The organism is Bradyrhizobium sp. CCBAU 45394 (assembly GCF_028128655.1).
GTDB classification, from domain to species: Bacteria; Pseudomonadota; Alphaproteobacteria; order Rhizobiales; family Xanthobacteraceae; genus Bradyrhizobium; species Bradyrhizobium diazoefficiens.
Window position 1 is genome coordinate 241 of record NZ_LBIX01000012.1, and the last position, 55,726, is coordinate 55,966.

At 60.9% G+C, this 55,726-nt stretch carries 53 protein-coding genes, 1 tRNA gene and 7 pseudogenes; 39 read left to right on the top strand and 22 right to left on the bottom strand.

Going from position 1 to position 55,726, the window contains the following annotated elements:
• Window positions 1-568: 568 nt before the first annotated feature.
• Entirely contained in the window at window positions 569-1,330 is a 762-nt protein-coding gene (locus WN73_RS07135; RefSeq protein ID WP_271552167.1) for a Ulp1 family isopeptidase, read from the bottom strand.
• A 733-nt stretch (window positions 1,331-2,063) separates the two neighbouring features.
• Window positions 2,064-3,574, bottom strand: a pseudogene (locus WN73_RS07140) (ISNCY-like element ISBj12 family transposase).
• Between the two features lie 409 nt (window positions 3,575-3,983).
• Here WN73_RS07140 and WN73_RS07145 point away from each other — a divergent pair.
• Window positions 3,984-4,304, top strand: a pseudogene (locus tag WN73_RS07145) (IS30 family transposase); the annotation flags it as partial.
• Window positions 4,305-4,536: 232 nt separating this feature from the next.
• Here WN73_RS07145 and WN73_RS07150 read toward each other — a convergent pair.
• Window positions 4,537-4,872: pseudogene (locus WN73_RS07150) on the bottom strand (IS5 family transposase); the annotation flags it as partial.
• An 85-nt stretch (window positions 4,873-4,957) separates the two neighbouring features.
• Between WN73_RS07150 and ku the strand changes: the two are divergent.
• From ku to WN73_RS07170, 4 genes are all read left to right on the top strand, one after another.
• Window positions 4,958-5,887 (top strand): non-homologous end joining protein Ku, encoded by a 930-nt coding sequence (ku, locus tag WN73_RS07155; RefSeq protein ID WP_271552467.1) that lies wholly within the window; start codon window positions 4,958-4,960, stop codon window positions 5,885-5,887.
• A 334-nt stretch (window positions 5,888-6,221) separates the two neighbouring features.
• The gene (locus WN73_RS07160; protein ID WP_271552168.1) at window positions 6,222-6,884 is read left to right on the top strand and encodes an HAD family hydrolase; all 663 of its coding nucleotides are present in this window, start codon (window positions 6,222-6,224) and stop codon (window positions 6,882-6,884) included.
• A gap of 68 nt (window positions 6,885-6,952) precedes the next feature.
• A complete protein-coding gene (locus tag WN73_RS07165; RefSeq protein ID WP_271552169.1) occupies window positions 6,953-7,456 on the top strand; it encodes an NUDIX domain-containing protein in 504 nt (167 codons plus the stop codon).
• Complete coding sequence (locus tag WN73_RS07170) at window positions 7,453-7,917, top strand: metallophosphoesterase family protein (protein ID WP_271552170.1); 465 nt, start codon at window positions 7,453-7,455, stop codon at window positions 7,915-7,917. The genes WN73_RS07165 and WN73_RS07170 overlap by 4 nt, the downstream gene beginning before the upstream one ends.
• A 61-nt stretch (window positions 7,918-7,978) precedes the next feature.
• Here WN73_RS07170 and ligD (WN73_RS07175) read toward each other — a convergent pair whose 3' ends face one another.
• A complete protein-coding gene (ligD, locus tag WN73_RS07175) occupies window positions 7,979-8,926 on the bottom strand; it encodes a non-homologous end-joining DNA ligase (RefSeq protein WP_271552171.1) in 948 nt (315 codons plus the stop codon).
• 138 nt (window positions 8,927-9,064) lie between these two features.
• On the opposite strand from ligD (WN73_RS07175), the pseudogene WN73_RS44520 reads away from it, so the two are divergent.
• A pseudogene (locus WN73_RS44520) lies at window positions 9,065-9,675 on the top strand (cell envelope biogenesis protein TolA).
• A 47-nt stretch (window positions 9,676-9,722) separates the two neighbouring features.
• On the opposite strand, the gene WN73_RS07185 reads toward WN73_RS44520, so the two are convergent.
• Both WN73_RS07185 and ligD (WN73_RS07190) read right to left on the bottom strand, forming a co-directional pair.
• Window positions 9,723-9,890 (bottom strand): hypothetical protein, encoded by a 168-nt coding sequence (locus tag WN73_RS07185; RefSeq protein WP_271552172.1) that lies wholly within the window; start codon window positions 9,888-9,890, stop codon window positions 9,723-9,725.
• Window positions 9,890-10,810 carry a non-homologous end-joining DNA ligase gene (gene ligD, locus WN73_RS07190; protein ID WP_271552469.1) on the bottom strand — a complete coding sequence of 307 codons (921 nt, stop codon included), beginning with the start codon at window positions 10,808-10,810 and terminating at the stop codon, window positions 9,890-9,892. Before ligD (WN73_RS07190) ends, WN73_RS07185 begins: the two co-directional genes overlap by 1 nt.
• Before the next feature lie 105 nt (window positions 10,811-10,915).
• Between ligD (WN73_RS07190) and WN73_RS07195 the strand changes: the two genes are divergently transcribed.
• Window positions 10,916-11,104 carry a DUF3606 domain-containing protein gene (locus tag WN73_RS07195; protein ID WP_271552173.1) on the top strand — a complete coding sequence of 63 codons (189 nt, stop codon included), beginning with the start codon at window positions 10,916-10,918 and terminating at the stop codon, window positions 11,102-11,104.
• 25 nt (window positions 11,105-11,129) lie between these two features.
• Here WN73_RS07195 and WN73_RS07200 read toward each other — a convergent pair whose 3' ends face one another.
• Window positions 11,130-11,408, bottom strand: coding sequence for a hypothetical protein (locus WN73_RS07200; RefSeq protein WP_271552174.1), 279 nt, complete (start codon window positions 11,406-11,408; stop codon window positions 11,130-11,132).
• Window positions 11,409-11,437: 29 nt separating this feature from the next.
• On the opposite strand from WN73_RS07200, the gene WN73_RS07205 reads away from it, so the two are divergent.
• From WN73_RS07205 to rplM, 9 genes and pseudogenes are all read left to right on the top strand, one after another.
• Window positions 11,438-11,875, top strand: coding sequence for an ABC transporter permease subunit (locus tag WN73_RS07205; protein ID WP_271552175.1), 438 nt, complete (start codon window positions 11,438-11,440; stop codon window positions 11,873-11,875).
• A 49-nt stretch (window positions 11,876-11,924) separates the two neighbouring features.
• Entirely contained in the window at window positions 11,925-12,752 is an 828-nt protein-coding gene (locus tag WN73_RS07210; protein WP_271552176.1) for an ABC transporter permease, read from the top strand.
• A 63-nt stretch (window positions 12,753-12,815) separates the two neighbouring features.
• A complete protein-coding gene (locus WN73_RS07215; RefSeq protein WP_333937951.1) occupies window positions 12,816-14,483 on the top strand; it encodes an ABC transporter ATP-binding protein in 1,668 nt (555 codons plus the stop codon).
• Window positions 14,484-14,778: 295 nt separating this feature from the next.
• A complete protein-coding gene (locus tag WN73_RS07220; RefSeq protein WP_271552178.1) occupies window positions 14,779-14,961 on the top strand; it encodes a hypothetical protein in 183 nt (60 codons plus the stop codon).
• Between the two features lie 810 nt (window positions 14,962-15,771).
• The gene (locus WN73_RS07225) at window positions 15,772-16,521 is read left to right on the top strand and encodes a hypothetical protein (protein ID WP_271552179.1); all 750 of its coding nucleotides are present in this window, start codon (window positions 15,772-15,774) and stop codon (window positions 16,519-16,521) included.
• A 13-nt stretch (window positions 16,522-16,534) separates the two neighbouring features.
• Window positions 16,535-16,933: a hypothetical protein gene (locus WN73_RS07230; protein WP_271552180.1), complete on the top strand. Its 399-nt coding sequence runs from the start codon at window positions 16,535-16,537 to the stop codon at window positions 16,931-16,933.
• A gap of 652 nt (window positions 16,934-17,585) precedes the next feature.
• The gene (locus tag WN73_RS07235; protein ID WP_271552181.1) at window positions 17,586-18,836 is read left to right on the top strand and encodes a hypothetical protein; all 1,251 of its coding nucleotides are present in this window, start codon (window positions 17,586-17,588) and stop codon (window positions 18,834-18,836) included.
• A 28-nt stretch (window positions 18,837-18,864) separates the two neighbouring features.
• Window positions 18,865-19,965 carry a CHAT domain-containing protein gene (locus tag WN73_RS07240; protein ID WP_271552182.1) on the top strand — a complete coding sequence of 367 codons (1,101 nt, stop codon included), beginning with the start codon at window positions 18,865-18,867 and terminating at the stop codon, window positions 19,963-19,965.
• Window positions 19,965-20,423, top strand: a pseudogene (rplM, locus tag WN73_RS07245) (50S ribosomal protein L13); the annotation flags it as partial. The gene WN73_RS07240 and the pseudogene rplM, both read left to right, overlap by 1 nt.
• Before the next feature lie 883 nt (window positions 20,424-21,306).
• On the opposite strand, the gene WN73_RS07250 reads toward rplM, so the two are convergent.
• The gene (locus WN73_RS07250; protein WP_271552183.1) at window positions 21,307-22,053 is read right to left on the bottom strand and encodes a gasdermin; all 747 of its coding nucleotides are present in this window, start codon (window positions 22,051-22,053) and stop codon (window positions 21,307-21,309) included.
• 54 nt (window positions 22,054-22,107) lie between these two features.
• Here WN73_RS07250 and WN73_RS07255 point away from each other — a divergent pair, with 54 nt between their 5' ends.
• From WN73_RS07255 to WN73_RS07265, 3 genes are all read left to right on the top strand, one after another.
• Window positions 22,108-22,332, top strand: a complete 225-nt coding sequence (locus tag WN73_RS07255) for a hypothetical protein (RefSeq protein ID WP_271552184.1) — start codon at window positions 22,108-22,110, stop codon at window positions 22,330-22,332.
• Between the two features lie 436 nt (window positions 22,333-22,768).
• The gene (locus WN73_RS07260; RefSeq protein WP_271552185.1) at window positions 22,769-24,241 is read left to right on the top strand and encodes a hypothetical protein; all 1,473 of its coding nucleotides are present in this window, start codon (window positions 22,769-22,771) and stop codon (window positions 24,239-24,241) included.
• A gap of 9 nt (window positions 24,242-24,250) precedes the next feature.
• Complete coding sequence (locus tag WN73_RS07265) at window positions 24,251-25,480, top strand: phospholipase effector Tle1 domain-containing protein (RefSeq protein ID WP_271552186.1); 1,230 nt, start codon at window positions 24,251-24,253, stop codon at window positions 25,478-25,480.
• A gap of 194 nt (window positions 25,481-25,674) precedes the next feature.
• Here WN73_RS07265 and WN73_RS07270 read toward each other — a convergent pair whose 3' ends face one another.
• The 3 genes from WN73_RS07270 to WN73_RS07280 are packed head-to-tail and all read right to left on the bottom strand — an operon-like array spanning window position 25,675 to window position 27,674.
• Window positions 25,675-26,811 (bottom strand): hypothetical protein, encoded by a 1,137-nt coding sequence (locus tag WN73_RS07270; protein WP_271552187.1) that lies wholly within the window; start codon window positions 26,809-26,811, stop codon window positions 25,675-25,677.
• Complete coding sequence (locus tag WN73_RS07275) at window positions 26,811-27,437, bottom strand: Cap15 family CBASS effector (protein ID WP_271552188.1); 627 nt, start codon at window positions 27,435-27,437, stop codon at window positions 26,811-26,813. The genes WN73_RS07270 and WN73_RS07275 overlap by 1 nt, the downstream gene beginning before the upstream one ends.
• Before the next feature lie 27 nt (window positions 27,438-27,464).
• Window positions 27,465-27,674 (bottom strand): hypothetical protein, encoded by a 210-nt coding sequence (locus WN73_RS07280; RefSeq protein WP_271552189.1) that lies wholly within the window; start codon window positions 27,672-27,674, stop codon window positions 27,465-27,467.
• A gap of 152 nt (window positions 27,675-27,826) precedes the next feature.
• Here WN73_RS07280 and WN73_RS07285 point away from each other — a divergent pair, with 152 nt between their 5' ends.
• The 4 genes from WN73_RS07285 (at window position 27,827) to WN73_RS07300 (ending at window position 30,945) form a co-directional block, all read left to right on the top strand.
• The gene (locus WN73_RS07285; RefSeq protein WP_271552190.1) at window positions 27,827-28,159 is read left to right on the top strand and encodes a helix-turn-helix domain-containing protein; all 333 of its coding nucleotides are present in this window, start codon (window positions 27,827-27,829) and stop codon (window positions 28,157-28,159) included.
• Window positions 28,156-29,043 carry an ImmA/IrrE family metallo-endopeptidase gene (locus tag WN73_RS07290; RefSeq protein WP_271552191.1) on the top strand — a complete coding sequence of 296 codons (888 nt, stop codon included), beginning with the start codon at window positions 28,156-28,158 and terminating at the stop codon, window positions 29,041-29,043. The genes WN73_RS07285 and WN73_RS07290 overlap by 4 nt, the downstream gene beginning before the upstream one ends.
• Window positions 29,044-29,186: 143 nt before the next feature.
• A complete protein-coding gene (locus WN73_RS07295) occupies window positions 29,187-29,369 on the top strand; it encodes a hypothetical protein (protein ID WP_271552192.1) in 183 nt (60 codons plus the stop codon).
• Between the two features lie 556 nt (window positions 29,370-29,925).
• Entirely contained in the window at window positions 29,926-30,945 is a 1,020-nt protein-coding gene (locus WN73_RS07300) for an alpha/beta hydrolase (protein ID WP_271552193.1), read from the top strand.
• A 214-nt stretch (window positions 30,946-31,159) separates the two neighbouring features.
• Here the strand turns inward: WN73_RS07300 and WN73_RS07305 are convergent, their stop codons facing one another.
• Window positions 31,160-31,642 carry a MarR family winged helix-turn-helix transcriptional regulator gene (locus WN73_RS07305; RefSeq protein ID WP_271552194.1) on the bottom strand — a complete coding sequence of 161 codons (483 nt, stop codon included), beginning with the start codon at window positions 31,640-31,642 and terminating at the stop codon, window positions 31,160-31,162.
• A gap of 1,990 nt (window positions 31,643-33,632) precedes the next feature.
• Between WN73_RS07305 and WN73_RS07310 the strand changes: the two genes are divergently transcribed.
• From WN73_RS07310 to WN73_RS07325, 4 genes and pseudogenes are all read left to right on the top strand, one after another.
• Window positions 33,633-34,589 carry an ArdC family protein gene (locus WN73_RS07310; RefSeq protein ID WP_271552195.1) on the top strand — a complete coding sequence of 319 codons (957 nt, stop codon included), beginning with the start codon at window positions 33,633-33,635 and terminating at the stop codon, window positions 34,587-34,589.
• Between the two features lie 106 nt (window positions 34,590-34,695).
• A pseudogene (locus WN73_RS07315) lies at window positions 34,696-35,550 on the top strand (ParB/RepB/Spo0J family partition protein); the annotation flags it as partial.
• 1 nt (window position 35,551) lies between these two features.
• Window positions 35,552-35,986: pseudogene (locus tag WN73_RS07320) on the top strand (TrbI/VirB10 family protein); the annotation flags it as partial.
• Window positions 35,987-35,991: 5 nt separating this feature from the next.
• A complete protein-coding gene (locus tag WN73_RS07325) occupies window positions 35,992-36,234 on the top strand; it encodes a DUF2274 domain-containing protein (RefSeq protein ID WP_271552196.1) in 243 nt (80 codons plus the stop codon).
• A 253-nt stretch (window positions 36,235-36,487) separates the two neighbouring features.
• On the opposite strand, the gene WN73_RS44350 is transcribed toward WN73_RS07325, so the two are convergent.
• Window positions 36,488-36,811 (bottom strand): LysR family transcriptional regulator substrate-binding protein, encoded by a 324-nt coding sequence (locus tag WN73_RS44350; protein ID WP_333937952.1) that lies wholly within the window; start codon window positions 36,809-36,811, stop codon window positions 36,488-36,490.
• Window positions 36,812-36,970: 159 nt separating this feature from the next.
• A complete protein-coding gene (locus WN73_RS07335) occupies window positions 36,971-37,417 on the bottom strand; it encodes a hypothetical protein (protein ID WP_271552197.1) in 447 nt (148 codons plus the stop codon).
• A 632-nt stretch (window positions 37,418-38,049) separates the two neighbouring features.
• Here WN73_RS07335 and WN73_RS07340 point away from each other — a divergent pair.
• From WN73_RS07340 to WN73_RS07360, 5 genes are all read left to right on the top strand, one after another.
• Complete coding sequence (locus WN73_RS07340) at window positions 38,050-39,372, top strand: NtaA/DmoA family FMN-dependent monooxygenase (protein ID WP_271552198.1); 1,323 nt, start codon at window positions 38,050-38,052, stop codon at window positions 39,370-39,372.
• Window positions 39,373-39,488: 116 nt separating this feature from the next.
• The gene (locus WN73_RS07345) at window positions 39,489-41,114 is read left to right on the top strand and encodes an ABC transporter substrate-binding protein (protein ID WP_271552199.1); all 1,626 of its coding nucleotides are present in this window, start codon (window positions 39,489-39,491) and stop codon (window positions 41,112-41,114) included.
• Entirely contained in the window at window positions 41,111-42,076 is a 966-nt protein-coding gene (locus WN73_RS07350; protein WP_271552200.1) for an ABC transporter permease, read from the top strand. Before WN73_RS07345 ends, WN73_RS07350 begins: the two co-directional genes overlap by 4 nt.
• Window positions 42,073-42,936, top strand: coding sequence for an ABC transporter permease (locus tag WN73_RS07355; RefSeq protein ID WP_271552201.1), 864 nt, complete (start codon window positions 42,073-42,075; stop codon window positions 42,934-42,936). Before WN73_RS07350 ends, WN73_RS07355 begins: the two co-directional genes overlap by 4 nt.
• Before the next feature lies 1 nt (window position 42,937).
• A complete protein-coding gene (locus tag WN73_RS07360) occupies window positions 42,938-44,650 on the top strand; it encodes a dipeptide ABC transporter ATP-binding protein (protein ID WP_271552202.1) in 1,713 nt (570 codons plus the stop codon).
• 625 nt (window positions 44,651-45,275) lie between these two features.
• Here WN73_RS07360 and WN73_RS07365 read toward each other — a convergent pair.
• From WN73_RS07365 to WN73_RS07375, 3 genes are all read right to left on the bottom strand, one after another.
• A complete protein-coding gene (locus tag WN73_RS07365) occupies window positions 45,276-45,485 on the bottom strand; it encodes a hypothetical protein (protein ID WP_161536661.1) in 210 nt (69 codons plus the stop codon).
• Between the two features lie 519 nt (window positions 45,486-46,004).
• Window positions 46,005-47,507, bottom strand: a complete 1,503-nt coding sequence (locus tag WN73_RS07370; RefSeq protein WP_271552203.1) for a tyrosine-type recombinase/integrase — start codon at window positions 47,505-47,507, stop codon at window positions 46,005-46,007.
• A gap of 90 nt (window positions 47,508-47,597) precedes the next feature.
• A tRNA-Leu gene (locus WN73_RS07375) sits at window positions 47,598-47,682 on the bottom strand.
• 156 nt (window positions 47,683-47,838) lie between these two features.
• Between WN73_RS07375 and WN73_RS07380 the strand changes: the two genes are divergently transcribed.
• Window positions 47,839-48,381, top strand: coding sequence for a disulfide bond formation protein B (locus WN73_RS07380; protein ID WP_011084158.1), 543 nt, complete (start codon window positions 47,839-47,841; stop codon window positions 48,379-48,381).
• Between the two features lie 118 nt (window positions 48,382-48,499).
• Here WN73_RS07380 and WN73_RS07385 read toward each other — a convergent pair whose 3' ends face one another.
• Together WN73_RS07385 and WN73_RS07390 are read right to left on the bottom strand one after the other, a co-directional pair.
• Window positions 48,500-49,585: an AbrB family transcriptional regulator gene (locus tag WN73_RS07385; protein ID WP_271552204.1), complete on the bottom strand. Its 1,086-nt coding sequence runs from the start codon at window positions 49,583-49,585 to the stop codon at window positions 48,500-48,502.
• Between the two features lie 93 nt (window positions 49,586-49,678).
• The gene (locus WN73_RS07390) at window positions 49,679-49,966 is read right to left on the bottom strand and encodes a PsiF family protein (protein WP_028173573.1); all 288 of its coding nucleotides are present in this window, start codon (window positions 49,964-49,966) and stop codon (window positions 49,679-49,681) included.
• Window positions 49,967-50,167: 201 nt separating this feature from the next.
• Between WN73_RS07390 and WN73_RS07395 the strand changes: the two genes are divergently transcribed.
• Window positions 50,168-50,665: a hypothetical protein gene (locus WN73_RS07395; RefSeq protein ID WP_028173572.1), complete on the top strand. Its 498-nt coding sequence runs from the start codon at window positions 50,168-50,170 to the stop codon at window positions 50,663-50,665.
• A 147-nt stretch (window positions 50,666-50,812) separates the two neighbouring features.
• On the opposite strand, the gene WN73_RS07400 is transcribed toward WN73_RS07395, so the two are convergent.
• Complete coding sequence (locus tag WN73_RS07400; protein WP_011084162.1) at window positions 50,813-51,361, bottom strand: TetR/AcrR family transcriptional regulator; 549 nt, start codon at window positions 51,359-51,361, stop codon at window positions 50,813-50,815.
• A 111-nt stretch (window positions 51,362-51,472) separates the two neighbouring features.
• Between WN73_RS07400 and WN73_RS07405 the strand changes: the two genes are divergently transcribed.
• The 5 genes from WN73_RS07405 to WN73_RS07425 all read left to right on the top strand — a co-directional run bounded on the left by WN73_RS07405 (window position 51,473) and on the right by WN73_RS07425 (window position 54,275).
• Window positions 51,473-51,901 (top strand): acyl-CoA thioesterase, encoded by a 429-nt coding sequence (locus tag WN73_RS07405; protein ID WP_271552205.1) that lies wholly within the window; start codon window positions 51,473-51,475, stop codon window positions 51,899-51,901.
• Window positions 51,902-51,904: 3 nt separating this feature from the next.
• Window positions 51,905-52,381 carry a PaaI family thioesterase gene (locus WN73_RS07410; RefSeq protein ID WP_028173569.1) on the top strand — a complete coding sequence of 159 codons (477 nt, stop codon included), beginning with the start codon at window positions 51,905-51,907 and terminating at the stop codon, window positions 52,379-52,381.
• A gap of 44 nt (window positions 52,382-52,425) precedes the next feature.
• A complete protein-coding gene (locus WN73_RS07415) occupies window positions 52,426-52,809 on the top strand; it encodes a CidA/LrgA family protein (protein WP_271552206.1) in 384 nt (127 codons plus the stop codon).
• Window positions 52,806-53,528, top strand: coding sequence for an LrgB family protein (locus WN73_RS07420; protein WP_011084166.1), 723 nt, complete (start codon window positions 52,806-52,808; stop codon window positions 53,526-53,528). The genes WN73_RS07415 and WN73_RS07420 overlap by 4 nt, the downstream gene beginning before the upstream one ends.
• 87 nt (window positions 53,529-53,615) lie before the next feature.
• Window positions 53,616-54,275 carry a DsbA family protein gene (locus tag WN73_RS07425; RefSeq protein WP_060910142.1) on the top strand — a complete coding sequence of 220 codons (660 nt, stop codon included), beginning with the start codon at window positions 53,616-53,618 and terminating at the stop codon, window positions 54,273-54,275.
• Window positions 54,276-54,356: 81 nt separating this feature from the next.
• On the opposite strand, the gene WN73_RS07430 is transcribed toward WN73_RS07425, so the two are convergent.
• The gene (locus tag WN73_RS07430) at window positions 54,357-54,563 is read right to left on the bottom strand and encodes a hypothetical protein (RefSeq protein ID WP_027544339.1); all 207 of its coding nucleotides are present in this window, start codon (window positions 54,561-54,563) and stop codon (window positions 54,357-54,359) included.
• Window positions 54,564-54,648: 85 nt separating this feature from the next.
• On the bottom strand, window positions 54,649-55,716 hold the full coding sequence (locus tag WN73_RS07435; RefSeq protein ID WP_161536657.1) for a phospholipase: 1,068 nt from the start codon (window positions 55,714-55,716) through the stop codon (window positions 54,649-54,651).
• Between the last annotated feature and the right edge of the window lie 10 nt (window positions 55,717-55,726).

Consider the following 55,726-nt stretch of genomic DNA (forward strand, 5'->3'; position numbering starts at 1 on the left):
TGGCGAGCTCGATAAATGGATCGCACAAGCAGCCACCAGCGAGCTCAAGAGCTTCGCCAACGGCGGGGGGGGGGGGGGGGGGGGGGGGGGGGGGGGGGGGGGGGGGGGGGGGGGGGGGGGGGGGGGGGGGGGGGGGGGGGGGGGGGGGGGGGGGGGGGGGGGGGGGGGGGGGGGGGGGGGGGGGGGGGGGGGGGGGGGGGGGGGGGGGGGGGGGGGGGGGGGGGGCCTGGCTGCTTGAGTATGACCGGGCAACCTATCCAACCCAAGCTACCAAGCTGCACCAAATGTGCGGAAGAACCCGATCAGGATGAGAGCGCGAGTCTCACCGCCGCCGCGCAAACGTGTCGATCCACCGCTCAGACAGACCGGCCGTGCGGAGAGATTCGCTTTTAAGTAGGTCGCTCGGTGTCGACGCGTCCGACGGGCTGGTCGATCACAGACCGACTACCACGACCCAGTCCAGGACGGGGTCTGTGCGAGCCGCCCCAGTCGTTCACACGTCCTGGCACCCGCCTAGAGTTCTGGTGCGACAAGAGGCGCGCCAGCCAGCTCCATCAGCCCAAACGCATCAGCGAGTTGGGGGCCGCGAATGCGTACGACCGCTCAGTCGATCTTGGAGTGCCCGCCGATCGGCGACGAGGTTGTCCAGGTGAAGCGGCTCTTCATCAGGCCGCTCTCCTTCCGCTAAGCGTCTTGCCAGCGCGCGTGTGCCGTCCACCACAAAGACGCCGCAATCATGATTGTTCCGCTGTTGCGCCATGCGGGCGGGCTGAAGGTTGGCGCCAAGGCGTTCGGCGAGCTGCCGCGCGCTAGCGACGTTAGAATTTTTCCCAGAGGAGTCGTAGTGATATGCAACTAAGTTCTCTCGATTGCGGCGATCGACGAGCAGTAGCGACCAGTGCTTGCCGTCGTCGGCCTTAACACCTTTGCCATCGTTCACCGGCAGGAGCAGGAAGTCGGCGGTATCGTTCTCATCCTCATCATAAAAGATTCCTTGCACGGCAAGCAGCAATTCGGCCGTGTTGTCGGTCAAGCGCAGCATTTGAGCTTGCACCGGCCGCAGCAGCCGGATCCGAGCAGCCAAATCCGGATGGTCCCTTTGCAGCTCCCGCTCCAGGAGCTTGTAATCCTCCTTGATATGCTCGTCAGTTAGCCAGTCGCGGCGGAGCAGCGGCGGAGCCCGCATCCGGACGCTTGATCCGGAGGCTTGGCCATCCGGCTGGTCCAGAGGGGCCAACGACTTTTCGTATCGGCTCGCTCGGAACGCATTGCACAGCCCGGATTTGAAACACCCCCACAGTCCACAGCCTTTGACATCCTTCGTCGGCATCGCGGACGTCGTAGCTCTCGTCGATGATGATTCTTCGCCATGCCCGGTGAAGCTATAGATGCCCGCCACGATTGGGTGGTGAGATTCAAGCCCATGCTCCGGGACGAGCGTTACACTAAGCCCGCTCGGATTTTTTGGGGTCGGCTCTCTTGTTTCTTGCCGCAACTTGGGTGTGTAAGGCCGACCATGGATGTAAAAATGTGCTCTCGAATGGAGCGGTGTCGTTGGTAAAAGTCCTTGCCTGCTCAGTGATCCGATCAAGGCATCGGGAGCTGACTGGCAACCATGCTCCCATCCCAAGCCGACGATGTGTGTGAAGTCCCTCGTGCATGGAAAGCTCTCCGCGGGCACGCTGGCTGGTATATCAACGGCGGGGGCAGACAACTTGGGTTGCGGATCCAAACGGCTCCCAGCGGCGCTAGCTTCAGCAGGCGCCGGTCGCTCAAGATGGCGGCACGTCGGTGAAGGCTCGGCCCTAGCGATCCGCGACGGCAACATTGGCGGCGTCCTCTNATCTGGATGGCGAGTCAGTGTCGCGGCGAGATCATGATTGCCGCGCAGATTGTCGCGCGCAAGAGTTTTGTTGAACTCCGTATTGCTTCACATATCGATGCTCCCGGGCGCGATCAGTTGCCTCATTTATTTTGCTCCTGGCCTGAGCTGAGGAGGAGGCCGGGCGCGGAGATGGCCGGGGTTTCGGAGCGCCCGGCCTCCTCCGCTGGCACCGCGCACGTCATTGGGGTGTTGTGACCTCATGCCCTGGCGGCATTTTTTCTGAAGCAAACAGCAGCGCATTCGCTTGCTCGCTGCGCCAGGATTTCAACCGACGTTGAAGGGTTCGAAGAAGCTTGTTCGGATAGTCCCCAGGATATTCCACCTGCAGGCGCGAGAGCAGTTCGCTGCCGGTCCGCCAAGGCTCGGCTTCAAACCATTTTCTCAAATCTGACGTTGCCCGGATAAGCGGATCGGGACGACGCCGGCCCCTTTTAGCCTTCACGATTGGCCGATCCGTCGGGCGCGTGGCGCCGTCCTTCCAGGCCGTTCGCAGGCTTGCCAGGAAGCGATCAATCGATTGTGATGCCGCAGCAGGATGGGCGGATGGTTGGATATCCGCGAGCGCCGCGAGGCGCTCCGCACGTCGCGGATGTCGCGCAACAACGTGACCGGATCGAGAGCGGTATAGATTTCCTGGAGATGGTGGCGGACCGCATCAGGCGTGCGGGCGTCCGCTGACAGGCGCTGGTGGGGTGTTGCCGGCGCGCTGTATGTCTTACGTACACGAGCACCGTCGCGCTGCTTGGCTAACAGTTTGAACGAAGGTTGGAAGAAGTTTACGAACAGCCGCGCTGACCGATAGAGTTCCGCCAGTAGCTTGGCCGCCTCCAGGCCTTCGAACCTACGATAGCCGACCATCCTGCGCACGACGGCGCCGTTCTTTTGCTCGACGAACGCCTGGTCATTCTTCCGGTAGGGACGGCAACGCGTGAAGACAATGTTGGCCGCCTCGCAGTAGGCCTTCAACGTCTCATTCATGAACACGGTGTCATTGTCCGTGTCGAAGCCGAGCAGCGCAAAAGGCAATTCCTTGCGCAATTCCGTCAGCACCGTGCTCACCAGCGTCTGTTCGCGCACGATCAGAGGTGCGCACTCTGTCCAGCCGGTAGCAATGTCGGTGAGCACGAGGGTCTGGATGAAGCTGCCGCGCGCAGATGGACCGCTATGCGCGACCAGGTCAGCCTCCACGAATCCTGGCGCCGGATCGTTCCAATCTGCCGAAGTCCGTATTGGAATACTGCGACGCAGGGAATGCCCCGCGTGCCGCCGGCGCTTGCGACCCAATTTTTCTCGAACCCGCACCAATGCGCGATCGATCGTCGCAGCGCTCATCGCCAAAAGTTTGGTGCGAATCTCAGGGGCAAGGTCTAGGTGCCCATACCGTTCCATCGCCTCAATCAGCGCGGGCATTAACGCTTTCAGTCGCTTCCCGCAGATGCGGTCTGACGCCTCCCAAAGCAGCACGAGTGCGGTGTGTTCTGCTTCATTATATATCCGACGTCGCGCCCGTCGGCCCGGGTGTACGCCTTCCTGGTTTCGAAGTAGACGCATCGCATGCTTCCGATGGAATCCGGTGATGTCGACGAACTCGTCCAATATCCGCGCCTTCTTCGCGCGATCCGACCGCCGATAGCGCACGCCTGCCGCCGCCGTCAGTTCCTTCCGCGTTGCCATGCTCAGCCACCCCATCTCCGCCCCTCGCTCGTTCCCGGTCCAGGGGAGCAATTTACGTGAGGCAATGGCTTAGGATCCGGTAACAATTAAGGCGAGGCAATGCGTCTTCCATCCTGATCGCCGCGCGACACGGGCTGCCTCAGCAGCGCGCCAATCTCGGTCTTCTCCAGGTAAACCGATCAGAGCTTTGGTCGTGTTCTTGCATGGGATTGATCGTCGCTCCGTACACCATCCGAGATGGACCGGCGAGCGCATGCCAATAAACCGCGCTAGCGAACTGATTGCGCTCAGGCGCTGATTACGAGTGGTGCCGCTGCAATGTCGATCTTGTTCAAGAGACCTCCGCACGACCTCCGGGAAGAGATCTTCGACGGTCATCCGATCGATGCGGCGTCGGCAACAAGCACTGGCGAAGTGCAACAACGAGGGCGATCTCCTGTCCGGGCCGAACAACACCTACATCGCAACCTTGGTCGAGCGTCATACCCGTTACGTGATGTTGGCCAAGGTGACAGGCAAGGACACCGAGACGGCCGCGCTCATCAAGCAGGCGAAGAAGCTACCAAAGGAGCTATAATCTCTGACCTGGGACCGGGGCAGGGAACTTACGGATCATCGTCGCTTTACGTTGGCGACCAAAATCGACGTCTATTTTTGCGATCCGCAAAGCCCGTGGCAACGCGGGTCGAATGAGAATACCAATGGCCTGCTGAGACAATACTTTCCTAAGGGCACGACAAGGTCAGGGTGTCGCGATAGCTGCCCTGAGTGTTCCATGAGAGGTTACGTTCCGCTACGACGTGCTCGAGCAGGAAGCGGCGGACCCAGGTGCCCAGAGGACTTCTGTCAGGCATGGCCATCCTTAGACTGTGAGTAGCGCGCGAAGCGCTGGCTGGCCTCCTGAAGCAGCTCAGGGGGCATACGCAGGCGGGCGCTGGGTGGATTTGATATGGACATGCCCTAGGTGGTGTGGACACTTATCGCATCCATAAGACGATGGCTGCGAGGGTGATGACGGCGAGGTAATTTCGAGCGGTTTTTTCGAAGCGAGTTGCGACGCGGCGGAATTGCTTGAACTTTGAGAAGCAGCATTCGACGAGATAGCGCTGGGCATAGAGATGTTTGTCGAACGGGTGTTTGAGCGCCCGTGACGGGTTGTTGGGGATGACGGCGAGCGCTCCTTTGGCGGCGATGGCTTGGCGCAAGTGATCGGCGTCATAGGCCGTATCGGCCATGACGACCTCGGCAGGCAATCCCTCGATCAATTCGGCGGCTTGCGGTGCATCGCCCCTCTGGCCTGCGGTGAGCCTAAANATCCTCCTTTTGGAGGGGGCGCGATGTCGGAACCAAGCCGGGCCGTTCGTCTTGAATCCGGCATCAGTAATGGAGTTTCCCGCGATGGCCCCCCGCGCTAACTGGAAAGGCTTCCTACGTCTTTCCCTCGTCACCTGTCCGGTAGCGCTCTATCCGGCCACGTCCGAATCCGAAAAGGTCTCGTTCAACCAGCTCAACCGGAAGACCGGCCACCGTATCAAATACGCGAAGGTCGACGCCGATACCGGAGAGGAGGTCGACAACGAGGACATCGTCAAGGGCTACAAAGTCGACACCGATACCTTCATCGAGGTGACGAAGGAGGAGCTTGAGAACGTGGCGCTGGAATCGACGCGAACTATCGAGATCGACGAGTTCGTCGACCGGAGCGAGATCGATCCTCGATATCTCATCCGCCCCTACTACCTGCGTCCCGATGGCAAGGTCGGGCACGACGCCTTCGCTGTCATCCGCGAGACCATCCGCGAGATGAACAAGGTTGCAATCGGTCGTGTGGTGTTGACCAATCGCGAGCACATCATCGCGCTGGAGCCGCTGGACAAGGGGCTGATGGGGACGCTGCTGCGTTATCCCTACGAAGTCCGCTCCGCGGATGAGTATTTCGACGATATCCAGGATGTCAAAGTCACCAAGGACATGCTCGACCTCGCCAAGCACATCGTCAATCAAAAGGCGGGTCACTTCGAGCCGGATAAGTTTGAAGATCAGTATGAAACCGCCCTCATTGATCTCATCAACCAGAAGCGCGCCGGCAAACCCATCACCGCAAAAGCGCGTCCGCGCGGTGAGAACGTGGTCGACCTGATGGACGCACTGCGCAAGAGCATCGGCGGAAGCGCGGCGGCAGCGACAGAGGCGAAGAAGCCGGCCAAGAAGGCGCGCAAGGCGGCGCCCGGCCAGAAGGAAATGCTAATGCCGATCGCCGGCAAGAAACCGGCCAAGGAGGCCGCGGCAAAGAAGTCGGCGGCCAGACCGCAGCGGAAGTCAGCCTAGCTATCGTGAAACATCCAGTGACGCCAGACGGGCGTTGCTTCGTCGTCCGCGGCAGGCTCGGATAGAAGCCCGGTCTCGACGAGGTCAAACGAGATGATCTCGTCGGTCAGCTGATGGGGGCCCCGGTGGGCGCTGCGCGACGCAGAGAAAGCGGCCGACCTGGAGGCGGAGGCAATGGCGCATAGGGTGGACAAGATCAAGCAGGCGCTCGGCGAGCGTAGTCCAGTATGGTGAGACGACGGCTCGGCGGATCTCAACCGGCACATGGCGAAGAACAAGCTTTATGCCGACTAACATGCAAAACTAGCTCGCTCCAACCGTGGAGGACTGTGGGTTGCCGAAAGCCGCTATTTTCGATCTGGACGGCACGCTTCTGGACTCGGTGGATCTACACGCGCTGGCATGGCAGGAAGCTCTGCTCAAGTTCGGCCACGAGGTAAGCTTCGAACGGGTGAGGGGCCAGATCGGCAAGGGAGGAGACAAACTGATTCCGGTCTTCCTGTCCGACGAAGAACAAGAAGACCGCGGCGAAGAACTGGAAGAATGGCGCGGCAGTCGCTTCAAGACCGAGTATCTGCCGCTTGTGCGTCCCTTCTCGGCCGTCCCGGACCTGCTGCAACGCGTGCGCGAGGCTGGACTTCAGGTCGCTGTTGCTTCCTCGGCCAAGAAGGATGAAGTCGATAAGTATCTCGATATCGCGGGCATCAGCGATCTGGTCGATCTAAAAACTTCTTCCGACGACGTGGAAGAATCCAAACCCGCACCGGACATCTTCGAGATCGTTCTCAAGAAGCTCAAGCTCGAAGGCACCGACGCCGTCGCTATCGGCGACACGCCGTACGATGCGGAAGCGGCGGGGAAGGCGGGAGTTCCCACGGTGGGCGTACTCTGCGGAGGCTTCACGGAGGACGAATTGCGGAAAGCCGGGTGCGCCGAGGTGTATCCGGGACCTGCTGCGCTTCTAGCCTGTTTCGAACGTTCTTTGTTGCGCAAGTAGCCAGTCGTCGCTCCTCAGATCTTCCGCCGTTGCTTAATACTCGGTCTGCGCCGCAAAATAGGAGCGATATGGCAGCGTTGACAAAAACTACCAAGCGATCGACGTTGAGCGCGGGCATTTTGGCCCACCGGAAGGGCGCTCGCGGGCTTGAGGTCCTGCTCGTTCACCCCGGCGGTCCGTTCTGGCGCAAGACGGATGGTGGCGCCTGGTCGATTCCGAAGGGCGAAATCGACGCCGCGGATGCTCCAGAGCAGGTCGCGCGGCGCGAGTTTGCCGAGGAGCTCGGCCACAGCGCTTCGATCGGTCCACTCCAACCGCTCGGGGAGATCCGACAGCGAGGAGGGAAGCGCGTCATCGCATTCGCCGGCGAAGGTCATTTTGACCCGGCTGCGCTGACCAGCAATACCTTCGATATCGAATGGCCGCCCCGAAGCGGTCGACGGCAGAGCTTTCCCGAAGTAGACCGCGCCGAATGGTTCGATGTCGAGTCCGCACGGACCAAGATGCTGTCCGCTCAAGTAGAACTTCTCGATCGTCTCTTGGCGATCGCGGCTGAGAGCGACGGAAAATGATGTTCAGGATTGGAATCATTTCGGACACGCACGGCCTGTTGAGGCCCGAGGCGGAACGAGGCCTGACGGGCGTCGATCACATCATTCATGCCGGCGACATCGGGCGCCCCGAGATCATCGACGCGCTTCGCCGGATCGCGCCTGTCACCGCCATTCGTGGAAACGTGGACAGTGGCGAGTGGGCTCGCGAATACCCCGACACGAACCTTGTGCGCCTGGCGGGAAAGTCGATCTACGTCCTGCACGACCTGAAGACGCTACAGGCCGATCCCGGCGCCGGCATCGACGTGATCATCTCCGGGCATTCCCACGTGCCAAAGATCGACTCGGTCGGTGACGTTCTCTATCTGAATCCCGGCAGTGCGGGACCCCGACGCTTCAAGTTGCCAGTCACGCTTGCGACGCTCGAAGTCACCCCTGAGGGCATGCGACCGGAGATCCACGACCTTGGAGGCGATTGAACGCAACGCCGAGGAGGTGAAGGCGTTCGTTCCGTTTGCCGTTTACGCCCGAAGGAAAGCGCTATTTGCGCAAACGTTCTCGTTCGCGCACGACATTCTTCGCTCGCTTGTCGGACCTGAGCCCGAGGTAGACAGGCTGGCGCAGTTCGCCGTTGCTCGTCCACTCAGCGAATTTGACCTCGGCAACCAGCGACGGCCTGACCCAGGTCGTGGCGGCCTCGTCCTTCACCTTTGCGGGAAAGGGTGATTTTTGGACCGTGAGCTTCACGAGCTTGGAATGGAGGTCTTCGAGGACCTTGTGGCTGAAGCCAGTGCCGACATGTCCGATGTAGCGCCATCCGTCGTCTTCCCGTACGGCGAGGACCAGGGCGCCGAAGAACGGCCTGGTGCGCCGGGGCGCCGTGAAGCCGGCGATCACCACTTCCTGGCGCTTTGCCGTCTTGATCTTCAGCCAATCCAGGGTTCGGTTTCCGGACGCATACGCGCTGTGGGCGCGCTTCGCCATGATGCCTTCGAGACCCCTCTGCTCGGCCTCGGCGAAGAATTTCGTGCCGTTCGCTTTACGGTGATGGCTGAAGGCGATCAGCTTGTTGCGCGGCAGAATCGCCTTCAGTCGCTTCTTGCGCTCGAGGAGGGGGTGTTTGCGCAAGTCCGCTGCGTTCTCGAACATGAGATCAAAAGCGCAATACAGGAGCTTCGCTTCATGGCGCAGCGCGTTTTGAAGCAGCTGGAAATGCGAGACGCCGTCCTTTCCGATCGCGACGAGCTCGCCGTCGATCACGGCGTCGCCCTTCACGCCCTCCAGCGCTTTGGCGACCTCAATATAGCTACGGCTGATGATCTTGCCGTTGCGGCTGTAGAGCGCAACCTTACCCCGCCGGATTTCCGCGATCATGCGGAAGCCGTCGTACTTGTCCTCGAAAACCCAGTCAGGGTCGTCGAACGGCGCGTCGGTAAGAGTAGCGAGCATCGGCTGCAGTCGCTTGGGCAGGATCGACGTCCGGCTCATTCGAGGCCATTCCTTAAGAGCGCGTTGCGAAATGCATGGACGTCCTTCAAGGATGAGGGAACGCTTCGAGACCGCGTCGTGTTCCGCAGGCGCCGCGGCGCGCGAGGTGAACGATTTCGGTAAGGGCGGATCAGACTGATGGCCAGAAAATTGAAGACCTATCAGACCTCGCTGGGCTTTTTCGATCAGGCGATCGCCGCGCCATCCATGAAGGCAGCTCTGGAGGCGTGGGGCGCCGACAGTAATCTCTTCCACCAGGGCGCGGCAAAGGAGAGTCACGATCCGGACGTCGTCGCCGCGACCATGGCAAAGCCCGGCGTCGTTCTGAGGCGCCCGGTCGGAACCGACCGACCCTTCAGCGAACATGCCGAGCTGCACAACGATCTCGGCGGTACCGGGCCAACGAAAGCCGCCCGCAAGTCGAAAGGTCCTGGGCCGAAAGGGCCTTCGTCTCGCCCCGTCGACAACGCGGGGAACGAAAGGCCGCTCTCGCCTATGAACGAGAGCAGAAGCGCCGAGCGTGAACGGGCGAAGGAAGAGGCCATCAGGCAGAAGGACCGTGAACGGCGTCAGGAGGCATCGACAAGGCGCAGGCTGCGTTGGACAAGGCCGAGCAGGAGCACGGGAAACGGGCCGCGGCCATCCAGGCTGAGGTCGAGGCTCTCGAGAAGAGATTGCAAACTGAAAAAGCCCGCTGGGATAAGGAGAAGGAGCGATTGGAAGCTGCGCTGCGGCGCGCGCGAGGTTAGTCTTTGGCCGTACCCACGGGTGCAGGCAAGCGGTCCCCTTCAAGCGTTCATCGTTCGGAATCTAGCAGGCGTGCTGCGGCTTGGTTCAGTGCGGCCCGGTCACGTCGGTCCACAGGAGTGAGCTCCATGACTGCCTGATGTAGCTCGGCCGGAATCGTCAGCTGACTTTCCAAGGGCTTGTTGGCCCACTGCCAGAAGCGATCGAATGCATCCATCACAGGTCCTCCCGCAGGCCCCGGAAGAACGGGTGCCGGACCTTTCCCTCGGCCGACTTCGCGCGATATTCGATCTCGGCCAGAAGCTTAGGTTCAACCCAGATGCCCTTGTGGCCGATCCGCTTCGCATAGGGCTGAGTCTTTCGGATGAGGGGTTTAAGCCGCTTCTGCAGATCAGCCACCGAGACTTTGTCGAAGCCGTGGTCGACTTTGCCGGCATAGACCAGATCATCGCCTTTGCGCCGGCCGACATAGAGCCCGTCCCACTTCGTACCGTCGAGTGCAAAACCGGCAATGGTCAGCGTCTCCCGCTGCGCGCAGGTCTTCTTGACCCAGTCGTTCGTGCGTCCCGTCGGATAGGCGCTGCCCCGGACTTTTGAGATGACGCCTTCGAGGCCGAGCTTGCAGGCATGCGCGAATATCTCGCGGCCGTCTATCTCGAAACTTTCGCTGAACTGGATGTCGGTGCCGCCCAGGATCTTCTTAAGTTCGGCCTTGCGCTGAAAGAGCGGTAGCTTCCGGAGATCGCGGCCGTTCAGATAGAGCAGATCGAACGCCACGAGCATGATGCTCGTCGACTTGCCCTTGAGCTCGTTCTGCAGGACCGAGAAGTCGGTCGTGCCGTCGGCGGCCGGTACCACCACCTCGCCGTCCACCACGGCCGAGCTCGCCTTGATCCGCCAGGCGTCATGGGCGACTTTCTTGAAGCGATGCGTCCAATCGTGGCCGCGCCGAGTGAAGATCTTTGACGCCTCGTTGGCTAGATGGACCTGAACACGGTAGCCGTCGAACTTGATTTCGTGAATCCAGCGCTCTCCGGACGGCACCTTCTCGATCGAGGTGGCCAAGGCCGGTTCGATGAAGCCGGGGAAGGGCGCCTTGACGCCGATGCCCGCCGGTTTTTGACGCTGAAACGCCACTGAAGAACTCCACGCTACAGCCGATTCAAATTGGCACAGTTCGAATCGTTCCGGAACCGCCGAATCCTTGTTGCGTTGCCTCGACGCCACGAACAGGAGGTATCCATGGCGACAGCGAAGAAGTCGAAGACGGCGCGCGGGACCAAGCAGGATCGGGCACGGGTGGCCGGCGGCCAGGACTACGAAGTTCGGTACGAGGCGAAGAAGACAGGAAAGTCGGCGCGGGCGGTGAAAAAGGCTGTCAAAAAGGTCGGCAATGCGCGGAAGCGGGTGGAAAAGCGGCTAGGCCGCTGAGTAGGAGACGGGGTGGCGTCGAAGCTTAGCGCCGGTCCTCCTCGTCTGGGGGGCATTCTGGGCAGGTATCACCAATCGAGTCCAGCACGTTGCGAACCGCGGCCGCCGCTGCATCGGGGGACACGTCTGCTGGCGGGTCTCGACGGGCGATGTCGAAGGCCCGCTCTCGCGCATGCGGATCGGCGCGGTCCTGCATCCAACCGTGCTCCTCGCACTCGCGGATGGCGCCTACTTCCTGGAGAACGTGGATCGCCCATCCGCGCAGCGTCCGTGTTGTCGGCCTTCGTTCACTGGTCATCAGCATTGAAATGGACTCCGAATACGACGAATCGCGTGACCCGTCGTTTGTTCCGGCTGCTAGGACAATGCTGGGATTCCCAGTCAGCAGAGGAGAACGTCTTTTCATCGTCGAGCAGCATCAGCACACCAGAGAATTCGTGCTGTTTGTTAATTGTCAACAATCAGCAATTACCGGGGCCGCGCTTGAGTATTTATCTCAGCGTCCGTCTACGTCACGCTCTGCGCCATGCTGCCTTGCCGGGGATCACCCTTTCCGGCTGGATCATAGGCAAGCTGCTGTCCGGCGCGGTATTGATCGAAGCGGTCTTTGGCCGTCAAGGGTTGGGCGGCGTCCTTGTCGCAGCCACCTCCACACGCGATGTCCCCGTCGTGTCAGGAGTGATTTTGGTTTCAGCTGCGCTGTTTGTCGCTGCCAGCTTGATCGTGGATCTCACGGTGCAGCTCATCGATCCCAGGATGAAAGAGGCATGAGTTTCGCCACGAGCTCCGCCGGACATGAAAAGCGTTCATAATTGCAAGAGTGCTGACGGGTGCCCGTAGGTTTCCGGTTCTGGTCTATCTCGCGGCTTTCTTCATCGCGTTCTTCGTCATCGCAGCGGTTGAACCGAAGCTGCTTCAGACGCATGATCCGTTGGCGCTGAGCTTGATGTCACCTCTCAAGCCCCCCTCAATGGCGCATTGGCTGGGAACGGACCAGTCCGGACGGGATCTCTATTCCCGCATCGTGGCGGGGACGGGTCAGTCTCTCTCGATTGGGCTGGGTGCGACTGCGCTAAGCCTGTCCATCGCGCTCATACTCGGCGTGACGGCGGGCCTGTCCGGCGGCTGGATCGACAATGTGCTCAGCCGGCTGTTCGACGCCCTGTTCGCTCTCCCCACTCTGTTCCTTGCGCTTCTCTTCGTTTCGTTGTTGGGCACCTCGGTCTCGACGCTGATTATCGCCGTCGGCCTTGGAACATCGCCAGGATATGCACGCATGGTGAGGGTGCAGGTTCTGAGGGTCAAAGCGACCGGTTATGTTGAGGCGGCAAGGGCGCTAGGCCACTCGCCTAGGGGCATCCTGTTCAAGCATATCCTGCCCAACGCGATCAGCCCACTTGCGACAATGTTTACGCTCGGTATCGGGCAAGCCATCATTTGGGCATCCGGCCTTTCGTTTCTCGGCTTGGGAGTTGCGCCGCCCTCATCGGAATGGGGCGCACTGCTCAATGCCGGGCGCAACTATGTGATCTATGCATGGTGGCTCGAGGTCATGCCCGGGATCGCCATCGCTACCTTCGCGTTCTCAGTGACTGTCATCGGCCAGTACGTGCAGCAACGCCTGGAAGGAAGGATCGAGCTTCCATGAACGTGACCTATCCCGCAGCCTCCTTCCGGCAAAATGCCACAAAGCCCCCGGCTAGCGACCCCGTTGCTCACCGTACAAAACCTCAACGTTTCCTTCGGGCCGGCGCATTCGCGGCGAGCTGTGGTCAAGGGGGTCTCTTTCACGGTTGAGGAAGGCCGGTGCGTCGCGATCGTCGGTGAATCGGGATCAGGCAAAAGCGTTACCGCCCGGACGCTGGTTGGTCTGACCGGGGCGCGTTCTCATGTCCAAGCTGACCGCCTGACTTTTCAGAGAAAGAATATCGATCGCCTCGGTGACAAGGAATGGAGAGCGCTACGCGGCAAGCACATCGGCTTCGTGTTACAGGACGCGCTGGTGTCGCTCGATCCGCTAAGACCGGTTGGCATGGAGATCGGTGAAGCGCTGCTTGTTCACCGTGCAATCAGGACACGTGCAGACTTGACGGAACGGATGGTTGAGCTTCTGAAGCTCGTGGGCGTGCCCGAGCCGGCGGTCAAGGCGCGGCAGCTTCCACATGAGCTTTCAGGCGGGCAACGGCAAAGAGCCTTGATTGCGACGGCAATCGCGCTCGATCCAGCTCTTTTGATCGCAGATGAGCCCACGACCGCGCTGGATGTCACCATCCAGGCGCAGATCCTGGATCTGCTCAGCGAAACCCGCGAGCGCGGCAAGGCCATGATCCTCATCAGCCACAATCTTGCCGTGGTATCGCAGATGGCCGACGAAGTTATCGTGATGCGGCACGGCGAAATCGTCGAGCATGGCTCATCAGAACAGATTTTTGGCGACCCGAGACATGATTACACGCGGGGCCTCCTCAAGGCGATCCCATCCGTCCGGTCACGCGGGAGCCGTCTTTCGTCCTCGACGGCGCCGCGCTTCATCTCGGCTGAAGGAGAAGAGACCAGAGGGCCGACCCAATCGGATATCGCGCAGCGTAGTAGGCCGCTGCTTGAGGCGGAACGGCTCGTCAAGCGCTTTCGCGGACCGGATGGCAAGCTGCGTACCGTCGTCAATGACGTCTCGTTTCGCCTCGGCTATGGAGAGACGCTTGGCATCGTCGGCGAGTCAGGGTCTGGGAAGACGACGGTGGCGCGCATGGCGCTCGCGCTCGAAATGCCTGATGAAGGAGAGGTGACACTCGAGGGCGCGCCGTGGACGTCAGCGACAGAGAAGGAGCGCCGAAGCCGGCGCTCGGATATTTCGGTGATCTACCAGGACCCACTCAGTTCATTCGATCCGCGCTGGACCATAGAGCGGGTCATTGAAGATGCTTTGGTAACACGCCGCGGAAACTCTTTCCTGGACAGAGGCAGTCGACCATCCGAGGTCAGCGAGTTGCTCGATCTTGTGGGGCTGTCACCAAGCTTCAGGACCAGGCGCCCACTCGAACTGTCGGGCGGTCAACGCCAGCGGGTTGCAATCGCCCGCGCGATTGCCCCGCGCCCCAGGATCATCGTGTGTGACGAGCCGGTCGCGGCACTTGATGTGTCCATCCAGGCTCAAATTCTCGATCTGCTTGGCGACCTCAAGTCTCATTTGGGCGTCAGCTATCTCTTCATCTCGCACGATCTCGGCGTGGTGCATCATCTGAGCGACCGAGTTCTTGTCATGAATCATGGCGTGGCCGTCGAAGCTGGCGGAGCAGACGACGTATTTCTGCGGCCTCGGCAACCCTATACGAGGAAGCTGGTCGCGGCCGTTCCACAATTGCGCTTCCAGGCGGCGTAAAGTCCACAAGGCCAACCGTTCCGTCGTCTGTCAGCGCTAGCCTGAGCGCGCGGGCCAAGCGCTGTGGAGGGCAGCTAGGTCGAACCGCGACTCGATCGTGTGTGCATACGGGCAGCAGAAACCCGACCGCCTGGTCCGACAATGCAAATGCCCTCCTTAGAGGGCTCTACTAGCAAGGCGTCAATCCACAAGATGCGTCGACCCATCAGCGCACCGGGGCAGGTGGGTCTGGCGTAGTTTGGGCGACTCACGTTACCCATCATTCCCGACGACCTCACTGCACAATGGGAATGAAATGGTTGCAGCAACCCGTGAACTGCCGGCTTCTGGTTACGCACTTGAAGTGGATGGCCGGCTCAAGGCCGAATTTGCAACCAGAGACGGCGCCAGGGCAGGTGGAGAAGAACTCAAGAAGCGTTTTCCCATGCTTCAAATCAGGATCTATGACGCGCAGACGCATGCGCGCGAGGACATCTAGATCCGCGGACGGCGTAATTTTCTGCTTCGCGCGTGCGGCTTCCGCCCACCGGGCTCTCCTGAACCGAGCCGCTTCGCGTCTCGGCCGCCGTGCGGCGTCGATCCCTCGCGCAAGGAGATGCAGAGCTCCTCGCCGGGGGCACTCAGAATAGGGGCTCGCCTCTCGGCGATCGCTATCACTGCCCCGTTCCCGGGTGCCGCTATTGAACCGGTCTCGTCGCTGCACTCGGACCCGCGTGCCCCTTCGGGTCGCTATGCTCACGCTCTCCGGGTGCCATTTTGCGAGGCGATGCGCCCTTGGCGCACGCCTGGTCGGCCTGCGGCCCAAAAGCACCTCAACGCCAAGCCCAGAAGAATGGAACGGAAGGCGGAGCGCGCCGCAGATTTGGCATTCTGTCATTTGTGTGCGACGCCGCCCTCGCAAATCACAGTACCACTAGCACCGTTCCTTATCCCGCAGCCGTTTAGGGGCGTCGTGCTGCTGAACGCGACAGTCATCAATTGTCGCGATTGTTGCATCCCGGTGACAGACTCTAGACGCGCCGAGTTTTAAGGTGCACCGATTGGCTCGCAAAACCCTTGGTAGCGATGCCGTCAAGGCGCCGGCGCTGAGGGATTAAGCGCCGCCGGATGATTTTCAGACTGTTTTTCAGCTTGGCCTGCCGGCAACGGTTGGCTGGCAAAAGGTGATGTTTGCATGAGATTGCAGCACCTCATTTTGGGGGTCGCGTGTCTGTCGCTTACAGGCTGTGGCACGTATATTCCAAGCCAACGGGATTGGCCGAAGTCCAGCTCGCGCGAAGTCGAGGATATGAACTCCGCGCTCATCCGCAGCATCGTTTGCGAGTTGAGCTATGCAGTGACTTTGACTGTCAAAGAGGATCTGGCCCAAGCGCGGGAGAGAGCCAACCACCGCGCATATAGTCGCTTCCTTGCCGGCTGGGGGGTCGAAGTTGCAACCGACTTGACCGTCTCAGAGAATTCGACGGTGAATCCGACCGGCCTCTGGGAGCCAGTATCCCCGCTCTCGCCGGTGTTCACGCTCGGGGGCGGGATCAGCGGCGGCGCCGTGGCGACGAACGAGAACAACTTCAACGTCTTCTATCCGATCGCAGCGCTCTACAAGCCAACCCTGTTCCAGCGCAACAGCATGGAGCGCCCCTGTCGCGACCCGTCTGGAAACAAGGAAGGCTCGCCACTGGTCGACATCGATTTGAAGATTCTGCCGCTGCTGGAGTCCCGCATTCAGATCGTCAAGCTCGGTCTGGCCAGCGACCCCAACAGCGTCGCGTTGATCAAGGACGAGAAGAACGTCCTGACTCAGACCGTGTCGATCAAGGAGACGGTTTCGGGTGACATCACGCCCAGTTGGAAGTTTACCACCGGCACAGTGAATCCGTCGGGGAACCTGTTCAGCACAGGCCGCGAACGCACGCATCAGATCGTCTTTACATTTGGTCCGCTGGCAAAGGGCGGCGGCGCTCTGACGCCGCTCGCGCAGGCGTTTCACATCAATCAGCAGCTCAAAGCCGGACTTCGCGGTACTCGCATAACGCCGTAAGAGGAGGGAAACAGTGAAAGCCTCGCGCAAGACGACCGGTCAATCGGCAAAGCAAAAGAAGGCCAAGGCGAAAAAGGCTAGTTTGAGCGCACCTGCAACGGATGCACCTGCAGACATTGCTGCAGCGGATGGCGATAACCGGCGCAACGTGCGCTCGCTCATTACTGGCCTGGACGTTCCGTCACTGCACAGTGACGACGTCACCGACATTCTGCTGCACTGCGCGTCGGTATTGAACTTGCGAAACGCCATCGACAACCCAAGTGCTTCATTGGCTCAGTCTTCAGCCCGCTATTGCTACACCAAGTCGGGAGATGATCCCACGGTGAGCATCTATAGCGGAGGCTTCAAGGTCGGAGAGACTTCGGAGGTGAACGCCAAGGCAAGCGGAATACCGCCCTGCGGGGGCTAGTGCGTTTGTGGCGCAAAGATCGCAGCATCTTTCGCCGATATTGCATCAGGATTGCGATACGTCTGCGCGGCGTCAACGCGCGAACGCCTGAGGCTCGTTGACGCCGCTTGCGGAGCGCAGATTGATCCTACGATAGAAAGCTCATACAGCTCGTTTGGCATTTCCATCTCGCGGGTGCGGGAGCCATCTTGCGTCCCCGGCGCCGTGGAAGGTTCACCGCGTATCGGTGCGCGCAGCCGCGCGCGATGAGGGAGTTGTTGACTCGGTCACGCATCGCGCGGATGCGCGCATCATTCGACCATGGCAAGGTGGGGCGTCGGCGGCTTGAAAGCGATCGTGCCGCTTGACGCGGCATCTACATTGCGTAAAAATCTAGCATAAGTTGCGTTTCCGGTTTTTCACGTCAATCCTTTAAGTTGCGCGTATGTTTGCCCGTCTCAGAGGTCTTCGACCGCACACCTCCCTATGCTGCGTCCGCCGGACTCCCCGGCTCAATAAAGCTGTGGAAGCTCCGCGATACCGGCGGGCGGGCCGTCTTGCTGTCGTGGCGCGTGCCGGCGGAATCAACGAACATGCGAAAAGGAAAATTCGAGCGGCGCCATGTCCGCGGGCCCGATATCCATGGCTGCGTCCTGATTCGAAGGTAGGCCCGATGATCGACGGTCGTTCGCCTGGCAGCCACCTTCAACTTGCGCTGTTCTCAGGGGCTGAACACGGACCGAAAACCCGCCGGGCCCGCCTTTGGATCGTCGCGGCCGAGACGCCGATCGCCATTTCGGAACGCCACCACTATGCGTTTGTGAACTCGATGGACGGAACGTCTGTCGTCGATCAGTCCGATCTGCTTCTTCTAAGAAATCGCAGCGGCGCGTTCCTGCTATTCGGGCCGGCGCAGGGAAGCCATCTCCTCAAGGATATCGCGGCGTTCTCCGCCAGTTTGCCGGAGCGAATTGCATCGTCGTCACGAACGGGCGTGACGGAGATGATGGTGATTTCGTCGCGTCCCGCCCGATGGCGAGATGCCTCGAGAGCCGAGCTTAGGATGGAGAACGCCAGGTCGAACCTGGAAGAAATCCTGTTCAGGCTCGAGCAGTACGCATCAAAGCCTGCGCGACTATCGACTCTCGGCACGTGGGCGATCCGGCTGGGCTCGGAAATCCATCCCATGGTGCGCGCACTTTTCCATCGCATCTATGCGGACGCGCTGGCTCAAGCGTACCGACAATCGGGTGGAGATGATTGGCGGCTGCAAGCGCGGCTCAACTACCGGCTTGCACAGCTGAATTCGCAAAACGCCGGCCTGTTTCACTACTTTCGGACCGCGCACGACACCGGTGAAAGCGTGCTCGCTGGCGAACAGCTCGACCTTCCCGGCCTCGAAGACGGCAGGGGGCGGCGGGCTTCTTCAATCGGTTTTTCGGTCGAGCGCGTCTGCGGCTTTGCCATCGAGCTCGATCAGGTCGACGGACCGGCCGTGCTTGCGCGAGGTTCGTCGGCGACGGTTTATCGCCACTACGGATCGGTGCAAATCACGGACCAGACACTGGTCAAGGCGCTGGCCGGCTTGCAGTCGCCAAGCCGGCGTCTCGTCGCATCCACCCGTTTCGTTGGAACGCAGCTGGCTGTCACCACAGGCGTCGTCGACGAAATCCGCGCTCTCTTGCGTATCGACGATCAGACCGAGCCGCGAGGCCAAGTCGAAGCCATTCAGGCCTCGTCAGACACCATTGCGTTCGAGCCGCCATGGATTGTTCGTCCAGCTGATTTCGTGACATTCATCGGTCGTGCCGAGGCGCGACGGCACCACGATTTGAGCGTGCGCGCGGTCATGGCGGACGGTTTTGACCTGCATCTGAGCATACGGCTCGACGCCAAAAATTCGGCGGCCGAGCGACATCTTTGAGCACATTGATACTGTACGGCGGGGGTAAATGCTGAAAAGATTACAGGTCATCGGGCCGTCCGGAGGGCGGCTGGAGTTCATCGATCTCGAAGAGAGCGAGGGCTTCGGCATCTTCCATCCAAACGAGGGGGCCATGAGTGCTGCGCGTACCAGTCTCCTTGCGGCCGTCGAGCGGCTGTGTGATGCGACATATGACTGGGAATATCGCGGTCAAGACGAGCGCGACAAAGTGCTCAATGATTTACGCGAGCACGGGGCCAAGTTGCTCACCGCCCTGGCAGGCGCTCGACCGCGCGAAGAGTTGATCGCTATTCTGTCGCGTGCCCGCCATTTGACGGCCCTGTCCGACCACCACCTGCCATGGGAGTTCCTATATCTGGGGGACGTCGATAAACCCGCCTCGGTTCGCGATTTTTTCGGGTCCAATGCGGTCGTGGGCAAGCACTTCGAAAAGAGATCCAACAAGCGGTCGTCTCCGTCAACTCTGTCAGCGGATCGGGGACCGCTGACGCGTTTGCCGAACGACGTCGCAGTCGAGTTCAGATATGCGGAAGATTCGCGTTTGCCTTCGGCGACCTCCGGAGCAGAGCGGGCCATTTTCGAAAGGCTCGGGGTGAACATCATCAACCTGCCGGCGCTGTCCGACACCAAGGCTTCCCGTGACCAGCTGCATCATTTTATGGGCGCATCCGAACACCTGACGCACTTCAATTGTCACGCCGATCCCGAAATTCCAGCGGAATCGGAAGGCGCAATTTTCGTGACAAGGGTCTTCAAGATCGACAAGCGGAGCATTGCCGAGCTTGACCTCAACGAGAGTTCGATCATCGTGCTGAATTGTTGCAGCAGCCATACGATGCGACACGATGTTCAGGAGACGGTGGCGAGCGAGTTCAGGAACAAGCGCGTCGAGGCTGTGGTGGCCACGACGGGAAACATCGAAGACGCATATGGCACGCGATGGGCGGGCCATTTTTATCGAGCATTGTGCGGCGGGCAGACCGCCGCGCAGTCGATCTTGACGGCACGGCACGCGATGCTGGAGGAGACGCATCCCAACCTTTCAGCCCTGTTGTATGCTTACATTGGCCGGCCGAGCGCGGCCCTCCGGACCAGATTGGTGGCGTGATGAAAACCTTCTCCTCTAAACCGGCCGAGGTCACCAAGAAATGGGTCTTGATCGATGCCAAGGGTCTGGTGGTCGGCCGGCTCGCAACGATCGTCGCGATGCGGCTGCGCGGCAAGCATTTGCCTACATACACGCCGAATGTCGATTGCGGCGACAACATCATCATCGTCAACGCTGCGCACGCGGTGCTCACCGGTCGCAAGCTCGAGCAGAAGACCTATCACAAGCACACCGGCTATGTCGGCCACGTCAAGGAGCAGACCGCCCGACAGATCCTGGAGGGGCGCCATCCAGAGCGCGTGCTCGAAAAGGCGATTGAGCGCATGATCCCGCGCGGGCCCCTGGGCCGCGTCCAAATGGGCAATTTGCGAGTTTATGCCGGGCCTGCGCATCCTCATGAGGCCCAGCAGCCGGAGAAGCTCGAAATCGCGGCAATGAACAGAAAGAATGCCACGGCGCTTCGGAAAGAAGTGAGAAGTAATGTCGGGAAAGACGACATTAACCAGGCCCGCGGGCGGGGCGGGGCGGAAACCAGATCGAAACCAACCTTCGCCAAGATTCTTGACCATATCAGGACGGAGAAGGGAGGCCTTCGGGATCCCTCGTTTTTCCGCCTCAAGCAGCTCACCGAAGTGGTCCGAGCGATGAATGTGAGTGAGATCAATCGCCAAATTCAGGGGCTTATCCTCGAATTGGACAACCCCGATACCACGCGCGTCGAGAACGCGCTGCTCGAACTCGGGTTGCTGATCCCGCGGCTCGATCTCGGCCGCTGTCTGAAAGATGCGGAACTTCGCAAGACATTGTTCCCGATCCCGGATCGGTTGATGACCGCTCTGACCGAGAACCTTTCGGTGGCGGAGGCGGCGAAAAGAGCCGCCTTGGCGCTGGTCGCAGCGCTATATCCGGATCACTATAGGGATACGACCCTGGACGAGAAGCGAGCGCTGGCCGATCTCGAGCGGGTTTTCGTGCTGAACCGTGTGTCCTCATTTTTCACCATCAACACGGAGGTGGGGAAGGAAGCGACCGTGATCGACGCGCGCCTGTGGGATCGCGTTCCTTTCCTGTTGAATGGCATTCGTCCGAAGCTCGCCGGCAAGGACGGCTGGAAACTGCAAGGCAATCTGGCGGTTGACGGCATCGTCGGAGCCAAAGCACTGAGTGTCCATGCCGTGGACGACAAGAACCTGCTCGACGGGCAACTCGCCGGGGTGCAGGTGAAGCTGGCCGGGGACGAGAAATCCGCGGTCCACGGCAAGGTCATCCTGAATTTCAGGAATGGCGAGCGTACATATTCGCGCGAGGTGTTCGACTACGAGTCGTTGTTCCCACCGACGTTCAGCTCTCGGGAAGATCAACAAAGGCGTCATCACCGATGAACGCAAAGGGGGCACCCGGTCCCTTTCCTCTGAACTTCAGAGGCTCCGTCGGTGCCACATCAACGATGGCGCCGTCCTTGTAGGTGACCTCGCGCAGCGTGAGGCCGAAGATCAGCTGGCTTCCGGCCAGGAACGCATAGCTTCCGTTGTCCTCGCGCTTCAGCTCCATCTTCGCCTTGGCCGTCAACTCCTCCACGGCTTTTGCGGACAGCTCGACATGCTTGTTCGACTTGTCGGCGACCGTAATCCGAATTCCTCTCGCCCGCCACACCTTGCTGACCACGAAGAAGCGACGATCGGCATAGCCTTGCGCAGGTTCGGCCCTTGCTTCGTTCATCCGAGCCAACACAGCGTCGAAATTTGTCAGCTCCTTGTTGGCCGGCGCAATGATCGCGAGCTGAATGGTGTCTGCATTGCTCGATGAAAAGGCGCTGGAGAAAGACCCGCTGCCCAAACCGAGCGCCTGCAGCACTCTGCCCATCACCGAGGCCGCGACACCGGCCCGCAGGACGCTGCTGGCCTTGAAGTGGAAGGATTTGAAGCCTGGATCGGTGGCGACCTCCAGGCTCAGTTGAAGATTGAAGACCTCTCGCCAGGAGCCAAGCCTGGCGCCGCTTTGCTGGTCCGCAATGATCAGATCGCCGGGCGCGATGTTGTCGCGCGGCGGCAATATCAAATTGATGCCCTCGGCCAGGAGAGCCGCCATCAACTCGTCGCCAGTGTCTCGGGAGCAATTCATGATCGTGCCTCAAAAAACGCTTTGAAAAAAAAGATACTCAACCTCACATTACAGAAATTCATCTATATCTGTAAAGATTGCAGTGCGCTGGGCCGGCTTTCCGGCAGCATCGGCAGTTGCAGACATCCAGCCGCCCCGGAAGCATCGCTCGAGATGCTCGTCGCGGGTGTGGCCGTGTTGTTCGGCCACGTCAGCTCAAGTCAGCTCGTCTCCGATCTCGTCGAGGGCACGCGAGAAGACACATAACATTTGAAATTGCGGGCGCCTACCTCCTGCGGCGTCTCGCCCGTCAGCTGGCGGATGGGAATGTCGGAGCCTTTGCCGTGCAGCTAGCCTACCCCAACGCATCGCCAGATATCGTACACCGAGCGCCATCACTTGCGCCCGGTCGTCGCCTAGGTCCTTCCACATTCCATCTTAGTGTTGCCTTTCGCGTGCCTGCCGGCCTGTTCGTAACGGCTCAGAACCCGCATAGGCTCGAGGATTCCGCAACCTTGTCCATGAGCTCGACGGAGGCCTCCGCGTATGTCTTGCTGGTCATAAGCGGCAGGGCGTCGCCGTCGAGATCGCGGCGCGCCCACCATTTAGCCTGATAGACGGGGACAACAAAGGAGGTTGGCTTGCGATTGCGATGCAACTATCGGTAAGTAGTACGACACGTTGGTCGGGCGTGGGGGAAAGAATGTCGCGTTTCGTCGTGGTAGCTGCCAGTCTGCTTTCGCTGGCGGCGGCAATCTGTTGCGGCGCGCTGAGGGCCCAGCAAGCTGGGGCGCCGGCCAACGCAGCGGCGCAAGCGAGCCAAACACCTGCCGCCGAGCAACAGCGTACCGATCAGGCGATTCAAAAGCCGGGAGCGCCGGCCGGTCCGGCAGCCCAGGCGGGCGCTGCAGCAGCAAGCGACCCGCAGAAACAATGCGTCAAGCCCAACGAGTTTGCGATCGAGCTGCGATCCGGCCGCAATCCTGTCGGCGCCTCCATCGTTCTTGCAACGAACTTCCTGCCAACGAACCAGCGTGTCGCTGTGGGCGTACGTGCTCCCTTTGAGGAGGGCGTCCGCTACTTTGCGGGCATCGACTACGGGGACGAGACCTATCTGTTCAAGCGGCAAGATGCCGTAACCCACCGCGCGACGGAGTCCGACCCGCTGGTGCAGAAGCACCTGCTGGAGCCCGATCAGACCATTGTCACGCTCAACATGGCCGACAATCTCGCCTGGTTTTGGAGCCGGGTCGATCTGTACCTCTACACCTGCAACAGCCCGATAGGCCAATCGCCTTGGCGGGTTTCCTCTGTGAGCGTACGTCTCAGTCCGTACTGGTTCAGTATCTTCGCGGTTATTGCCGAGGTCCTGATCCTCTACCTCTGGATCGCGTTGGCGCTTCGCAAGCAGGATCACACATTCGCATCGTTTCTTGCGGCACTGAACCCCGCCAAGGTTTCTGCCGGACCTGACGGCAAGGGCAGTCTCTCGACGTTTCAGACGCTCGCCTTCTCGCTGGCGGTGGCCGCTCTCATTTCGCTGCTGCTGCTGCAGACGGGCACGCTGGTCGATCTGTCCGGATCGATCCTGACGCTGCTCGGCATCAGCGGCATCGGGGCGACGATTGCGAAAGGAACGGATAGCCAGCGCAACACGCTGTCCGCCGACAACCGGGCGTGGCTGCTGAGACATGGCTGGATTCCAATGGCCAAGACCGTCGTGGATCCCGCGAACGCGACGTGGCGCGACTTCTTCACGACCGACGGCGTGTTCGACGTGTACCGGTACCAGAGCTTCATCTTTGGACTGGTCGTGATCGGTGGCCTGATCGCGGCTGGCGTCAACCAGCTCTCGACCTTCGTTGTTCCGAACACGATCCTGGGTATCGTTGGCCTCAGCCAAGTCGTCTATATTGGCGGCAAGCTGGTCACTCCCACCAACATTTCCGATCTCAACGCCGCGATCGTGGGGCTTCGGACGGAAGAGCAAAAGCTCAAGGCCGCCGCTGTCGCGAAACAGCAGGGTCAGGTGGCCAGTCTTGCCGAGGCCATCCAGTTGGTCGGGCAGGAGGCATATGAGGCGTACCGGCAGAAGGCTCGAGATGTCGCCGCCATCTTCACGGACGCGACCGGGCTCGCCGTCCGAGAGGCGTCGATCGAGCCGATTGTCACCTGAGGGGCCGACATGACGAAAAACATCCTGGTGTTCGCCGATGGGACCGGAAATGAGGGCGGTCTGTTGCCGGATGAGAGCCGCACCAACGTCTACAAGCTCTATCGGGCGACGCGGACAGGTCCGGATTGCATCATCGATCCGAAGCAGCAATTGGCGCTGTATGTCCCCGGGATCGGAACACCGGCGCCCGGACACAGCAGTGGTTGGAGCCGTCTCAAGGAAACGGTCCAGCAGATGTTCGGGTTCGGCATCACGAAGAAGATCATCGATTGTTACGTTGCCCTCATCGGGGTGTGGGAGCCGGGAGACCGTATCTACCTTTTCGGCTTCAGCCGTGGGGCCTATACGGCCAGGTGCCTGTCGCACGTGCTCGAGGTCTGCGGAATTCCCCGGAGCGAGCCGAATGGCAATTCCTTAAGTCTCGATCCGAAGTCGTTGCGGCGCGTCGCCAAGGAGGCCGTCGCCTGCGTCTACTGGCTCGGGATGCCGCGGGACGGCGTGGAGATCGAGAAGAGGACAGGGCAATTCCGCGTCTCCTACAAGTCGGAAATTGGACGCGTTACGGGAGCGTCGGCTTATTTCATCGGAATCTGGGATGCCGTTGCCGCGATCGGATGGCAACGCTTCTTTCCCGATTGGGCCTACGACCGGCACTTTGCCTCGGACGTCCAGTACGCGCGGCATTTGCAGTCGATCGACGAAGGCCGGAACGACTTCAAGCGAGTGCCTTGGGGCGGCAGCGGGACCGTGAAGTGGCCGGACCGGCAGGGCGAGCCGGAGCAATTCGATCAGATCTGGTTCGCTGGCAATCATGCGGATATCGGCGGCAGCTATCCTGAGAACGAGTCCCGCTTGTCGGATATCACGCTTGCCTGGATGGTTGAATTCATCACCGAGAAGATACCCGAAGCAGGCCGGGTATTTGTCGACAAGAGCATACTGCGGTTATACCCGTCCGCCGACGGCATGATGCATGACGAATGCATGGTCGGGATGGGCGGGACCTCACTGCACTGGTCGAAGGCGGTTCGCAACGTTCCGGACACGGCCCAGCTTCATGAAACGGTGTACGAGCGCCTCGCGATGAAGTCGGTGCGCAATTACACGAGTTTCGGTCCGTATCGTCCGGTTGCCCTGCAGGGGCATCAGAAGGCGAAAGCATTCTTTGCGCCGGCTTCAGATGGAAACGAGCTCTCGCAGGCTGACGGGCAGTCTTCTTCAAACACGATGCCTCCTTGAACTGACCGTGTCGCGAGGCACGAGCTGCAGCGCAGTGGTCAAGTTTGTGCAAGGCGTACCCGGTCTCGCCTGTCGCCGTGTCCAGATGTGCATGGCAGCCGCGCAACGCGGTGGTTCTCCGCGTGCTCAGTTTTTTGTTTCAACGCAGCAAGCAACTGTAGCAAGTTCGACGATCAGACGTCCGCCGCCTGACGTCAAGCTGGTATGTTCAATGACCAGATTGCGTCGCGGCTGGTCCTCAACGCCTGCCCATCTGGAATGTAAAGCAGCGGCACTTGCTCCTTTGCGACTTCCTTCATGAGGTCGTCGATTTCGGCGGACAGTCGCTTCATGCCTTCGTATTTTGCCTGGGTGTCAAAAATCACCCGCGAGCCGTCGGGGACACGGAGTGACTTGGCATATGCCTCATTGTGATAGAGCATGTCGAGGAACCGCTGAACCTCACCCAATATTCTCAGCTCGTAGAAGAAGCCCATCTTAAGGGCCTCTGTGTCCGCGTGATACAAAGTGGCCGCGATGTCAAAGCTGGGGAGATCGATCGATGTACCTTCCTCGATGGCGTCTGCCTTGACGTTCTTGCAGAGCCGAATGGCTTTCCGCAGGCTGCCGAACGTACCGTCGCATCGCTCCTGAATGCACTTGATGTGTAGAAACGGCAAATTGTCGATGGTTTCCGGCACCTTCTTGTTCAAGATCGTCACTGTGCGATCGTGTTCTTGCCGCGACAGCTGGTAGGCGTGGCCATCGTGCCAATGGCTGGGCACAACGTCGACGGGGCGCGCGAGTGAACCGCCGGAGATGCAGATCGCTTTTCCACCCGACGTATCGACCGTCGCAGCAGGATACTTGTTCTTGAGGATCTTCTCGGCCTCCGTCCTTAAAGTGATCAGAGAACCGATCGACGTCTTTGGCGTGGGAAGGCCGGAATAGTAGCCACTCAACACACCTGTGGTCGAGTAGGTCAAAAATCCCAGATCGATCGTCAGCAGGTCGACGTCGCTGACACCTCGGATGTGAACGTTCAGCGGTACAGAGCCCTGGAGACGAAAATCAGCGGTAATGCCGGCGTTTGCCAGCCCTGTCTTGAGCTGAGCGCCCACACGCTCAGCGGTCTCAACGCTGATCCGAGTGTAGTCCGGTCCGACCTCCTGCATCGCTCCCAGCGCGTAACGGGTATAGGATTGATTTTTTGCACGATCCTGCCATGCCTCGGATTGCAGGCTCTTCTTGATGATCTCTGTCTGCGAATCCTGCGCAATCCGGATTAGGCGGTCCATGCCCTTCCGGCGCTTAGCCAGCTGGCTTAGTCGATTTCCGATGTTGCGAGCCATTAGATCCTCTTGAGTTTCATCGTGCCAAATGTGTTGCGCCCGTGGCCATTGAAGTACTCGCCATCTGCCGATCCGAGATCGCGCGCGAAAACGAGTTCGCCAAACCCAAGGTGGCTCTTCAGTTCGACCTCTCCGATCCGTGGATCGTTGCGATAGTGGTAAAGCAGACGGTAAGCATCCGCGTCATCGCAGATCAAAGCCGCCGACACGCTGTTCGACGTGGACTGAGTTGTTTTGAGCAAGACACGGATCCGATCCCAACTCTGCAGAATGGTCACGGTCCCCTTCCAGCTGTAGCCGGGAGAGCCATCGGGATTAATGGTCTGCCCATGGCAATCCCACTGCCCAGCGATATCTGGCACCTTGATGACGAGCGAGAGGAAGCGCCACTTCCAGGCGAAGCGGTCGAACACCCAATAGAGCGCCGCGAAAACGGTGGCTGCTCCGGCCAGCGAGAGAATCGATGGCGTCAGGCTGGCGTTCCAGCCAAGGCGATGTGCAAGATTAACCGCGGAGAGGAGCAAGTAGACGATGAACGCCGACACGCTTGCCGAAATCAAGCCAAGGTATCGGCCGACGTGAGCTCGATTCATTGCTCCGAGCAGAGCATATTCATGCTCGCGCATTCTCGCTGAACCCCCGGGCCGGACGGCCTACTTGCCCTTGATGATTTTCGAGAGGGAAGCGCCGCCCATGCGCTCACGCAGCGTGTCCAGGCGCATGTCGCTGCGGACGCCGGCGGCGAAGTCGGGGCCGTAGGTCTTGCGCAGGGTGCTGACCAGGGTGTCGCCGCGCTTCTGGCGGATTTCGCCATCCTGGTCGCGGCAGCGATCATCCAGGCCGTTATTGCAATGCTTTGTCATCGAATCTGGTCCTCTCCATCCTCGCCATGGGGTCGACGATTTCGTACAATTATATCTGTACAGTTTACAGACCGTCAACTGGCATGGTACAAAATCGTCTGATAACCGGCGCGGCCTCAAACCGCGCCGTTCTGATTCGACGAGAGGACTGCATGGCCCTGGCTTCAAAAATCAAGGAACTGCGGCTCAAAAAAAAGAAGTCACTCCAAGATGTTGCTGACGCGGTCGGCGCATCCAAGGCGCACATCTGGGATCTTGAGACCGGCAAGAGCCGCAATCCGTCCATCGAACTTCTGACGAAACTGGCCAAATGTTTCGAGGTGAGCGTCGCGGACCTGATCGGTGAAAACCCGACCGGCGAGGGTGCCGATCCGCAGGTCGTGGCCATGTACCGGGAGCTGAATGAGCTCAGTCCCGCCGACCGACAGGCCATTCAGGCCATGATGGATCACCTGAAGAGCCGCAAGCCAAAGGGGTCGCCATGAAGATCTCGCGGATGGACTTGGCAGACACGGGCTCGCCGATGGGCCTCGTCACCAAGATACTTTCCATCGAGAAAGAGCTCCCGATACCAGTGCCGATTGAAGAGCTGGCCAAGCAACTCGACATCGAGAAAATCGCGCCGCTCGAGACAGAGGGTTTTGAGGGCGGGCTTGTGACCGACGACGCGCGTTCGACCGGCTTCATTCTCGTCAACCGCGCGGCGCCTTCCGGGCGCCGTAGATTCACAATCGGGCATGAGCTGGGGCACTTTTTGATTGTGTCCCACAAGCCGGTCGAGCCCGGCAAATTTCTTTGCTCGCGGGCCGATATGGCAAAATGGTCGGCCGACCAGGGCGACCGCTATGCTCGTATGGAGGCCGAGGCGAACGAGTTCTCCGGCCTCCTCCTGATCCCGCCGCCGGCGTTGCGGAAGTTCATTCCGAAGGGCGATCCGACGCTCGCGCACATCCCCCTGATTGCGAAACATTTCGACGTCAGCAAAGAGGCCGCTGCCCGCGCCTACGCCCGCTATCACCCCGAACATCTGGCCATCGTGGTGATCAAGGACGGCATCGTTCGGCGTGCCCATAAGGGGCCGACGTTCCCATGGATTTCGGCATCTTATGGCAAGCCGGTCCCGCGGGCGTCTAGCTTCTATGCGAAAGATCTGCGCCAGCGCGCCGCCAGCGAGCTGTCACCCATCATTCCTGAGCATTGGGTCGATCTCAAGGAAGGCCAGCGGGCAGAACTCTTCGAGCAGGTGTATCCTCAGCAAGACGGCTACGCGCTGCTGATGCTTTGGCTCGAAATCGAGGAGACCGAAGAGGCGGACGATGACCGGACGTCGGCGCAGCGCTTCAAGGACCAGCAGGGGCGCTGGCGCTAAGCACGAAATCGCATTTGAGAATTTGCGACGTTGGCGCTGGCATCAGCACCGAGTGTCCTGAAGCCAAAGGAGAGTGGAGCCTATAGCGCGCTTTGGGCGACTCACGTTAATTCCCGACCACCTCACTGCACAATGGGAATGAAATGGTTGCAGCAACACGTGAACCGCCGGCTTCTGGTTACGCAATTGAAGTGGATGGCTGCCTCAAGGCCGAATTTGCAACCAGGGACGGCGCCAGGGCAGGTGGAGAAGAACTCAAGAAGCGCTTTCCCATGCTCCAAATCAGGATCTATGACGCGCAGACGCATGCGCGCGAAGACATCTAGATCGTCTGACCAGCGGATTTTTCCACTTCGCGCGTGCAGCTTCCGCCGCACCGGGCTCTCGTCAACCGAGCCGCCTTGCGTCTCGGCCGTCATGCGGCGTCGATCCCTCGCGCAAGGATTAAGGATTGCGGAGCTCCTCGCCGGGGCACTCGGAAAAGGGGCTCGCCTCTCGGCGATCGCTATCACTGCCCCGTTCCCGGGTGCCGCTATTGAACCGGTCTCGTCGCTGCACTCGGACCCGCGTGCCCCTTCGGGTCGCGATGCTCACGCTCTCCGGGTGCCATTTTGCGTTGAGGCGATGCGCCCTTGGCGCACGCCTAGTTGGGGCTGCGGCCCTGTGCGCAGCCTCCACCTCTCTCGCCGCCCGCGCGCCGCACGCTTGCACAACGCGCAAAAGCGGCGCGTTCTCCCGGTTGCCCGCCGGATTTAAGCATTAGGAGGTCTCACACGAGAGCGTATCGCCTCCGCCGCCCGATAGTATTCGCGCAACACGTGGTACTTAGCTGGCAAGACCAACCAGGCCATCTAGGGAGAATCCGCATCAAGGGCGATCGGGATGGACCGCGCTACATGGCCTCGGCTGAGGGACGATCTTGCATCGACGCGGCGCAGCGCCGCAGCGTTCCTGGAGAATTTGGATGCCGGCCGGACCACTGATGGTACGGAGTGGATCATCAGGTGGATTGAGATTGGAGACACACATGGTCTGTTGGGCAATGCAAAGGGAAGGGAGGGAAAAGTTGATGAGGCAGCGAAGGCATGGCTATGCGCGCTAACAGCCTTTGAGATCGCCAAGCGGCTTGCCAGAGAACAAACTGTACAGGGCGAGGCCGTCTCGGCCAAAATTGGGAGCGCGATTGAGACGTTCGGATCGTTGAAGCAGCGGATCGAGCGTGTACAAATCGAGTGCTACGATCAATCCGCGATTCAGGCTCACTATTTGCCGCCTGACGATTCTTCGAGAGCACCGGCAATCATCTGTATAAGCGCCGAAGACGAAACGTCGACAACATTGCTGGGAAGGCTGTTACCCGCCGCAGCTCATCGAGGAATGTCTGTTCTTGCGGTCACATACGATGATGTTTCGGACAATCGAAGTGGTCTTTCCAACGAAATCTTGTCTTGCTGCCTGGACTACTTATCCACGCGGGATGACGTCGATGCAACGCGCATCGGTGTATATGGCGATGGGATGGCGGCAGCATTGGCGACGGATCTCGCAGTGTCTGATAGCCGCGTTGCCGCCGCCGTTTGCGACGGTGGCCTGTGGAATTGGGCTCGGACGATGGCTGCCGTTGATTGGGTTGCGGGAGTTCCAAATACGCCGAACGACCAGGCAATGGCGGCTCGTCGCTCGCGATTGCTTCGGCGGTTGAAGTGTCCGGTTCTCGTGGTGGCCGGCGGGCGTGGTATCGTCAGCACATCCGAGGCTATCGAGCTACAAAATGACTGCGCGGCCGCAAAGATGGATCTGCAGCTAATCATTTCGCCCAGCGCCATGACTGATGCGGGTGAGGTCGAGAACTTCGTGATCTCTGACGATCAAATCTTCGGCTGGTTGGAGCAAAGGCTGTGATGAGTTAGGCGGCCTGATCGCTCTTATCCGCAACGGCCGCAGTGGAACGGCTTGGGTGATGTGGGCCAAACCGCCGGTATTTGCAGGCAGCGCGCGCCACGCCTCGGAGCGCTTTGTTCCTGATCATATTCCAGGCGCTGCAGCTGCGATGTTGGAAGGCTGATGCAGGGCATGTCCGTACCTTGTAATTAAGCAGGCACGGCGTTGCCTGCACTTATAAAATACCAATACTTAGCTTTTGCGATGCCAGTCGGCTATTCTTGACAATCAGATTGAGCCGCTTGTTCAGATGACGAACTGCTTCCTCATCGAATCCATCCAGCATCGTGGAGCTGAGGGCCTGTCTCTTGGCCGACAGTTTCCGGAGTTTTGTCCGGGCGTCCTCTGTCAGTGCGACACGCAAGGATCCTGCCCCATCTGACGGGTTCTCGCATGTCAGAAATCCTAGCTTTTCGAGGTGCTTTGTCTGGGTGGTGACATAGGCTGGGTGAATTCGCGATTTATTGGCGACCGCCGTGCCCGAGATCCCTCGACCTTCGTCCAGTTCACTAACAGCCATCAAAATCAACCACTGCGGTTCCGTGATGCCGAGAAGCTGAGCCCAGCTCTTGTGTATCTCTTCGAACTGCGAGTGCAGCTCGACGATGTTCCACATCAAATCACCAACGGCGGTGTCGAGTTGTTCTTTGACTTGCATGCTATTTTCCCGGCGGTTCAACATCTCTTGTGGGTGCGCAGCTGACGCGCAATCCACGGAGCTGTCGGTATCTCTTTTATGTGACCTAACAAAGTGCCTATGCACCACAGCGCGCATCAAAAACGATTGAGGGTTACAATTGGTTAGCCTCGCTCATGAGGTTGCGGCCATCCAGCTCGACGCGGGTGGATTCACACATCTGCATGTGTCCCCGTGCTGGCGATGACAATCTTCTGGCGGAGCGCGCTCGCCGGGTGAGATCATCCAAGAAGTGGCCTTGCAACAGCGTGACGGCACTATGGCTTCGGGCCGTGTATAATGCCTGCTTCATGCGCGCCAGGGCTGATTGTACGCATGGTATCGATGCAAGCCGCAGCCGTGGCGATTTGACGCTTCGGCGTTTTTCGTGATCATCGATTGCTCGCGCTCGTTCGCTGATTATTATCGGTTCTCCGCCGTGCGCTTTCACTCGGCCGGGAACAACACGCAGACGTTACCTGCTCTGGACGGTGTGAACCGTGACGTCATGTCAACTTCAACGTTGCAGCCTATCCGCATCCCGGACGAATTGCTCACTTCCCGCCTGATGCGGTCGCTGGATCGGCTGCTACGTCTCTTGAGCTTGGAGAGGACCACATATGGTGACCACGCGTGAAGTGTCAGTCGAAGACGCCGCAACGGTGACCCGGATGGTTGTTGCGTTGCTTGCCGAACTTGGGGGTGGGGAGGTACAGGCGGCGCCCGATACCCAGCTTGTCGCCGAACTCCTCGCCATGAAGGAGCGAGTCCGTGGCCTTTTGGCGTTCACCGGTGATCGCCCTGTCGGCGTTATTATGATGTCTGAGAGTGCAGCTTTTTTGCGCGGGGAACCTACGCCACCATCACCGAGCTTTACGTTGTGCCGGACCAGCGATCGTCCGGCGTCGCGATGCGTCTCATTGAGGCTGCCGTGGAGCTAGGCATGGTGAAGGGATGGACCCAGCTTGAATTGGCAGCGCCAAGGCAGCCGATGTGGAGCCGCAATCCTGGCCTGGCATTGTACGTCAAGGCTGGTTTTGCGGAGATCGGCCCGCGCCTCAAGTTGCCGTTGCAATGCCTCGCCAGCTCGCGCGCGCAAGCCAAATCCAAAGAACGATTGCGATCAGGCAGCCGACGGCAACGCGCGCCCGCCAGCTCTATCCCGAATTCAGTTGCCGCAGTGGCATTGGAATTCACAGGAAAGTCTGTTGCAGCAAACGAGCCTCGTCCACGTCGCGGGAGATGAGCTGATAAAGGCCACAGAGGAAAGACTGGCGATCGGTCTTCGGAGGCTCAGTGCAAACTTGACGCGCACGAACTCATACCAGACGAGGTTGTGCGTCGATAACGTCATGGAGGAGCGATATCGTCACTCGATGATTCAGTTGGTTATGCGACGCGCTCCGGAATAATCACTTTCCGTCCCGAAGGGTCTACCAGGTCCCGGACGCGGCGCGGCGGTCAACCGACATCAAGCATCGGTGGATGTTACTGCTTGTGCGCGTGCGGCTTCTGCCGCAGCGGGCTCTTGTCAACCGAGCCGCCTTGCGTCTCGGCCGCCGTGCGGCTTCGATCCCTCGCGCAAGGACTTGAGGAGCTCCTCGCCGGGGGCACTCGGGAAAGGGGCTCGCCTCTCGGCGATCGCTATCACTGCCCCGTTCCCGGGTGCCGCTTTGAACCGGTCTCGTCGCTGCACTCGGAACCGCGTGCCCCTTCGGGTCGCTATGCTCACGCTCTCCGGGTGCCATTTTCCTTGAGGCGATGCGCCGCTGGCGCACGCCCGGTCGGGCCTGCGGCCCAGGCCACGACAGGGGCAAATTCAATGAACAACCGGTCCAAAAGGCGGGGGCCAGCCTCACTGCTTTCGCATTCTCTCGACCTGGAGACCGAGAGTCAGAGTGTCGCACGGGCTTTGCCGTGACGGGTTACAGGCTGCGAGAGAGGCTCGCGGCGCCCGTCGCGGAGACCCGCGATGTCCAGACACGATCTTAGGGCGCGTACCGGTGAGGACCGGACAAGCCTCTACGACGACATCACCAACAAGATTATCGGCGAACTTGAGGCCGGCCGCGTGCCGTGGGTGCAGCCATGGCGGACCCCGGAGGCGACGGCGTGCTTGGCCATGCCAAGAAGCGCCGCGACCGGCCGTCAATATAGCGGCATCAATGTTCTGATATTGTGGGGGGCTGCCACCGAACGCGCATTCACCGGCCAGAGCTGGTTGACCTTCCGCCAGGCACTCGCGCTTGGTGGTCACGTCCGTAAGGGTGAGCGCGGCACCACCGTCGTCTATGCCGACCGCTTTGTGCCGACAGGCGAAAAGCGGCGCGCCAGCGAAACAGGCGACGAAGCGCAGGCCATCCCGTTCCTCAAGCGCTTCACCGTCTTTAATACCGATCAGTGCGACGGCTTGCCTTCGGAGATCGCAGCGACGGCGCCGCCTCCACCGCCTGGTCTGATCGAGCCAAAGGTTGAACACCTGATCAAGGCGACCGGGATCGATTTCCGCATCGGCGGCAACCGCGCCTTCTATGTGCCGGCAGAAGATTATGTGCAGGTGCCGCCACCGCAAGCCTATTTCGAGCCGATCAATTGGCATCGAACGGCCTTGCACGAGTTGGCACATGCCAGCGGCCATGCATCGCGTCTCAACCGCGATTTGTCAGGCGGCTATGGTACGAAGAAGTATGCCTTTGAGGAATTGATCGCGGAGATATCGTCCGCCTTTGCTTGCGCCTCGCTTGGTATCGTGCCGACCGTGCGGCACGCCGATTATATCGGCTCCTGGCTTGAGGTGCTGCGAGAGGACAATCGCGCCATAGTGCGAGCTGCCTCGCAAGCCAGTAAGATTGCGGATTATCTTCTCGGGTTCTTGCCGGCGGAGGGCCTCGGTGGGACCGCGGAGACAGCGGAGCAGGAAGCGGCGTGAGGATCTTCCCGGCCGCCTGGGTCAGAGAGCGAGAGGGCAGGGCGTTTTCCGCGACGGGTTGGAGGTTGAGAGAGAGGCTCTCGGCTGCCCGTCGTGGAGAATCGAGATGACGAAAGCTGTTCAAAAGATCACCCTGTCGCCGTCACGCGACATTCCGTTCAACAAGCTGGTGCTGAGCCAATCCAATGTCCGCCATGTGAAGGCGGGCATCTCGATCGAGCAACTTGCTGAATCCATCGCGGCGCGCACGCTACTGCAAAGCCTCAGCGTCCGGGCTGTCGTTGATGCCGAAGGCAATGAGACCGGCATGTTCGAGGTGCCAGCGGGCGGCAGGCGCTATCGTGCCCTCGAACTGCTTGTGAAGCAAAAGCGCATGGCGAAGTCGCAAGCGGTTCCGTGCGTTGTGCGCGACCAGGGCATCGCGGAAGACGACTCGCTTGCGGAGAATGACGAGCGGGTCGGCCTGCACCCCCTCGATCAGTTCCGCGCGTTCCAATGTCTCCACCAAGGTGGCATGAGCAAGGAAGACATCGCTGCCCGGCATTTTGTGACGCCGGCTATCGTGAAGCAGCGGCTTCGACTGGCCTCGGTCTCAAACAGGCTGCACGAGATCTATGCCGAGGACGGCATGACGCTCGAGCAACTCATGGCGTTCTCGGTGACTTCCGATCCTGCTCGCCAGGAGCAGATCTGGGAGCAGGTCGGCCGATCGGGCTACGACGAGCCCTACCAGATCCGGCGCTTGCTGACAGAACAAACGGTCCGCGCGTCCGATCGCCGCGCTCGGCTCGTTGGCCTCGAGGCCTACGAACAGGCCGGAGGCGGCGTCTTGCGTGATTTGTTCGAGCATGACGATGGCGGATATCTGCAGGACATTGCCTTGTTGGATCGCCTTGTCACCGACAAGCTGAAGCTCGAGGCGGAAAAGGTCGCTGGCGAAGGCTGGAAGTGGATTTCGGTCCCAGGGAGCAAGACTCATCGGCACGTACGACAGCCAGGTCGCCTTTGGCCAGTCGCGCGTGCTGCTGGTTTGGACCCGGCTCATCATGCCGAATGGGCGTTCAATCGTGCTGGAGCGCCAGCCCGGGGCGGACGCCGCGGGGTACTCAGGCCTCGAAGACGAGGTCGACAATCACTGGAAAGAGCTCTTGGGCGCCGCCGCGCTTTCAACCCTGCTCGCCGTCGGCACCGAGGTGAATTCCGGAGCGGATACGGGTAGCACGAATAGCGACCTCATTGCTGCGCTCCGGCGCGGGGCGGGGGATTCCGCGAATCAAACCGGCCAGCAGCTGGTCCGCCGCAATCTCAACATCCAGCCGACAATGACGATCCGCCCGGGATTTCCGGTGAGGGTCATCGTCAACCGCGATCTGGTGCTCGAACCGTACAGAGGGTGAGGACAATGGCCAAGCTGAAGCTCGGAGCGATCGAGGACGATAAGCCGACCAAGGTGACGCACGAATTGCCCGCGAGCGTCCACCGGGACCTTGTCGCCTACGCCGAAATCCTGGCTCAGGAAACGGGGGAGCCGCCCCAGGATCCGGCAAAACTAATCGCGCCCATGTTGGCGCGGTTCATGGCGGCGGACAGGAGCTTTAGGAAGGCCCGACGGGAGCGTCAACGCCCGAGGGGAGGCGAGGGGTAGCGCTCGGAGAGCAGCTTCAAGAAGGCGGCCAACGCTAGGTTATCATTGTCGGGCCGCCAATAAGCCGAAAAGTCGAAGCGGCTCGGACCGCCGCCGTCGCGCAGCTCGCGGTAGACGAGGCCCCCATAGTTAATGTCGGATTCGAGCACCAAGCTGATTCCTGTATTCATGCTGATTAGGCTCTTGATGATGCCGCGGCTGACGTCGTGGTGTTCGAATTTAGGACGGTTTTCAGGCGATACGAGCTTGGAGATTAGAAAAAATCTTTTCCCGGATCGTAATGACTCAGAAACACCGTCTCGTCCCGCAGATCAGTCCAGTAGACAGTGTCCCGCGCCGCGAAATGATCATGCGGTAAGACGGCCAGAACACGCTCGCTCCACAGTGGCAACGCGTTAATGTCGAGTAGTGGTCGGCTCCCAGTGACGATTAGGACATCGAGAACGCCGTTGCAAAGTGCCGTTGCCAAGCGTGTTCGTGATCGTTCAACCGCCGCCAGCTCGATCTGCGAGAACCGTTGCTTGAAATCAGAGATCGCGATCCTCGTAGAGGTCGTCAACAAGGTGGCTGCCAACATTGCTGCGGCCGTTCATCGATTCGACGCTACGACTATGCACGTCAGCAATTCGATAGAACATGGCGGCTGCCTGACACACATGATGTGGAGTCGAATCTGTCCACCGTCGCGGCTGTCGCCGATCGTACGAGCCAAGCAGCCGTAGATGCCAAGAATGCGTCATCCGATGTGGCTCGTCGTACCGCCGAACTGCGCCGCGTAATTGGAGGCTTTTTGGAAAAAGTTGCGGCCTAGGAATCCAATGGATGGATTGCCAAGCCCGAAGACGTTGTGAGCTGTTGGCACCCGATTTGTAGGATTGTCCTTTCGGGAACCCAACTTTACCACCTGCAACTTCAATATCTCGTCAAGTGCGAGGTCCTGGCCGTTACGCTTGAAACATTCGGTTTGGATGGTTGTCTGTCTGCTTTCCATCAAGCCGGCATATGCAGTGCTCTTGGGCGTCTCGCTAACTATGGAGAGACGATCATAATGGCCAATTTCACAAAGGCCGAGACAGTCGTCCTGGGCTGGCTTGCCACTGTTGAAGTTGGAAACAGACCCAATGTCTCGCCGACGAGGCTGCGATCTTGTCTTCCTTGGCTTCGCACGCATGACGATCTTCACCGCATCATCGGGCAAAGGACGCTGCAGCGCCTTGGGCTCATCCTACGGAGCGCGCGTCCATTTCCGGACGCAAGAGTGCCATCGCACCCTCCGAGACCAGCGCTCGCAGGCCAGACTGGAATTACATCGGGTTCGCTATGCAACGCAGGCCAATCCGTACGCAAGTGACGCTTGGCCGCGGGTGAGCATCGGATCCAGCCATTAACGAATTCCTGCGCGACTGCAAAGAACTCTGCGCAAATCCTGCGCAGAGGGGCACGTGAAGGGATCGTCGTAGAAGGCAATACCAAGTCGCGCGATTACTTTGAAATACGCAACTATTGCGTTCGTGTGCCGCGCAGCTAGCTTTGCCATCACCGACGGCAGAGCGTCGGCCGTAGAATTTTCGAGAGAAGGCACTCATCGTGGCTTGTTCGCAATGAAGTCGCAACGCAGAGAAGGGGTCGGGCTGCTGACGCTAGTTGCGCTGTATTCGTGTTTCACCGCCGCTCACAGCTGTCGCGAGCGTCGTTCCAAGTCAGTTTCCACGCATCATTAGCTGCTGTGCAGCGCCGTGCCCGATTCGGCCGCACAGTGTTGCGGCCGCAATTAGCTGCCTTTGAATTCCACGGTCCCGAGAGAATCAATCTTCTATGACCCGTACGCTGCATATTGGCCTTAATCTACACGGCGCGGGCGGTCACTCCGCGTCCTGGAGGCGGCCAGGAACCAATCCAAGCGCTTTCTTCGACATCGAGCACTATGTTCGGGCCGCGAAAGTCGCCGAGACTGGCCTGCTGAATGCTGTATTTCTCGCGGACACGCCCGCGATACCCTCTGACATTACTCGTCAACCGCCGCTCAATGGGCTGGAGCCGACGCTCGTCCTCGCCACGATCGCGCGCGAGACGAAACATATCGGACTGATCGCAACTGCATCGACGACCTATAACGATCCCTACAATCTGGCGCGGCGTTTCCAGTCGCTCGATGTCATCAGCGGCGGACGGGCCGGCTGGAATGCCGTCACAACCTCTAGCCCTGCAACGGTGGCGAACTTCGGTGGCCGCCAGCTCGGCCGCAAGGAGCGCTACAGCCGCGCGGAAGACTTCGTCGAAACCGTCCGCGCCCTCTGGCTGAGCTGGGGCGAGGGAACGATCATCGCTGACCAGAAATCCGGAGTGTATGCCAATCCGGCTCAGTTCCGGCTACTTGATGAAAAGAAAAATCCGTTCGCTCTCCGCGGGCCGCTCACTCACCCTGGCTCACGACAAGGTCACCCAATCATCGTGCAGGCCGGAGGGTCCGATCCTGGCTTGCGCCTTGCCGCTCGCAGCGCCGACGTTGTGTTCTCCGCCGCTGGCGATCTCGCGACGGCACAGCGTGAAGCGGGGCGCCTGCGCTCCCTCTCGCAGTACTTGGGCCGGCGCTTCGCTCCACTGATCCTTCCTGGGCTCGTCACCTTCATCGGAGGCACCGAACAGGAGGCGCAGCGTCGCAAACAAGATGTCGACGAATTGCTTGATCTGGAGCGGGCCCTGACTGCTCTGGCGCGAAGCATTGAGGTGCCTATCGAAAAGCTCAGCCTGGACAGGCCCATTCCGGAGGAGCTTTTGCCCGATCCACATCATGTTGCTTTCTCGGTCGGTCATCACCGCACGATCGAGACCTTGGCACGGCAAGGCCGCACGGTTCGCGAAATCATCGGCAGTGTTCAAGCCTTTGGCCATCGCCTGCTGGTGGGCACCCCCGAGCAGATTGCCAGTTCGATCGGAGAGTGGTTTCGCGCAGGGGCGGTTGATGGCTTCAACATCATTCCGGACGTGCTCGAAGATGGCACTCCGGCCTTTGTCGACCATGTCGTTCCGATCTTGCAGCGGCGAGGGTTGTTCCGGACCGAATATCGCGGCGAGACGCTACGCGAACATTTTGGCATCCCCGCAGCCGAGCCTGCAGAACAGCATGCAACTGTCTGATCGGCTGATGCCGCGGTCTTACACCAAACAATGTGGAGCTTGATATGTCTCGATCGGACGAACCCTCGCTGGAACTGTCTAGCCTTCGACCGACAGGTCACAGAATGCGAAAGGCGATGCCCGTTCTGTTATCGGTTGCAAGCCTGTCGCTGACTGCTGTACCGCCTGGCGCCTCTGCAGGAAACGCTTCATCCGACAATCCGAAGCACGGAGGCATCATTCGATACGGCCACTTCCAAGAGCCTCCTTGCCTGTACGGGGGCTGGGTACAGCAATGGTACCTTCAGCGGCAGTTTAGCGACAATCTGGTTGCACGCAGCAATGACGGAAAAATACTCCCCTGGCTTGCAACATCCTGGGCAACTTCGGAGGACAGGAAGGTCTATACGTTCGAGATCAAGCCAAATGTGAAATTTACGGACGGCACAGCCCTCGATGCGCAGGCCATTGCTGATAATATCAACGGATGGCTCAGCACTAACCCGGATCTTCGAAATCCCACCGCTGCTCCTTACCTCAGCGATAGCTTTGAATCGGCAACTGCTATTGCACCCCTGAGCTTGCGCATAACGCTCAAAACACCGTTTGAGCCGCTGCTCAATGTCCTCGCCCAATCGTCCCAGGGCATCTTGTCGCCAACCGCACTCAAGCGGGGCCTTGCTGCGAATTGCGAAAGCCCTGTCGGATCGGGGCCGTTCATCGTTGAGAAGTGGTCTCACGGGCGAGAGGTCATATTCCGCCGCAACCCCAACTACAATTCGGCGCCGGCCACCGCAAAGCACCAGGGCCCGGCTTATGTTGATGGTATCGACTGGAAGTTCCTTGCCGATCAGACGGTCCGATACGGCTCACTGCTCACGGATGAGACCGATGCCGCGTATGACATTCCGGCTGTCGCGTGGAAGGACGCCAACTCCCGCTTCAACGTGTTGCGGCACATTACCGGCGGTACCCCGTTGCGCCTCGCGCTTTTTGCTGCACGGCCGCCGTTTGACGACGTGCTTGTCCGCCAGGCATTCGCATATTCGACCGATCGAAAGGCTGCCATTGAATCGTCCTTTCTGGGCTCTTTGCCATTTGAAGGCAATGGCGCGCTCAGCCAGAGCTCGCCGGAATATATCAGCGAGTTTGGGCAATCCTATGCGTACGATGTTGGCAAAGCCAATCGGCTCCTGGACCGGGCTGGTTGGACCGAGCGCAACAAGGGCGGCGTTCGCGTCAAGAACGGTAAGCCACTTCTCATACGGATTTCTTACTCGAGCGCCTTTCTAAAGCCCGATGGCGAGCAGGCTCTGCAGGTACTGCAGAGCCAGGCAAAGGCGGCTGGATTTGACGTGCGCCTTCAGCCGACAAATCAAGCGGATTTCTTTGCCGGGAAGAATCTCGGGCTCAACGATTACGAGATCGTGCTCTTGTATTGGGTTGCGCCGGGTGCTGAGATCTTTCGCATTTCATGGAAGCCGGACCAGGATGGCCAGCGCAACGGCTTTAATCCATCTCGCTATCAGGACCAGGCGTTGTGGGATGTCATTCAGAAGGCGGAACAAAGCTTCGATGATGCGTCGCGCACCGCCCTCTATCAACAGGCCGAGCGCAAAATCATAGATCAAGCGCCTGTGATTGGGTTTACGGTCCTGGACGTCACTGTCGCCACTGCGAGCAATCTTAAAGACGTCTGGTTGGACCGCGGCTCGGTCGGCGAGCCGGTCTTCTATGACGCCCACTTCACTGACAAGAAATGACATTCGTGAACCTTGCAGCCCACAATCCAGCTGTTTGGTTGGTGCGGCGGTTCCTGTCCGGTGCCGTTGTGGTGTGGGCTTCGGCAAGCTTCACTTTCCTCATTCAGTGCCTGCTGCCGGGCGATCGGGGGCAGATCATCTTCAGTGTGAGGAGTGGCAATGTCGGAGAGGCGCCCGCCGCGGAGCTTGCAGCGATCAATGCGAAATACGGCTTTGATCAGCCGCTTGCTATCCAGTACGCGAAGTACATCTGGGGCATTCTGCATGGAGATCTCGGTCAATCCTACCAGCAGCATCGGCCGGTCCTCGAGATCATCGCAGAACAGATTGGCCCTACAATCGTGCTGGCGATCGCAGCACTCGTGGCTGCATGGGTTATCGCCATCCTAACCACCTTGTTTGCTGCCGGTAGAGACAATATCTGGGCTAAGCTGCTCAGTGGGATGCAAGTTTTTTTAGCAACCTTGCCACCTTACTGGCTGGCGACCATCCTACTCGTCGTCTTCGCAGTCCAATTGCGCGTTTTTCCGGTTGTTGGGGGCAGCTCCGCCATGGGCCTCGTTCTTCCAACGCTCGCACTGGCTTTGGAGTTGTCAGGCTTTTTCGGGCAGGTGGTCCTGCATGAGTTCACGCGTGTGCTCGACCAACCGTTCGTAACGTCGGCGCGAGCACGAGGCATGGGAGATCTTGGCGTCAGATTCCGCCATGTCCTGCGTCATGCGGCTTTGCCTGGCATCACGTTGTCGGGGTGGGCGCTTGGCAAGCTGCTATCTGGAGCAATCTTGATCGAGGCGGTTTTTGCGCGCCAGGGGCTCGGCGGCGTCCTTGTCGCCGCAACGTCTTCACGAGACGTACCAGTGGTCTCAGGGGCGGTTTTAATTTCCGCCGGTCTGTTCGTCGTTGCCAGCTTGGTCGTCGATCTCACCTACCGGCTGGTTGATCCGAGGATCAAACTGACATGAGCACGTTTGCCGAAGCCACCCTGTCTTCGCTGTTCGGCGGAGGGCGGGCGACCGCCCGCACTATTCCCGCACGGGTCTACGGTGCTGCCATTACAGCGGCGTTCTTTATCATCGCGGCGATCGCGCCTAAACTGCTGCAGACACATGATCCGCTGGCGATAGATTTAGCCGCCTCGCTGCGAGCCCCTTCGGTCGCGCACTGGCTAGGGACAGACCAATCCGGCCGTGATCTCTACTCCCGGATTGTGGAGGGAGCAGGTCAGTCCCTGGCCATCGGCTTTGGGGCAACCGGCTTAAGCATGTCTATTGCATTGATCCTCGGGGTTACGGCCGGACTCGCAGGGGGCGCGCTCGACAACATTCTCAGTCGTCTCCTGGACGTGCTCTTCGCACTTCCCACGCTGTTCCTCGCGCTTCTCTTCGTCAGCGTCTTGGGGCCATCGCTCTCGACCGAAATCACAGCGGTCGGAATCGGCACGGCGCCGGGTTATGGGCGCATGATCAGGGGCCAGATCCTTGCCGTCAAAGGAGCGGCCTATGTGGAGGCGGCCAAGGCGATCGGGCATCCTTATCCGCGTATTGTTTTGAAGCACATTCTTCCAAACGCAATGAGCCCACTAATGGTGATGATGACGCTGGGCGTTGGCCAAGCCATTATCTGGGCCTCGGGCCTTGCATTTCTCGGCCTTGGCGTTGCTCCACCGGCGCCTGAATGGGGCGCGCTGCTCAACGCCGGACGCAACTATGTGATCTATGCGTGGTGGCTGGAGATCATGCCGGGCTTAGCCGTCGTGGTATTTGCCCTCAGCGTCACTATTCTCGGAAGCTATTTTCAAGATCGTCTGGAAGGAAAGGCCTGACATGCTGCACGTTGCTCCGAAGCTTGTCTCCCTGCAGACAGACCTCCTCAACGTCGATTCGCTGCGGGTCTCGTTCGGGCGCAATGTTCCTGAGGGCACAGCTGTGCGCGGCGTGTCCTTCTCACTTCGGCCGGGGCGGTGCCTCGCCATTGTCGGCGAGTCCGGCTCAGGCAAGAGCGTGACCTCTCGCGCTCTCGTGGGGCTTGCCGGCCGGCGCGCGCATGTCCATGCGCGCCAACTGAGCTTTGCCGGGATGGACCTGGCATCACTCGACGATCGCGCCTGGCGGCGGATCCGTGGCAAGGAAATCGGCTTCGTTCTACAGGATGCACTGGTCTCCCTTGATCCGCTCCGGGAGGTCGGCAAAGAGATTGGGGAGGGATTGCTTCTTCATCGTGCGGTCACTTCCCGCGAGGAGCTCGATGAGCGTGTGCTTGAGCTCCTCAAACTCGTCGGTGTTCCTGATCCCGAGATCAAAGCCCGGCAACTCCCGCATCAATTATCCGGTGGCCAGCGCCAGCGCGCGCTCATCGCTGCGGCACTTGCGCTCGATCCACGCCTCCTGATCGCGGACGAGCCAACTACCGCCCTGGACGTGACCGTGCAAGCTCAGGTGCTGGCACTGCTTGGGGGGGCCAAGGCGCGCGGCAAGGCCCTTATCCTGATCAGCCATGACCTTGCGGTGGCCTTGCGCCTTGCGGACGACGTCATGGTCATGCGCGAGGGCGAAGTTGTCGAGCGTGGATCGGCAGACCACGTTTTCCATGATCCGCAACACCCCTATACTCGCCAGCTCCTCGACGCAGTGCCGTCGAACCGTCCGCGCGGCTCGCGCCTGTCTCGAACGCCGGCAACCCGGCTGTCGATCTCGGCGCCAAAGCCGCCGCAGCTGCCCTCCGCCGATGCAAGTCGAGTTGTGCTCGGCGCGACTAACCTCGTGAAGCGCTTCAAGGGTCCGGACGGCATCTTGCGAACCGTCGTTAACGACGTATCCTTCGAGCTGCGATCTGGTGAGACATTGGGCATTGTTGGTGAGTCCGGATCAGGCAAGTCCACAACCGCTCGGATGGTGCTGGCCCTGGACCTGCCAGATGAGGGAGCTGTTCAGTTTGATGGGCAGCCCTGGACCGCGCTCAGGGAGCGCGAGCGCAGGGCGAGGCGCCGTTCCATCTCGATCATCTACCAGGATCCTTTGAGCTCGTTTGATCCTCGCTGGACGGTTGAGCGCATCATATCCGACAGCCTTTCCCGGGACATCGGACCGAAGCAGGAGCGGCGCAGGCGCGTGATTAAGCTGCTGGATCTGGTCGGGTTAGCGCCTGTCTTCTTGGGGCGCCGCCCGCTCGAGCTCTCTGGGGGGCAACGTCAGCGGGTCGCCATCGCGCGCGCGATTGCCCCAGGGCCGTCGGTGATCGTCTGTGACGAACCAGTGTCTGCCCTCGACGTGTCAATTCAGGCGCAAATTCTGGATCTCCTCAGCGACCTGAAAGCCCAGCTTGGCATGAGCTATCTCTTCATCTCGCATGATCTTGGGGTCGTGCGTCATCTCAGCGACCGCGTGATGGTCATGCGCAATGGTCGTGTTGTCGAAAGCGGCGAGACAGAGCAGATATTTGTCAATCCACGCGCAGACTACACCAGGCGCTTGATCTCTGCCGTGCCGCGCCTTGTCGAACCTGATACAGGCAATCGCGTCTCCAGCGTTTTCCCTTAGTCGTCCGTTAAGAACGTGAGCGCGCACTGACCTCGCGCGAGAGTGCTGCCACGAACGGTTGGGGTGATGGCAAAGCCGGCGAGCGCAGGCCGTGGCGCTGCAGGATGCCGCTCTGGCGAGTGTTGGCCTCGCTGAAGAAAAAGCTCGCGGCCTAGCAATGAAACCATGTTCTAGCCTCATTTGAGACTGGAATCGCAGATTAATACCTCCCGCGCGCTAGAGCGGGGGGCAGCGAGACGTGGCGAACGGGCGGCGACGTAGTGTCTATGCTGCGCAGATATTGGTCGACGGCAGTCCTGTGCGGTGCAAGGTCCGCCACCTCACGGATTCCTCTGCGATCGTCCAAATCGATAGCGCGCCTTTCGTGCCCGCGGCTTTCGGCCTGCGCGTTCCAGGTGCTGGCTTAGATATTGAATGCTCGGTTGTATGGCGTGATGAGCGCCGTCTCGCCGTGAAGTTTCTGAGCTGACCGCCAATCTCTTTGTCGACGTGCGTCCCTACCCTGAACTCGGACCGTATAGAGTTGTAGGAATGCTGATCCAGACGTAACGTGCAAACTGGCGCGCCGGCTTGACCGGCGTCGCCCTTTTTCCGGCCATTGAGTCGTGATGCCGCTGCGAGCGGCTTATTTCACACCCACCTGGTCGACACTTTCGAAAAAGGAAACCGAGAATTGGCAAAACTTGCCGATGTTCTCGCGGCAGTCGATGCCCTTGACTTTGATCCCGCGAGAGGTAAACGCGTGGCGCGCCGCCTGAGCGAGGCTGGCAGATTCCTTCTGGCGGTTCGTCTCGGGCATCCGACTTGGCGAGGACGATGTCCTGCGCTTGATCATGGCAGTGGCGACCTGGCCAAAACTTCGCCAAGCAGAAACGTTTGTCGAGACTTGCGGAGCGTTGACGCCCGAGGGCGCTCATATTGCTGACGATGTGCCAGACTGCGTTCCCCGGAATGCATCCGATGCGATCGCGGCAGAAGTCGAATGGCCCGTAGAGGCGACGTCGAGGCGCGGAATTCAACCTTCGTCCGATCGTGGCCAGACATGGTGATTGAGGGCCGTAATACCCTCTGTCGCGCGTTTTCGCCAGGCGGGCGCCGATGCTGGACACTGAGCATACGATGGACACCGGGCGGCGACCACGATTCCGGTCGCCGCTGTTGCTGACATTCTTTTGCATTCGCCCCCGGCAGAGAATCTTTCATGCAACAAGCTGGGGGATTTCCTGTTCGACCAATCGCAATAATCGGGTGTTGCGTGTCCAGAATTTGAACCTACTCGCGGACCATTTCTCGCCGACATCAGCTTGCCACGGATTGAATTTGGGCAACTTATCCAACTGATGATAGGTGTGACTCAACCCTGCGCGCCTCCCTTGATCGGCATTACCTTCTTGGGATCGAGCCAGTGGTCGATCCGATCAGCCCAATGCTGCATCAGCTTCGTACGCGAGCCGATCAGTGCGAGCGGTCCGTGCTTCTTGTAGAGACCTTCCACGGTAGAGTTATCGAGATGCGCGAGCTGCAGCTCGACGACATCGCCATCCCAAGCCTTGGCATCCTTGATCTCTTCGTGGTGAGACAGGGTCGAGAAGGTGGTCCGGAATCCGTGGGCGCAATGATCAGTCTTGGTGTCAATGCCAAGCAGCCGCAAGCGTTTGTTGAGCGTGTTGTTCGATAGCGGGGCATCCTTCGAGCAGGAGAACGCGTACCGGCGATGGCCGGTCAGTTTCTGAACGCTGCGGAGGATTGCGAGTGCCTGCCGTGACAAAGGCACGACATGGTCCCAACCGGTCTTCATCTTGACGGCTGGAATAGTCCAGCGTTCGGCGTCCCAATCGACCTCGCTCCACTCCATTTCATTGACCATGCCGGGGCGGGGAATGGTCAGTGCATCGAAGCGCAAGGCAAGGCCAACAACGTCACTAAACTTCGCTCTCGTCCACGGTGCGCTGATGAGTTTGAAGACGCGCGTCACGTCGCGTGGTTCGGTGACGCCGGGACGCGGCGTCGAAATGTTGGCAATCATCTGCCCATTCAGGTTGCGAAATGGATTGTAGCCGTCGCCTTCGACATCGGCATAGTCGAAAATTTGCTCACCGATACTGCGCACGCGATCGCGGGTTTCGAGCTTTCCCTCGGCTTCGTATGAACGCATGAATGCGAGCACGTCCGGACGCTTGATGTCCTGCCTGCGCAGCTTGCCGAAGCGATCCTTGACGTAGCCGACGCGGAGCTCAAGCACCTCGATGGTCTTGGGGTCGCGCACCGCGACGATCCTGCCGCGTTTGACTTTCTCCACCTTCTTCTTGGTAAGCCACTCGTCGGCCCATTGCCCGAAAGGCCGGGCGGCCGCCTGCCTGTGCTTGTCGAACTGCTTCTCGGTGCTTGGGTCTTTGCCGTCCTTGAGCAGGACTTTGGCCTTGTCGCGCTCGCGCCGTGCGTCGGCGAGCGAGAACGTGCCATCCTTGCCGTTGCCGTAAGGGCCGATGGAATAGGTTTTCTGACGGCTGTGGAAGCGGTAGGCCATCCGCCAGAGCCTGGAGGCAGCGTTGCCGGGCCTGCTCTTGTCCGGCGTGACGAAGAGATAGAGACCGCCGCCGGTCACGTCCGAAATCTTGGCGGGGCTCCACGCGCCGTTGTCGAATTTCGGTCGGGCGGCGCGGCAGTCGACGTCAGTCCTGATCTGCTTGGGGTTTGCGCACGCGCCGTCGTTCTTGCGGGCCATCTGCTCAATTCCTTCGCTGGGAATAGCCAAAGTCGCCGTGAACGTTTGTTCTCCCGATACCAACACGATACCAACAAAAATACCAACAAATCGGACGGCTGGGATCGGATGAGAACAAACGGTGACGAACACCGATGTACGCGGATGTACCTATTTTTCAAGGGTTTCCGAACACTGCGCGGACGGTTGCGGATGCTTTAGAACGGGCTTGAACAGCCTAGTTGGTGCCCCTGGCCGGAATCGAACCAGCACTCCTTGCGGAACTCGATTTTGAGTCGAGCGCGTCTACCAGTTCCGCCACAGGGGCCCTCGGTCGGCCCCCAAAGCGGGCGTCGCGAAGCCGGCGGACTATAGCCATGGACAAAGCGGGGTCAACCCGCGCCAAAGTGATCCCGGCTGTTCTCGACAGCCGCTTGGGCCGGGGTTAGAGGCTAAGGAAAGCGACCGACCGGAAGAGGCTGCCGTGACGACCCAGAGTGCCGCAATACCTGCATTCAAGCCGGCGGCCACGAGCCCCGCCCTGATCGCCTCGCTGCTCGTCACGCTGATTGCGGCAGCCACGATCGCGGGCGCCTGGTTCTTCCAGCTCGTGCTGGGGATTGTGCCTTGTCCGCTCTGCCTGGAGCAGCGCTACGCCTATTATCTCGCGATCCCGCTCGGCGCGCTGACCGCGCTTGCGGCGAGGAGCGGCGCGCCGCGACCACTGCTGCTCGCGGGGCTTGCGATCCTCGCGCTGGCGACGCTCGCCAATGCCGGGCTCGGCACCTACCATTCCGGCGTCGAATGGGGGTTTTGGAAGGGGCCGACCGACTGCTCCGGCCCGGTCGTCAATCTCGGCAGCGCCAATGATCTGCTCTCGCGGCTCGACACCGTGAAGGTGGTGCGCTGCGACGAGGTGCAGTGGCGCTTCCTCGGCCTTTCGCTCGCCGGCTACAACGTGCTGATCTCGCTGCTGATGGCCGCCATCGCCGCCTGGGGATTTGCAGCGACGGCGAAGCGTACGTAGCTGCCGTAGGGTGGGCAAAGGCGCGCTCCTTACGCGCCGTGCCCACCATTCATCAACATTCACGCCAGTTGTTGGTGGGCACGCAGCGCTTTGCCCACCCTACGCGAGCTGCGTCCGCTCAATCGTCCACGTCGTCCTGCGTGCGCCCGAACAGGTGCACGATGCCGGGCGTCGCGATCGTCACGAACACGAAGCGCGACAGGTGATGGGCGCCGACGAAGATCGGGTCGATGTGCAGCGTCAGGGCCAGGGCCAGCATGGCGTCCATCGCGCCCGGCGCGAAGGCGACGACGACGTCCGAGAACTTCACCTGCGTGGTGAGGGCGACGATGCCGACGAAGATCGCCGAGACGGCGATTGCCACGGCAAATGATCCCAGCGCCGCGTTGATGTGGCCGGCGAGGGTCTTGATTCGCATCCGCGCGAAACGGCTGCCGATCAGGGCGCCGATGCCGATCAGCGCCACGCCGCGCACCCAGTTCGGCAGGCCGCCCTCGACCCAGCCGGCGCCATGCAGCACGCTGGAGGCGATCATCGCGCCGAACATCCAGCTCGCCGGAAACCTGACCAGCCGCAGGATGAGCGCCGCAGCCAGCGAGGCCGCGACCAGCTCCACGAGATCGAGCGGCGAGGCAATGGCCGTCGTCAGGGACGGCGCAGCGGAAGGCGCCACGCCCGCGAACGCCAGCACCATCGGCAGCGCCGCAGTGAGGATGATGACGCGCATGGTCTGCACCACCGCGATGCCCGGCAGGTCGGCGCCGCGCTCGACCGCCAAAATCGTGATCTGCGACAGCGCGCCGGGGCTGCCGGCGAGGAAGGCCGAGGTGCGATCCCAGCCATGGACGCGCTGGAGGTAATAGCTCGAGCCGAAGGTGGAGCAGAAGGTCGCAAGTGCGAGCAGGCCGATGGTGAGGGGATAGGCGCTGACCTGCTGGATCAGGTGGCGCGAGACGACCGAGCCCAGCGAGATGCCGAGCAGCACCAGCACGGTCTGGGTCAGGATCGGCGGCAGGGTCAGCTGGCGGCCGGCGATCGCGGCGATACCGACCGCGATCATCGAGCCCGAGATCAGCCCGCCGGGGAGATTGGCGACGAGAAACACGAGGCCGCCGGCCGTGCCGATGACGAGTGTCTCCACCGTGCTCAAGATCTTGGCACGGCTCGGCCATTCGAACGGCAGGGAGGCGGTGATTTGCTTCACGCCACCTTATCGCAAATCGGCGAGAAGCGCACAATTGCGGCTAGGTCATGCCGCAATGCGCACGCGTCTCGCCGAAGCCGGGGGGTGACTGATTTACTTTTTGTCCGCGGCAGCCGGCGCGGCCGAGCCGGCCTTGGCGGTCTTGATGCATTCGGAGCGGAATTTCTTGCGCTCCTTGCCATGCAGCCCCTTGGCATCCGCCTGCTTGGAGCATTCGAGCGACTCGGCCGAGTGCTCCTTTGGTGCCTTCTTGTCCGTGGGCGCGGCGGTTGTGGTCTTGGTGTCGGTCTTGGCGGCCGGCGCGGCGGTCTGCGCAAAGGCGGTGCCGGTGGCGAGCAGGGAGGCGAGGGCGACGGCGGCGAGGCGAGAGGCGAGGGTCATGGTGTTGCACTCTTCTTGGGAAAATGGCGAAGGGCTGGAACGTCGGCTCGCGTTGCTGAACGCGACATGAATGAGCCGAGTGACGGGATCACTATATTTTGGCGGCGAAAGCCATCGCATCCTTGTCGCAAGCGACCGGCACGCTAGGATAGCAATCCTCGTTTAACTTCCGTCGGGGAAGACCAAGGAGGAGACCTAGGGATGACCATTCAGACAAAATTGTTGTGTGCGATCGTGGCGTCGGGTGTCGCGGCATTGGTGGCCGCCGCGCCGGCACAGGCGCTGACCTCGCAGGAGTGCAGCGCGAAATATCAGGCGGCCAAGAAGGACGGCTCGCTCGGCACCATGAAGTGGAATGACTTCCGCAAGGCCCAGTGCGGCGCGGACGCGACGCCTGCCGCTGCGCCGACCGCGGCTGCTCCGGCTGCGCCCGCCGCTCCTGCAGAGCCGAAGCAGGCAAAGAAGGAGGCAGCCCCCGCCGCCGCGCCGGCGCCGAGCCTGCCTGCCGGTCCCGCGATCTATCCGAACGCGATCGATCCGAAATACGCCAAGGAAACTGCCGGCAAGGCCCGCCTGCACACCTGCGTCGACCAGTACAACGCCAACAAGACCACCAACGGCAATGGCGGCATGAAGTGGATCGAGAAGGGCGGCGGCTATTATAGCGAATGCAACAAGAAGCTGAAGGGCGCCGCCTGAGCTTCGACTTGACGCGATGGCCGGAGCGAGGCTCCGGCCATTTCGGCTGAGGCATGATCCGGAAAACTACACAGCGGTTTTCCGGAAAGATCATGCTCAAACAATGGTCTAAAGCGCGATGGCGATTCGTCCTGATCGCATCGCGCTTTAGATCAGCAGCTTCTCGGCCGATTTCGCCACGAGCTGCGATCGCTTGCGCGGACCGCGCTCGACGAACAGCAGGCTCTGGCCGAAGATGAAGCAGTAGAACAGGAAGGCCTGCGCCTCGGCCTCCTCGGCCTCGAGGCCGGTCGCGCGATAGAGTTCGGCGACGTGCTTGAGCCGCGCCGCATCCACGCTCGCCACCGCCGCCGCGGCGTTCTCGTCCGAACGGGCCCATTGCCGGATCGCCAGCTCGATCGCCATGCCTTCCGGGTTGAGCCGCTCGGAGTAGAGCTGGATCACCGCCTTCAGCCGTTCGCGGGGCGCCTGCCCGTCGAGGCTCGTCTGCTGCGCGATCGCCGCCGTGCGCCCCTCGCGCCAGCGCTCCAGCATGGCCGCGAGCAACGCGGCGCGGTCGGCGAAGCGGCGGTAGAAGCCGCCCTTGGTGACGCCGAGGTTCTTGGCGAGCACCTCGACCCGCACCCCCTCGACCCCCGAGCGGGCGAGCTCGGTAAATCCCGCCTCGACCCAGACATCGCCCTTGCCGTCGCTCATGAAGAAAGCCCATCCGGTTCTTGATACGGTACCGTATTGCTAACGCGGCGAGGCCCTGATACGCTACCGTATCAACAATCAAGGGGCAGAAAAGCGCAGGGAGAAATTGCGATGGAGCAGGAGGCAACCTATCGCGGCACGGTCTATCCGTGGCAATGCGATCATGTCGGCCACATGAACATCATGTGGTATGTCGGCAAATTCGACGAGGCCAACTGGAATCTGTTCGCCCGCCTTGGGCTGACGCCTAGCTACTTGCGCAGCTCCGGTCGCGGCATGGCCGCCGTGCAGCAGAACATCACCTACAAGCGGGAGCTGCTGGCCGGCGACATCGTCGAGATCCGCAGCCACCTGCTCGAGGTTCGCGACAAGTCGATCCGCTTCCGGCACGACATGACGAACGCCGAGATCGGCGAGATCGCTGCGTTCTGCGAGATCACGGGCGTGCATATGGACCGTGAGCTGCGAAGGTCCGCGCCGTTCACCGATGCCATCCGCGACGCCGCTTTGAGGCATCTTGCCGAACCGGCCGAGGCTTGAGCCATGACCGCGTTCGAGCCGAAAAACCCGGGCTATCGCGCCGCGGCCATCGCCATGTTCGACGGCCAGCCGGCGATGCGCACGCTCGGCATCACGATCGTCCGCCTTGGGCCGGGCGAGGTCGAGCTGGCGATGCTGCATTCGCCTGAATTCACGCAGCAGAACGGATTTATCCATGCCGGCATCATCACGGCCGGGCTCGACAATGCCTGCGGCGTTGCCGCCTTCACCCTGATGCCGCACAAGGCCGATATCCTCACCGTCGAGTTCAAGACTACGCTGCTCGCACCTGCCCGCGGCACGCGCTTCGTCTTCAAGGCCGAGGTGGTCAAGCCCGGCCGCACGCTGACCTTCTGCGAGGCCAGGGCCTTTGCCGAGCACGAGGGCAAGACCACGCTGATCGCCACCATGACCGGCACCCTGATGGCGATGCTGCCCCGCGTTGCGGCTTCGCCCGAGGTGCGTGCGTCCCGCGCATAGCGGCGATTGACAAGCCTGCCGGCGCATCCCTTGATGCGTTCGTCATGCTCGCAAGCCTCGGCCTCATCCTGCTCTGCCAGTTGATCGGCGAAGCCGTCGTGCGCGGCCTCGGCCTGCCGCTGCCGGGACCCGTGCTCGGCCTGCTGCTGCTGCTGATCCTGCTGCTCGCGCGCGACCGCCTTGCGCTGTTGGCGCGCGGGCCGTTGCGCAACGGCGGCGTAGAGACCGCCGGCAAGGGATTGCTGGCTCATCTGTCGCTGCTGTTCGTGCCGGCCGGCGTCGGCGTCGTCCAGGAGCTCGATCTGCTCGCATCGCACGGCGTCGCCATCATCCTCGTGCTCGCGCTCTCCGTGGTTGTCACGCTGCTTGCGACGGTGCTCGCCTTCCGCCTCGTCAGCCGCCTCCTGAGGCAACAGGACGCCCGATGAAGGACAACCCGTTCTCGCTCTGGGTCTATCTCTCGCAGTCCCCGCTGCTGTGGCTGACCGTGACCCTGCTGGTCTATGCGAGCACGGATGCGGTGTCGCTGGCGAGCCGGCGCCATCCGCTCGCCAATCCCGTGCTGCACGCGATGTGGATCATCGGTGTGTTCCTGCTCGTAACGGGCACCTCCTACACTACCTATTTCGCCGGTGCGCAGTTCGTGCATTTCCTGCTGGGGCCCGCCACCGTCGCGCTCGCCGTGCCGCTCTACGAGAACCGCAAGCGCGTGGTCTCATCCATCGTGCCGATGCTGGTAGCGCTCGTTGCCGGCTCGGTCACGGCGGTGGTGTCGGTGGTGCTGCTGGCCGAGCTCGCCGGGCTGCCGCGCGACGTCGTGCTGTCGCTGGCGCCGAAATCGGTCACGGCCGGCGTTGCCATGGGCATCGCCGAATCTCTGCACGCCGATCCCTCGCTGGCGGCGGTTGCGGTCATCCTCACCGGCATCATGGGTGCGATCATCGTGACGCCGCTGATGAACCGCACCGGCGTCACCGATTTCCGGGCGCGCGGATTTGCCGCCGGCCTTGCCGCGCACGGCATCGGCACCGCGCGCGCGTTCCAGGTCGACGAGATCGCCGGCGTCTTTTCCGGCATCGCCATGAGCCTGAACGCTTTGGTGACCTCGTTCCTGGTCCCGCTGGCGGTCACGCTGCTGGTGCGATGACATCGCCGCTGCGACACTCTATATGAGGCGTAACACTTCCCGGTCCCCAACCGTATTTGGGGGGATGGGACCGAAATGGGACGAGATATGGCTGGATTCAGGAATAAGGGCCTTGTGCCGACGCGGCGCGCCGCGCTGACGCTGATCGGGGCGGGCGCCCTCGCGGCGGGCGGTATCACCTCGGCGCTGGCAGCGGCCGCCGATGACGAGGTGCTGACCGAAACCAAGGTGCTGCGCGATCCCGACACGCCTGTCGCCGGCAATCCCGAGGGCAATATCACCATCGTCGAATGGTCCGACTACAATTGCCCCTATTGCCGCAAGCTCGAGCCCGAGCTGCGCCAGGTCGTCCAGGACGACGGCAAGGTGAGGCTGGTGATGAAGGACTGGCCGATCCTCGGGCCGGTGTCGGTCACGGCGGCGCGGATCGCGCTCGCGGCGAAATTCCAAGACAAGTACCATCAGGCCCATGACGCCATGATGGGCGTCAGCTCGCGCCTGACCGAGCCGCGCATCAATGAGCTTCTGGCGGCTGCCGGCGTCGACATGGACCGGCTGAAGCGCGATCTCACCGACCACGCCAAGGACATCGACGCCATCCTCAAGCGCAACAACGAGCAGGCCGAAGCCTTCGGCTTCCGCGGCACCCCGGCCTTCATTGTCGGCAAGTACCGCGTGCCCGGCGTGCTCAGCATAACCGAATTCGAGCAGGTCATCGCCGACGCGCGCAAGGCCAAGATGAACTAAGGCGCTCGCCGCAACTGACACGCCCAATACGAAGGCGCCGCCGCGGACCGCGACGGCGCCTTGTTCATGATGTCAGCGACGTTACTTCGACGAGATGCGGACCCAGTCCTTGTGCGCGCGATCGCGCAGGGCATCCCAGTCGGCCTTTGCGACATCCCAGTTCACAATGGTGCGATTGGTGGTCGCGACCTCGCCATTGGCGACGGATGAGGTCTGCATGGAGTCATAGACATAGACGCCGCCCGCGAGAAGCAGCGCGCCCAAAATCATTCCGAAAAAAGTCTTCATAGCGAACCTCCGGTGTCGCGCCGATAACGTCGGCACGGCGCGATGGTTCCGCGGCCATGCGGCGCATCTAAGGAGAGGTTGTTCATTATCCGTTCAGCCACGCCAGCAGCTCCGCATTGATCTCGCGCGGATAGGTGTGGCTGAGATCGTCGATCTCGCGATAAACGACGTCGGCGCCGGCGGCGGAGAGCGCCGCTTGCGTCTGTCGCGCGGTCTGCACAGGAAACATCCAGTCGAGCTTGCCGTGGGTGATGAAGATCGGCAGGCGCTGCAGGCGCGCAGCATCCGCCATCTCCGCCATCAGCGGGTGGAAGGTCGCCGACACCGGCGCGAGATGCGTAAAGGGCGATGCGCCATCGAGCCCGCTGACGTAGCAGAACGTGCCTCCGTCGCTCATGCCGGTCAGCAGCATGCGCGAGCCGTCGATGGACCAGCGGCTGCGCACAGTCTCGAGGATGCGCATGAGGTTGGGCGTATCAGTGTCGTCGCCCATCAGCGCCCAGGTCTGACCGGTCGCAGTCGGCGCCACCAGGATCGCACCCAAGCTGCGGGCATCGCGGAGCCAGCTCCACAGGAATCCACGGCCATTGCCGCTGCCGCCATGCAGCGCCATCACCAGCGGCATCGCGCGCTCCGGCGAATAATATTCGGGGACATAGACCGAGAAGCCGCCGCGGCTGCCGGGCTCGTTGTGATCGTGGAAGATGCCACTGTGCTCGCCCGCGCCAGCCTCGAGCCGTGCCAGCAGAATTTCGTCCTCGCGCCTCGCGGCGTTGAGGAAGAAGCTGCTGACCGGCGGAAATTGCACGGCAAGCGGATAAAGCGCCTCCAGCGCGCGCGGTACGTGGCGCAGTGCGCGGAAGACGGCGACGAGATCGCCGTTGCCGCGCTCGACCTCGCGAATGCCGGCAAAGGCGGCGAGCGTCTCGTTGCAGGCACCATCGAGCCGGTCGCGCAAGCCGGCGAATTGTTCAGGCCAGGTGCCGATCGCCGAATGTGCGGCTTGCAGTGCGTCGTCCGGCGCGCCGATCGCGTTCATCACGGACGCGAAGGCCGGCGGATGCAGGTGACGGGTGAAGAAGCCGAGCGCCTCCAGCGCGTTCAGCAGCGGCGGCAGCACGGCCACGATGTCGTCAACGACGGCCTCGGTCATCGCCGCTTCC

Excerpts from the sequence above, each read along its gene's own strand:
- WN73_RS07135 (WP_271552167.1), bottom strand. The coding sequence starts at position 1,330 with ATGCCGACGAAGGATGTCAAAGGCTGTGGACTGTGGGGGTGTTTCAAA.
- ku (WP_271552467.1), top strand. The coding sequence starts at position 4,958 with ATGGCCCCCCGCGCTAACTGGAAAGGCTTCCTACGTCTTTCCCTCGTC.
- WN73_RS07165 (WP_271552169.1), top strand. The coding sequence starts at position 6,953 with ATGGCAGCGTTGACAAAAACTACCAAGCGATCGACGTTGAGCGCGGGC.
- WN73_RS07170 (WP_271552170.1), top strand. The coding sequence starts at position 7,453 with ATGATGTTCAGGATTGGAATCATTTCGGACACGCACGGCCTGTTGAGG.
- ligD (WP_271552171.1), bottom strand. The coding sequence starts at position 8,926 with ATGAGCCGGACGTCGATCCTGCCCAAGCGACTGCAGCCGATGCTCGCT.
- WN73_RS07185 (WP_271552172.1), bottom strand. The coding sequence starts at position 9,890 with ATGGATGCATTCGATCGCTTCTGGCAGTGGGCCAACAAGCCCTTGGAA.
- WN73_RS07195 (WP_271552173.1), top strand. The coding sequence starts at position 10,916 with ATGGCGACAGCGAAGAAGTCGAAGACGGCGCGCGGGACCAAGCAGGAT.
- WN73_RS07200 (WP_271552174.1), bottom strand. The coding sequence starts at position 11,408 with ATGCTGATGACCAGTGAACGAAGGCCGACAACACGGACGCTGCGCGGA.
- WN73_RS07220 (WP_271552178.1), top strand. The coding sequence starts at position 14,779 with ATGGTTGCAGCAACCCGTGAACTGCCGGCTTCTGGTTACGCACTTGAA.
- WN73_RS07225 (WP_271552179.1), top strand. The coding sequence starts at position 15,772 with ATGAACTCCGCGCTCATCCGCAGCATCGTTTGCGAGTTGAGCTATGCA.
- WN73_RS07235 (WP_271552181.1), top strand. The coding sequence starts at position 17,586 with ATGATCGACGGTCGTTCGCCTGGCAGCCACCTTCAACTTGCGCTGTTC.
- WN73_RS07240 (WP_271552182.1), top strand. The coding sequence starts at position 18,865 with ATGCTGAAAAGATTACAGGTCATCGGGCCGTCCGGAGGGCGGCTGGAG.
- WN73_RS07250 (WP_271552183.1), bottom strand. The coding sequence starts at position 22,053 with ATGGCGGCTCTCCTGGCCGAGGGCATCAATTTGATATTGCCGCCGCGC.
- WN73_RS07260 (WP_271552185.1), top strand. The coding sequence starts at position 22,769 with ATGTCGCGTTTCGTCGTGGTAGCTGCCAGTCTGCTTTCGCTGGCGGCG.
- WN73_RS07265 (WP_271552186.1), top strand. The coding sequence starts at position 24,251 with ATGACGAAAAACATCCTGGTGTTCGCCGATGGGACCGGAAATGAGGGC.
- WN73_RS07270 (WP_271552187.1), bottom strand. The coding sequence starts at position 26,811 with ATGGCTCGCAACATCGGAAATCGACTAAGCCAGCTGGCTAAGCGCCGG.
- WN73_RS07275 (WP_271552188.1), bottom strand. The coding sequence starts at position 27,437 with ATGCGCGAGCATGAATATGCTCTGCTCGGAGCAATGAATCGAGCTCAC.
- WN73_RS07280 (WP_271552189.1), bottom strand. The coding sequence starts at position 27,674 with ATGACAAAGCATTGCAATAACGGCCTGGATGATCGCTGCCGCGACCAG.
- WN73_RS07285 (WP_271552190.1), top strand. The coding sequence starts at position 27,827 with ATGGCCCTGGCTTCAAAAATCAAGGAACTGCGGCTCAAAAAAAAGAAG.
- WN73_RS07290 (WP_271552191.1), top strand. The coding sequence starts at position 28,156 with ATGAAGATCTCGCGGATGGACTTGGCAGACACGGGCTCGCCGATGGGC.
- WN73_RS07295 (WP_271552192.1), top strand. The coding sequence starts at position 29,187 with ATGGTTGCAGCAACACGTGAACCGCCGGCTTCTGGTTACGCAATTGAA.
- WN73_RS07300 (WP_271552193.1), top strand. The coding sequence starts at position 29,926 with ATGGACCGCGCTACATGGCCTCGGCTGAGGGACGATCTTGCATCGACG.
- WN73_RS07305 (WP_271552194.1), bottom strand. The coding sequence starts at position 31,642 with ATGCAAGTCAAAGAACAACTCGACACCGCCGTTGGTGATTTGATGTGG.
- WN73_RS07310 (WP_271552195.1), top strand. The coding sequence starts at position 33,633 with ATGTCCAGACACGATCTTAGGGCGCGTACCGGTGAGGACCGGACAAGC.
- WN73_RS07325 (WP_271552196.1), top strand. The coding sequence starts at position 35,992 with ATGGCCAAGCTGAAGCTCGGAGCGATCGAGGACGATAAGCCGACCAAG.
- WN73_RS44350 (WP_333937952.1), bottom strand. The coding sequence starts at position 36,811 with ATGTTGGCAGCCACCTTGTTGACGACCTCTACGAGGATCGCGATCTCT.
- WN73_RS07340 (WP_271552198.1), top strand. The coding sequence starts at position 38,050 with ATGACCCGTACGCTGCATATTGGCCTTAATCTACACGGCGCGGGCGGT.
- WN73_RS07345 (WP_271552199.1), top strand. The coding sequence starts at position 39,489 with ATGCCCGTTCTGTTATCGGTTGCAAGCCTGTCGCTGACTGCTGTACCG.
- WN73_RS07350 (WP_271552200.1), top strand. The coding sequence starts at position 41,111 with ATGACATTCGTGAACCTTGCAGCCCACAATCCAGCTGTTTGGTTGGTG.
- WN73_RS07355 (WP_271552201.1), top strand. The coding sequence starts at position 42,073 with ATGAGCACGTTTGCCGAAGCCACCCTGTCTTCGCTGTTCGGCGGAGGG.
- WN73_RS07360 (WP_271552202.1), top strand. The coding sequence starts at position 42,938 with ATGCTGCACGTTGCTCCGAAGCTTGTCTCCCTGCAGACAGACCTCCTC.
- WN73_RS07365 (WP_161536661.1), bottom strand. The coding sequence starts at position 45,485 with ATGATCAAGCGCAGGACATCGTCCTCGCCAAGTCGGATGCCCGAGACG.
- WN73_RS07390 (WP_028173573.1), bottom strand. The coding sequence starts at position 49,966 with ATGACCCTCGCCTCTCGCCTCGCCGCCGTCGCCCTCGCCTCCCTGCTC.
- WN73_RS07395 (WP_028173572.1), top strand. The coding sequence starts at position 50,168 with ATGACCATTCAGACAAAATTGTTGTGTGCGATCGTGGCGTCGGGTGTC.
- WN73_RS07400 (WP_011084162.1), bottom strand. The coding sequence starts at position 51,361 with ATGAGCGACGGCAAGGGCGATGTCTGGGTCGAGGCGGGATTTACCGAG.
- WN73_RS07405 (WP_271552205.1), top strand. The coding sequence starts at position 51,473 with ATGGAGCAGGAGGCAACCTATCGCGGCACGGTCTATCCGTGGCAATGC.
- WN73_RS07410 (WP_028173569.1), top strand. The coding sequence starts at position 51,905 with ATGACCGCGTTCGAGCCGAAAAACCCGGGCTATCGCGCCGCGGCCATC.
- WN73_RS07415 (WP_271552206.1), top strand. The coding sequence starts at position 52,426 with ATGCTCGCAAGCCTCGGCCTCATCCTGCTCTGCCAGTTGATCGGCGAA.
- WN73_RS07420 (WP_011084166.1), top strand. The coding sequence starts at position 52,806 with ATGAAGGACAACCCGTTCTCGCTCTGGGTCTATCTCTCGCAGTCCCCG.
- WN73_RS07425 (WP_060910142.1), top strand. The coding sequence starts at position 53,616 with ATGGCTGGATTCAGGAATAAGGGCCTTGTGCCGACGCGGCGCGCCGCG.
- WN73_RS07430 (WP_027544339.1), bottom strand. The coding sequence starts at position 54,563 with ATGAAGACTTTTTTCGGAATGATTTTGGGCGCGCTGCTTCTCGCGGGC.
- WN73_RS07435 (WP_161536657.1), bottom strand. The coding sequence starts at position 55,716 with ATGACCGAGGCCGTCGTTGACGACATCGTGGCCGTGCTGCCGCCGCTG.